The sequence below is a fragment of the Haematobacter missouriensis genome, from assembly GCF_000740775.1.
GTDB lineage: Bacteria > Pseudomonadota > Alphaproteobacteria > Rhodobacterales > Rhodobacteraceae > Haematobacter > Haematobacter missouriensis.
In genome coordinates this window covers 1-54,776 of the sequence record NZ_JFGS01000026.1, presented here as the reverse complement: position 1 = coordinate 54,776, position 54,776 = coordinate 1, and the positions used below count along the sequence as shown (strand labels likewise).

The window sequence follows — 54,776 nt, the reverse complement described above, 5'->3', positions numbered from 1 at the left end:
CAGCCTTGGCGATTTCGTCCTCACGGGGGGGGAGATCGCCGCTCAGGCCTTGATCGATGCGACGGTCCGGCTTATACCGCGCGTACTCGGGAATCAGCAGTCCACCGAAGAGGAATCCTTTTCGGATGGACTTCTTGAACATCCGCAGTATACGAAGCCCCCTGTCTGGGAAGGCCGCGAGATACCCGACATTCTCCTGTCGGGCAATCACGCGAAGATCGCCACCTGGCGCAGGGACATGGCCGAAAGGCTGACCAAGGAACGCAGACCCGATCTCTGGCGGGCTCACATCACGCGGATGGCTGACAGGCCGGAAGCCGAAGGTGGGGACCCGATGGAAGACCGAGAGCTCTCGGGCGGCACTCACCAACGCGGAAAAACCGCGGAACCAGGAGATACGCGATGAATCTTCTCGCGCAGATCGAGGCCGAACATATCGAGAGCCTCGGAAAGACCATTCCGGATTTCAAGGCTGGCGACACCGTGCGCGTCGGCTTCAAGGTGACGGAAGGCACGCGCTCCCGCGTCCAGAACTACGAAGGCGTCGTCATCTCCCGCAAGGGCGGCGGTGTCTCGGCCTCGTTCACCGTCCGCAAGATTTCCTTTGGCGAAGGTGTCGAGCGCGTCTTCCCGCTCTACTCGACCAACATCGAGTCGATCGAAGTGGTGCGCCGCGGCCGTGTCCGCCGGGCGAAACTCTACTACCTCCGTGACCGTCGCGGCAAATCCGCACGTATCGCGGAAGTCACCAATTACAAACCCAAAGCCTGAGGATCGTCGCGATGAAAAAGGGCATCCACCCCGAATATCACCTCATCGACGTCAAGATGACCGATGGTACCGTCTTCCAGACCCGCTCCACCTGGGGCAAGGAAGGCGATCAGATGGCGCTGGACATCGACCCGCTCGCCCACCCGGCTTGGACCGGTGGCTCCGCCAAGCTGATGGACACTGGCGGTCGTGTGTCCAAGTTCAAGAACAAATACGCCGGTCTCGGTTTCTGAGACCAGCACTCTGCCTGAACTATCGGCGCGCCCCAGTCATCCTGGGCGCGCCGTTTCCATTTGCGGGTGGTTGCCTTTCCCGCCTTTCGTACTCCTGAAATCCAAAGCCCTGATCGGCTGGGGAGGTCCATCACTTGCCATTCCGTCCGGATACCGTCACGCAATTTGTCGCGGGAATCGACGCGTTGCCGCTGATCCTTGATGTCGTCGGCCAGGTGACAGGCATGGGATTTGCCGCTGTGACCTACGTATCGGGGGAGCGCTGGATCGTCTGCCGAGCAACCGATGATGCAGGTTTCGGAATTGCAGACGGCATGGAACTGTACCTCGACCCGCACTCCTCCGACGCAGAGGATGTGCGCCGCCCCATCATCATGGAGCAGATAGAGCACGGTGAGACGCGTCACCGCCCGGAGTTTTGCGGAGCGGAAAGCTACATCTCCTACCCAATCATCCTGCCCGATGGTCGGTTCTTTGGAACGCTCTGCGCCATGGATCGCCAGCCCCGCATTCTGCGGACCACGACCGTTCAGGGCGCCTTCTCGCTTTTCACCGAACTCATCGCCTTTCACCTCTCGGAGCGCGACAAACTCGCGGCAGCAGAAGACAGTCTCCGCCAGCAACAGGAGATCAACGCCTTCCGGGAGCAGTTCATCGCCATTCTCGGTCATGACCTCCGCAATCCGCTCGCCTCGCTTTCAGCGGGCATGCGTATGCTCCGGCGCAATCTTCCGGCGGACAAGACTGCGGAGCTCATGGCCCTCATGGAGGGAAGTGTCGTCCGCATGTCGCGAATGCTGGACGATGTGACGGACTTCACCCGTTCGCGCCTTGGCGAAGGCATGATCCTCGACCCTCAGCCTGTCCAGATCGATGTCGTTATGATGCAGACCTTGGAGGAGTTGCGGCTCGCCCATCCCGAGCGCAGCTTTGATGTTGACGTTGAGCATGCGACGGTCACCTGCGATGCCCGCCGCATGGGTCAACTCCTGTCGAACCTTCTGGCCAACGCCATTCTGCATGGCGACATAGCAACGCCCATCGGTCTTGTCGGGAGCCGCGAGAGCGAGACTTACAGGATTTCGGTGACGAACGGCGGCGACCCCATATCCGACATTCTCATGGCGCAGATCTTCGAACCATTCTTCCGACGCCATCGGAATTCAAGCCGGGAGGGTTTCGGACTGGGCCTGTACATTGCGCGCGAGATCGCCCGCGCGCATGGCAGCGACATTGAGGTGGACAGCAAGGCAGGAACGACCAGTTTTTCCGTGCAGCTGCCGCTTTAGTCGCCAAGAACCAGAATGTCCGTCGGACGGATACCCAGCCGTACGACCGCGCCGATTTCGGGCGGTGGCGCATCCGACATGTTGAACGTGTCAAAAGCCACCGTTGCCCCGGCCACATCGGCCCGCATGCGGATGACAGAGCCGAGGAAATGCACCTCGCGGACCGTGGCGGGAAGTGTCACGCGTCCCTCGCCCCCGCCGAGTTTCAGCATTTCAGGGCGGAGTGCGAGCGTGACACGACCTGCGGGAAGCGCGCGGCCCAACGAAACCCGCTCCAGCCCGAGCCGCACCTCGCCGGTCGCAGGATCCTCCACCTCCCCCTCGAACGTGTTGAGTGTACCGACGAAAGAGGCCACGAAACGGGTGGCCGGGCGATTGTAGATCTCGAAAGGTTGCGCGACCTGCTCCGCTCGGCCCTGGTTCATGACCACCACGCGATCGGACATGGAGAGCGCCTCCTCCTGATCGTGGGTGACGTAGATCGTGGTGATGCCAAGCCTGCGCTGAATGGCGCGGATTTCCTCGCGAAGCGAGATGCGGATCTTTGCGTCCAGCGCGGAGAGCGGCTCGTCCAGCAGCAGCACCTGCGGCTGCACGGCCAGCGCGCGGGCCAGCGCCACGCGCTGCTGCTGCCCACCGGACAGCTGGAACGGATAGCGCGCCCCGAAATCGCCAAGACCGACGATCCCCAGCATCTCATTCACCCGTGCCCGCCGGGTCGCGCGGTCCACCCCGGCCACGCGCATACCGAAGTCTACGTTCTGATCGACGGTGAGGTTGGGGAACAGCGCATAGCTCTGGAACACCATACCGATGTTGCGCTGATTGGGTTTCAGCGCCGTCACCTCGCGCCCATCAATGCGGATGGAGCCGGATGTCGGCGTCTCGAACCCCGCGATCATCCGCAGCGTTGTGGTCTTTCCGCAACCGGAAGGGCCGAGGAAGGATACGAACTCCCCCTTCTCCACGGTCAGGTTGAAATCCTTCACCACGCGGGTCGTGCCGAAGGCTTTTTCGATATGGACGAGGTCAAGAAAGGCCATGTCAGCGTTTGATCCGGGTATGTCGTGAAAGGCGGGTGACGAGCTGGATAAGCCCCATGCACGCCCAGGTGATGCCAAAGGCGATGACGGCGAGCGCCGCCGGTTCATAGGCGCGGTTTGCCCCCAGAAGCTGCATGTAGGGGCCAAAGGCCGGCCGGTTCAGCAGGGCCGCCAGCACGAACTCGCCAATGACTATGGCAAAGGTCAGGAAGGCACCGGACAGCACGGCCACCAGCACATTGGGCAGTATGACCCGCCACAGGATCGTGACCCAGCCCGCGCCAAGCGACTGGGCAGCCTCCGTCAGCGTGGCGACGTCGATGGACCGAAGGCCGGTATCGACCGCGCGATACATGTAGGGAAGCGCCAGGACCGTATAGCCCATGAGCAGAAGGAAGTTCGTCCCCGTCAGCGATCCCGTCAACGGCAGCAGCGATGAGGTATTGTAAAGCCGGATATAGCCGAACACGACGACGATGGGCGGAATGACCAGCGGCAGAAGCGTCACGAATTCCACCACAGGGCGCAGCCGCGGCAGCTTCAGCCGCACCCAATAGGCGGTCGGCACAACGATCAGCACCCCCATCAGAATGGTGCAGAACGCCATCACCGTGGAGTAGAGGAAGGTCTGCTGAAAACGCTGGTCGGAGAGCACGACTTCGTAGGCCCGGAGCGAATAGGTCCCCCGCTCCATCCTCAGCGAGAACTCGACGGTCGCGATCAGCGGCACGAAGAAATAGAGCAGCCCGACGATGAGCGCGAGCCAGGACCACAGCCGCGTCATTTCTGCCACCTCTCGGCCCGTACGCGCAGCACCATGTAGATGACATTGGCGATGCCGGTAATCACGATCATCCCGAAAGCCAGAGCATAACCCAGATGCGGATCCTGAAGCACATCCCCCCTGATCTGCGCGAACAGCAGGATCGGCACGATGGAGAGCGAGGACCCGGTCAGCGCATAGGCCGTGGCGACAGCGCCGAACGCATTTGCGAAGAGCAAGGCAAACGTGCCGAGCAGCGAGGGCCACAGAATCGGCAGCGCCACGATGCGCCAGTATTGCCAGCCCGTCGCGCCGAGGATGGAGGCCGCCTCCCGCCATTCCTTCTTCAGCCCATCGAGCGCGGGCGTGATGATGAGGATCATCAACGGGATCTGGAAGAACAGGTAGGTGAGTGTCAGGCCCCAGAAGCTCAGCAGGTTGAAGCCGAGCGCATAGAGGTTCACGCCGAACCATTCCCGCAGGAACACAGTGACCAACCCGAGCCGCCCCAGCGTCGCAAGAAAGGCAAAGGCCAGTGGCACGCCCGCGAAGTTGGAGGCAACGCCGGAAAATGTCAGAACCGGCCCGCGAAGCCAGTCGGGTAAATTCCCTACCGTCAGCGCCGCGGCGATGCCGAAGCCGATCAGACAACCCAGCAAAGCGGATGCGAGGCTCACGCGAATGGAAATCCAGTAGGAGGCGACGATCGACGGCTGCGAGAGGTTCTTCAGGTTGTCGAGCGTGAAGGCCCCGTCGCTGTCACGAAACGCCCCGAGCACGATGTTCAGTGTCGGCAGCAGAAGAAACAGCAGGGCAAACAGGAAGAACGGCACGACACCGACCCAGAGAAGGGCAGGCCGCGCGCGTTCTGCGGGCAAAGCGGGGCTGTCGGGGGTTGAGGCCATGGATCTGCGGAGCGGGACCGGGCAGGCCGGTCCCGCCTGCCCTGTTACTGGACGTTCGCGCCGACGACGCTGTCCCAGCCGGCGGTGACGGCCGCCTTGTTCGCCTCCTGCTCCTCCAGCGAGGGGAACACCGCCTTTTCATAGGCCGATGCGGGGGGGAGCGCGTCCATCATCTCCTGCGGGATGACCCCGCGGGAAGCGAGATCGTTGAACCGGATCGGGTGGCAGTAGCCCTTGAGCCAGCCGAGCTGACCCTCGTCGGAATAGAGATATTCCATCCACAGCTTTGCCGCGTTCGGATGCGGCGCATAGGCGGAGATCGCCTGGACATAGACGCCCGCCAGAACGCCGGAAGCGGGCACGACAACCTCAACCGGAGGGTTTCCGTTCAGCGTGTCGCGGGCGGAAAGCGCGTTGTAATCCCAGTAGATGACGATGGGCGTCGCCCCTTGAGCCAGCGTTCCCGCCTTGCCGATCACCGGCACGAAGTTCCCGGCCTTGTTCATTTCGGCGAAGTAGTCGAGCCCGGCCTTGCCCGCCGCTTCTCCGGCTTCGGCACCCTTGGCCATGCCGGCTGCGAGCACCGCCAGAATCGCCTGGTTGGACGCGCGCGGATCCCCCGCCAGTGCCACGGAATTGGCGTATGCGGGCTTGAGCAGGTCCGACCAGTCCTTAGGGACCTCGTCGACCAGATCCTTGTTCACCATGAAGGAGAGGACGCCATAATAGTCGCCGTACCAGTAGCCGTCCGCATCCTTCGCAGCCTCCGGGATCGTGTCCCAGGTGGAGACCTTGTAGGGCATGATCAGCCCCTCTTCCTTCGCCTGCGGACCGAAGGAGAATCCCACATCGATCACATCGGGAGCCTGCGGGCCCTTGTTGTCCTTGTTGGCGCGGATGCCCTCAAGCTCATCGGCGGAACCCGCGTCCGGGTTCAGCTCGTTGATCGTCAGGAAGGGATACTTGGCCTTGAACCCGGCGATCACCCCCCCGTAGCCGCACCAGTCATGCGGCAGGGCGATGGTGGTCAGCATGCCCTCCTTCTTCGCCCCCTCTATGAGCGCGTCAAGCGACTGTGCCGAAGCCGCAACGGGGCCAAGAATCGCAGCAACCGCCGTGGCGGCGATCAGAGCGTGTCGGAACATGAATAAACTCCCTATCGGGGCGCATAACCGCGCCAAACCATTCTTGGCCCCGGATCCCGGTGCGGGTTCAGGTAAGCCGCAAAGGCCGCGCAACGCAATAAGCAGGTTGAGTGACAATGCGATGACAGGAAAAGTTCATCGGAAATGCCTGATAACGCGGCATTTCAGAAGTCCACCGTCACGCCCGGAAGGCTCAGTTCCCTCATCAGATCGCGCAGTTCCTGCCGCGCGGCGATATTGGACATGTTGAGGTTCTCAACCCCCACGTCCTTCAGGTCCAGAAGGGTCAACCCGCGCGGGAAGAGTTCGCGGAAGACGACGCGCTCGGAAAATCCGGGCGCTACGCGAAAGCCGATGCGACGTGAAAGCTGGTCCAGCGCTTCACCCACCTTCTTCTTATTGTGCATCTGCTGCGCGCCCAGCCGGTTGCGCACCACAAGCCAGTCGATGGGCCGTAGCCTGGCGGCGGAACGCGCCTGCCGCGCGGCCCAGACCATTTCGGCATAGATCGACGGGCCAGTGACCTTTCCCGTGTCGGGATCGGTCCGCGCCAGCAGGTCGAAATCAACGAAACTGTCGTTGAGCGGCGTTATGAGCGTGTCTGCCATGGAATGGGCCAGCTGGCTCAGCCGTGTATGGGATCCGGGGCAGTCGATAAGGATGAAATCCGACAGCGGTTCAAGGTCCGACAAAGCGCTGGAGAGGGCCCAATCGGCATGGTCCTGCCCTGCGGGCGGTTGGCCAGAAGGGAGCATCCGGTACGTCGGTGTCGGCAGATCAATGCCCGAACGGCGCACGAAAGCCATACGATTTTCAACATACCGCCCAAAGCTCCGCTGCCGGAGGTCGAGGTCGAGCGCGCCGACGCGATGGCCCATCCGTGTAAGCGCTGTGGCGACATGCATACAGGTCGTGGACTTGCCGGAGCCGCCTTTTTCGTTCCCGACAATGATGAAATGCGCCACGCCCGCTTCCCGTCCTGTCGCGCTCACCCCGGCGCGAAGCGACTATAGGAGGGCGGTTTCGTTATGGAAAGCGGGTGAGCCACTCTCTCAGGACCGTGGCCGCGCTGCATCATTTCCCGCGCCCCGCCTATCTCCGTCGCGTCGGCAGGGGTTTGGCGGAGGCCCGGAACGTCTCCCACGGGTCGCTGGCAAGGTGATCCGCGATGTTCAGGACAGTGAAGTCCTGCGGGCCGATCCCGGGCAGCGCCTCCCACGGGACCGGCATGGAAACCGCAGCGCCGGGGCGCGCGCGGGTCGAATAGGGGGCAACTGCCGTCATCCCACGCTGATTACGCAGGTAGTCGATCAGGATCCGGCCCTTGCGCTTGGCCTTGCTGATCGTTGCCACGAAACGCTCCGGCTCCTCGGCAGCCATCGCCTCCGCAAGCGATTTGGTGAAGGCCTTCACGGTGGGCCAAGTCGCCTTCGGGGTGAGGGGTGCTACCACATGCAACCCCTTGCCGCCCGAGGTCTTGACGAAGGCTGCAAGACCCGCCTCTTCCAGCCGCTCCCGCACCTTGCCCGCCGCGCTGACGATATCGGGCCAGCCAACCCCCTCGCCGGGGTCGAGGTCCATCACGATCATGTCGGGCTTCTCCCAGCTCTGCAGGGTGGATCCCCAGGGGTGGATCTCGAGCACGGCAGACTGGACGAGCGCGATCAGCCCATCGAGATCGTCAATCGCGACAAAGGGTTCCTCCGGGTTCTTCGGATCCTTGACCTGATGGACCTGCTCCGGGATGCCGCGCCATGCGTGTTTCTGAAAGAAACTTTGCCCCTCTATACCCTCCGGGCACCGCAGCAGCGCCAGCGCGCGGCCGGTGACGAAGGGGGCGATCCGCGGCCAGACCCGCGTGTAGTAATCGGCCAGATCCGCTTTCGTCACACCCTCTGCCGGCCAGTAAATACGGTCGGGATGGGTGAGTTCCACGCTTGCCGGACGCTCCACGGCTGCTTCCTCCCGCACGATGTCGCCTACAGGCTTGTCTTCCCGCAACCCGCGAAAGGCCGCGTGGCGCAGGCGCCCGTCAGATGTCCATGCCCGGAACTCGACTTCCGCCACCAGATCCGGATGGACGTAGTGAAGCCCGCGCCGGGCGGTAGCATCCAACTGCGCGCTGAATGGGCTGTCGTCACTTTCCAAAGCCGTCAGACGCACCCACAGGTCATGCGCAACCTCTGCCGTGAACCCCGTCCCCACCCGTCCCACATAGCGCAAGGCCCCGGCTTCCTGCACACCTAGTGCCAGCGACCCGATCGCCTGCGGCGTGGCGGAGGATTGCGTGAACCCGCCGATCACGAACTCCTGCCGGGAGGCGCATTTGGCCTTCACCCAGTCCCGCCCCCGCCCGGATACATAGGGTGAAACTGCGCGCTTGGAGACGATGCCCTCCAGCTTCAACCCGCAGGCATGCGCCAGCACATCGGCACCGTCGTTGTCGAAATGCGCGCTGAACCGAACCGGGCCTTCGCGGGGGACCAGGCGCTCCAGCGCCGCCTTCCTGTCCACCAGCGGCAGGGCGCGCAGACCATAGCCATCCAGATGTAGAAGATCGAAGGCGTAGTAGACGAACCGGTCCGCCCGCCCGCCGGAAAGATCGGCTTGCAACGCACCGAAATCGGAGACGCCGGAAGCCTTCTCCACCACCAGTTCGCCGTCGATCATCGCGGCGGTCGCGGTGATCGCCTCCAACGCCTCGGTCAGCGGCCCCGAGAACCGCTCCGTCCAGTCCAGTCCGCTCCGAGTCAGAAGGCGCACCTTCCCTTTCTCCAGACGGGCCAGCAGGCGGTAGCCGTCGAACTTGATCTCGTGCAGCCAGTCGCCGCCCGCGGGGGGATGCCCCACAAGCGTGGCCAGCATGGGCTCGATGAAATCCGGCAGCTTTTCCTTCCGACCCGGCTTCTTTCCGGCGTGACTGTCCCCGGCGTTACGTTCGCTGGCGCCCGGACGCGCGGTCGTGCTTTCCAGCTTTCTCTGTCGAGTCTTCGCCGCGCGGGACATGAGCGGTGCGGTTTTGCCCACCTTCGTGCCCTTCTGAACCGTCGCCTTGGAAACTTTAGCGGCGCTGCCGAGACCCTTGCCCACCTCCTCTACCGTCCGACCACTCGCGACGGAACGAGGTGCCTCCTTCAGGATGTCGCCCGCCTCCCGCGCGTCGCCATCCTCCGCCTTGATGAGCAGCCAGTTGATCCGCTTCTCGCCCCGGCGCGGTTTCATGCGGATCAGATGCCAGCGGCCATGCAGCTTCTCGCCCTCCAGCTCGAACTCCAGATGGCCCTTCTTCAAACCGGCGTGCGGGTCGAAATCCGGTCGCCAGCGCCCCTTGTCCCAGACGATGACGCTGCCACCGCCGTATTGCCCCTTCGGGATCGAGCCTTCGAACGTGGCATAATCGAGCGGATGGTCCTCCACTTCGACAGCCAACCGCTTCTCCGCGGGATCGAGGCTCGGCCCGCGCGTCACGGCCCAGCTCTTCAGTACGCCGTCCAACTCCAGCCGCAGGTCGTAATGCAGCCGCCGCGCATCGTGTTTCTGGATGACGTAAAGTCCGCCCTCACCCGTGGTGGTCTTGCCCTGTGGCTCGGAAGTGCGCGTAAAATCCCGCTTGGCGTTGTAGGTTTCCAGCGCCATCCGTCAGGCACTCTTTTTCTGCGAGGGTTTCTTTGGCGCTTTCTTGGGAGCAGCCTTGGTCGCGGCTTTCCCGCCCGCGCTGAGCCGGAGCGCTTCCATCAAGTTGACCACCTTCTCCTCCTTCCGGGGCTTGGGCTTGGGCATGGCACGGCCTGCGATCTTGGCCTGCACCAGCTCCGCCAGAGCGGCGTCGTAATGGTCCTCGAACTCCTCAGGCTTGAAGTCGCCGCGCTTGGTGTCGATGATATGTTCGGCAAGATCGAGCATCTCGCCACCAATGTCATAATCACCAATGGAATCAAAAGCATCAGAAGCGCTTCTCACCTCATAGTCGAACTTTAGCGTATGCGCGACAAGACCTCCGTCATGCGCTCGGATCAACAAGGACCGCTCTTTGCGGAACAGGACTGCATCGGCAATCGCTGCCGCCGACCCCCGTGCGAGGCCGGCGTGGATCAGCTCATAGGCCGCACGCGCGCCGCTATCGGCCGGTGTGATGTAATACGGCTTGTCGAAATATTCTGTCTCTATCTCGTCACAGGCAAGAAACCGGGAAACATCGAGCGTTTTGTCCGACTTCGGAACCGCGCTCGCGATCTCCTCGGGATCAAGCAAGATGTACCGGTTTTCCTCTGTGCGATATCCCTTGACCTGATCCTCGCGGGGGACGGGTTTGCCGGTTTCCGCGTCCAGCATTTCCCGCCGCACCCGATCACCCGTCTTACGGTTGATGATATGGAAGGACACGCGCTCCGCAGTGGAGACCGCGGCATGGAGCGCCACCGGACACACCAGTTCATCTATCTTGAGATAACCTTTCCAAAGCGCGCGCGGTGCCATCGGCCTCTCCCAGCCGGGAAACGATCCTGCCCAACGCCGCAACGGTTCCGTTCGTTCCGCCGGAGTCCGGCGTTCGGCAAACGCATCGTCTCCGCCGCTTGCCCGGAGCGCCCCTGACCCGCTACACTGCGTGGAACAGCACTCAGCGGGCGTTCATGCGCAGGCATATCTATCAATTCGCCCTCAGTTTCTCTGGCCTCGGTGTGCTGCTGGGGACCCTGTTTCTCGCGGCATCCTTCGCTCCCAGCCTCATTCCCCGCAATCCTGTTTTTCAGGGGGTACTGACCGGCATGTCGGCGGCGCTCGGATACGGGATCGGTGTGTTCCTCCGCTGGCTTTGGGATTATCTGGAGCTTCCGACGAACCGGACCGGCTGGGACGTGCTGGCGCTGAAGATCGCGGCAAGCGTCGCCTGCGGCGGTATCGCGCTGTTCTTTCTCTGGAACGCTTCCGAATGGCAGAATTCCATTCGCCTGCTCATGGGACTGTCGCCGGTGGAGACATCGCGGCCCTACACGGTGGGCTACATCGCGCTGGCGATCTTTCTCGTCCTCGTGCTTATCTCGCGGCTTTTTGCGCTGATGATCCGATGGGTGGCGGATTATCTCAGCACTCATGTACCCAGACGGGTGTCGAACATCTTGGCGCTGGTGTTGGTCTCCTCTGTCTTCTGGATGATCGGCAATGGCGTGCTGGTCACTCAAGCGGTCGGCGCGCTGGACGCCTCCTACCGGCAATTCGACACGCTGGTGGAAGACGGGATTCGTCCGCCGGAGGAGCCGGGCAAGACCGGAAGCCCGGCCTCTCTCATTGAATGGAAGACCCTGGGCCGTGCGGGGCGCGAGGTCGTCACATCGCCCCCGGTCCAAAGCGATATCGCGGCGTTCACGGGCCGTCCAGCTCTTGAACCGCTTCGGGTTTATGTCGGTGTCGCCTCCGCCGAGACGGTGCGGGAGCGGGCGCAGCTCGCCTTGGAGGAGTTGATCCGCGTTGGCGGCTTCACGCGCTCCGTGCTGGTCATCGCGACGCCAACGGGCACCGGCTGGCTGGACCCGGCCAGCCAGCGCGCACTGGAGTATCTCGAAAACGGCGATGTCGCGACGGTCACGGTGCAGTATTCTCACCTCCCGAGCTGGCTTGCGCTGCTGGTGGACCCGGATATCGGCGACGAAACCGCACGCGCCGTGTTCGACCTGATCTACGACTACTGGCACCGCCTGCCGCGCGATACCCGACCGCGGCTTTATCTCCATGGCCTGAGTCTCGGCGCACTGAACTCCGACCTTTCGGCCAATCTGCTCACGGTGATCGATGATCCGTTTCAGGGCGCGTTCTGGGCAGGTCCGCCCTTCCCGACCCCGACATGGCGACAGATGACGAACGACCGCAATCCCGGCAGTCCCGCCTGGCTGCCCGAAGTGCGGGACGGCTCGCTCGTGCGGTTTACCAACCAGAAGAACCATCTGGATGAGGCGACGGCGCCATGGGGTCTGATTCGCATCATCTATCTGCAATACGCCTCTGATCCGATCACCTTCTTCAGCCCCTCCTATGCCTATACCTCCCCCGAATGGCTTGGTGATCGGGGGCCGGATGTCTCACCAAAACTCCGTTGGTATCCGATCGTCACGTTCCTTCAACTCGTGCTGGACATGATGACGGCAACCACAACGCCGATGGGTTACGGGCATGTCTTCGCGCCGGAACATTACGTGGATGGCTGGGTCGCGCTGACGGAGCCGCCCGGCTGGACCGCACCGGAAATCGACCGGCTCAAGCGGAAACTGGCGGCGGAACTGCGCAACAAACCTGTACCGGCCGGTCCATGACGATCCGCGCGGCCCGCTAATCGGGCGTTAACCCGCGACTGGCAGAGTGGACTTTCCTGACTGTAGGAGAATCGATGTCCGCCGCCGCCCTCGCCATTTCTCCCCTCCGACCTGCCCCCGCGCACAAGGTCCTCTCCGGCCCGCAGAAAGCCGCAATCATGGTACGACTCCTGCTGGCAGAAGGGGCGGAGGTGCCTCTTTCGAGCCTGCCGGTCGGAATGCAGGAATCCCTCACAAGGGAGCTTGCCCGGCTCCGGCTTGTGGACAGGGAGACGCTGGTTTCGGTGATTGAGGAATTCGTGGCAGAGCTGGAGGCGGTGGGCCTCGCTTTTCCCGGTGGGCTGGAGGGGGCCCTGAACCTGCTTTCCGATCAACTCAGCACGCCTGCCATCACCCGCCTCCGCCGCCTCGCACGTACCGGAGAGGTAAACGACCCCTGGGATCTCGTGCTCGCGCAGGCGGACGAGCCGCTGCTCGCACTGCTGGAACGCGAAAGCGCGGAGGTCGGCGCAGTGCTCATCTCCAAGCTGCCCACCGGGCGGGCCGCCACTCTGCTCGGCAAGCTGCCGGGTGATCGCGCGCGGCGGCTGGCCTACTCCATGTCGCTGACGGGTGGCATCGCGCCGGAGATGGTTGCCCGTATCGGGGCCACCCTCGCCGCCCCGATCGAAGCGCAAGCCCGCGCCGCCTTCGACGAAGGCCCGGTTGAGAGGATCGGCGCCATCCTGAACTCCTCCGCGAACGAGACGCGGGAAGATGTGCTCAAAGGACTGGAGGAGGAGGATGCGGAACTGGCCGGGCGGGTCAGGCGCGCGATCTTCACCTATGCCGACATTCCCGAACGCATCGAACCGCGCGATGTCGCTCGCATTGTCCGGGGTTTGGATCAGACCGATCTTCTCCTCGCGCTCGCGGGATCGCGTGGGCCGGAAAGCGCGAGTTCCGCCTTCATTCTCAAGAACATATCCCAGCGCCTTGCGGCAGGTTTGACGGAAGAGATCGCGCTCCTGCCGGAAAGCGCGCTGAAACAAACAGAAAAGGCTCAGAATGCCGTGGTCACACGCATCCGCGACCTGCTTTCATCGGGAGAGTTGACGCTCCGCAGCATGGATGGCTGACGAAAGCGTGCCCACAGACAAAGCGGGATCGAGATTCCCCTGCGCCAGCCTCTTCGGCTGCTCACTTCGCCCGCGACCAGACCTGACTGCGGCAGAGGATGAGCACGCAGCCCGAAACGGTCAGCTTGTCTCCCGCCATGCTCATCTTGGACGCGTAGGTCTTTCCACGATCCGGGGCAAAAATCTGGCCGTTTTCGTAGCGGCCACCGCCCGCCGGCTGCATGTCCCAGACAATCCGCTTTCCGATCCGGTCGGAGGGCACCGATTTGCCATCCGCCGCGAAGGCGGCGGTCAGCGTGCCGCAGAACCTGTCGCCGCATGGGACGATTTCCACACGCCCGTAATGGCCGTTGTCGTCCGGCTGGGTGAGCCACGCCCCCTGCACGGGGTCCGCAGCGAAGGCCGCCCCGCTTGTCATCGCGGACAAGCCGATGACAGCAAGGCCGACGCGCCACCTTGCCAGCCAGCCCGCCTGAAAAGACTTGCCGACCGGCGCCGTCAGCTTCCCGCGCCTGTCACGCGCTTCCCGCGAACCCCGGCTCCAACGTGATTTTTCCATCAATACCCTCCCTCTCCTCGACGGAATGCTGCCATGACGTCAGAACGGTGCAAGTCTGGACGTGGGGTCAAGGAGGCGCGGACTTTCAGCGCGGCGGGCTTCGCCCCTTTCCGTCGAGGTGGCTTCCGGCTATCAGGCGGACGAAGTTTCTCAGAAGAGGCGCAGATGATCCTTTATCCGGCGATCGACCTCAAGGACGGGCAATGTGTGCGGCTCTACAAGGGTGCGATGGAGCAGGCGACGGTCTTTTCCGACGATCCGGCCGCACAGGCGCGCGCCTTCGTGTCCGCGGGGTGCGAATGGCTGCATCTCGTCGATCTGAACGGCGCTTTCGCGGGCCATCCGGTCAACGCCGAGGCAGTGGAGGCGATACTGGCGGCGGTTGAAGTTCCCGCACAGCTCGGGGGCGGCATCCGCGACATGGCCACCATCGAGCGCTGGCTGGATCGCGGGCTGGCGCGGGTGATCCTCGGGACGGTGGCCGTGGAAAAGCCGGAGCTTGTGCGGGAGGCGGCGCGCGCCTTTCCGGGCAAGATCGCCGTGGGGATCGACGCGCGCGGTGGCCGAGTTGCGACCCGTGGCTGGGCGGAGGAGACGGAGGTGCAGGCCACCGACCTCGCCCGTTCGTTTGAAGACGCGGGCGTGGCTGCCATCATCTACACCGATATCGACCGCGACGGGGCCATGCAGGGACCCAACGTCGCTGCCACTGCCGCCCTGGCGCTGGCGGTGTCGATCCCGGTGATCGCTTCGGGCGGGGTTTCCTCCATCGCGGATCTCGTCGCCCTGAAACGATCGGGGGCGCCGCTGAATGGCGCAATCTCCGGTCGCGCACTCTACGACGGCGCTATTGATCTCGGTGAGGCGCTCGCGGTTCTCAAGGCCTGATCAGAGGGGCGTCATCGCCCCTTCCCCCACGACGGTCGTCCATTGGCGGACGGTCCAGCCGCTCACCAGACCGCCGGTCACATAGGGGTCGGCCCGCGCGAACCTCTCGACGACCTCCCGCGAGGGCGCGCGGAAGATGATGACCGCACCCGGCGGTTCATCGGCAAAGGCGCCGCCCAGAGCCAGCTCTCCCCGCGCCACGGCCGCGCGCGCATGGGCCAGATGATCTGCCCGCAGCGCCTCCCTGCGCTCCAGATAATCGTTCACGTAATCATAGATCAAAAGCCAGTGCATCATGTACTCCCCTTCCCGGGCAGCATCGCAAGGTCCGAGGCCCTCCGCAATCGCTCCTATCCATGTTGACGGCCATGCCCCGGCAGAGCCCATTGGCCCGGACGCCGCTTTACGCTAAGACGCGCGGGGAAGGATTTTCAGCATGCTCAAGACCCGCATCATCCCCTGCCTGGACGTGGCCGACGGCCGCGTGGTGAAGGGTGTCAACTTCGTCGATCTGGTCGATGCGGGCGATCCCGTCGCTGCGGCGGAAGCCTATGACGCCGCCGGTGCGGATGAGCTGTGCTTTCTCGACATCCACGCCACGCATGAAAACCGCAGCACGATGTATGACCTCGTGACCCGCACGGCGGAACGCTGCTTCATGCCGCTGACGGTGGGCGGCGGCGTGCGGACGCCTGCGGATGTGCGCGCGTTGTTGCTGGCGGGTGCGGACAAGGTGTCCTTCAACTCCGCCGCAGTGGCCGACCCGGATGTCGTGGCCCGCGCGGCAGACCATTTCGGCAGCCAGTGCATCGTGGTCGCCATCGACGCCAAGACGGTCGCGCCAAGTCGCTGGGAAATCTTCACCCATGGCGGCCGCAAGCCCACGGGGATCGACGCCGTGGAATTTGCCTGCACGGTGGCAGAACGCGGGGCGGGGGAGATCCTCCTCACCTCTATGGACCGGGACGGCACGCGTGCGGGGTTCAACCTGCCGCTCACCCGGGCCGTGGCGGATGCGGTCTCCATCCCCGTGATCGCCTCCGGCGGCGTCGGCACGCTGGACCATCTGGTGGAAGGCGTGACGGAGGGCCATGCCTCTGCCGTGCTCGCGGCCTCCATCTTCCACTTCGGCACCTACACGATCCGGGAGGCCAAGGAGCACATGGCCGCCGCCGGTATTCCGATGAGGCTTGCATGACCGCGCTCGAACGTCTGGCCGCCACGGTGGAGGCCCGCAAGGGCGCGGACCCGGAAAGCTCATGGACGGCAAAGCTCCTTTCCCGCGGGCCGGAGAAATGCGCCGAGAAATTCGGCGAGGAGGCGGTGGAAGCCATAATCGAGGCCGTCCGCGGCGACCGGGAGCGCCTCGCATCAGAGGCGGCGGACGTGCTCTATCACATGCTCGTCATGCTGACCGCGCGCGATGTGCCTCTCTCCGCCGTCATGGCAGAGCTTGAGCGGCGCGAAGGCACCTCCGGCATCGCCGAGAAGGCCGCCCGCCCCCGGTAGGAGAAGGGGCGGAAAGTTGCATTCCGACCGACCTCGGTCCATATAGCCGTCAAACCAAGCGGAGCACAGGATGACCTATCTCGAATTCGAAAAGCCTCTGGCCGAGATCGAGGGCAAGGCGGAGGAACTTCGGAATATGGCCCGCGCCAACCCGGAGACGAATGTCGAGAAGGAGGCCGCCGCTCTCGACAAGAAGGCCGAGACGCTGCTGCGCGATCTCTACAGGGGCCTGACGCCGTGGCAGAAATGCCTTGTCGCGCGGCACCCCGACCGGCCGCATTGCAAGGACTACGTCGAGGCCCTGTTCAGCGACTGGATGCCGCTCGCCGGGGACCGGGGCTTCGCGGACGATCACGCGGTGATGGGCGGGCTGGCACGGTTCAACGATCGGCCGGTTGTCGTGATCGGTCAGGAAAAGGGGCATGACACCTCCACCCGGATCGACCGCAACTTCGGCATGGCGCGGCCCGAGGGATATCGCAAGGCGATACGGCTGATGGATCTGGCCGACCGGTTCCGGCTGCCGGTGGTCGCGTTGGTGGACACGCCCGGCGCCTATCCCGGCAAGGGTGCGGAGGAACGCGGACAGGCAGAGGCCATCGCGCGGTCCACGGAAAGATGTCTGAAGATCGGCGTGCCACTGGTCTGCGTGGTGATCGGCGAGGGCGGCTCGGGCGGCGCGGTGGCCTTTGCCACGGCGAACCGGCTCGCCATGCTGGAGCACTCCGTCTATTCGGTGATCTCGCCGGAGGGCTGCGCCTCCATCCTGTGGAAGGACGCGGAGAAGATGCGCGAGGCAGCGGAGGCCCTGCGGCTGACCGCACAGGATCTTCACAAACTCGGCGTTATCGACCGTATCGTACCGGAGCCGCTGGGGGGCGCACAGCGTGATCCGGGCGCGGCGATTGACGGTGTAGGCAAGGCTATCGCTGCGATGCTGGGCGAGCTTGACGGCATGGGTCGAGAAGACCTGATCCGGGAGCGGCGGCGGAAGTTTCTCGACATGGGATCAAAGAGCCTCGCGGCCTGAACCGCAGGAGCCGGAAGGCCTGCCGCAGGGGAGAGGCATGTTCGACGCCGCCATTAGCGCGGACATGCCCGATCTCAGGTCACCACATCGTCTTTGCCGCGCGCTCCGGCCATGTCCGGTCATAGTCCGGCCCGCCCACCTGCCCTGCGGTCGCGGCGACGAGCATCTCTCCCGGCGTGGGCAGGCCTGCCGCCTCATCCCCCGCCGTCCACAGGCGGGACCGCATGATCGCCCGCGCGCACTGGAAGTAGACTTCCTGCGTCTCGATGATCAGGACGCTGCGTGGCAGCACGCCCTTTCGCGCGAAACTCCCGCGCAGATCGTCATCCGCTGTGACAGTGCCGAGCCCGTTCACGCGAAGGACGTTGTTGGAGCCCGGTACCATGAACAGCAGGGAGAGGCGCGGATCGCGCACGACATTCCGCAGCGTGTCGATCCGGTCATTACCCTTCCAGTCCGGCAGGAACAGCGTTCTGTCGTCGGCGATCCTGACAACCGCACCGTCGTCACCGCGCGGAGAACAGTCCGTGCCCTCCGGCCCGACCGTCGCTACAAGGCAGAAACGCGATGCCTCCATCCAGCGGCGATACTCCGGCGTCAGGCCAGGCGTGACCTTGCGGGCGGCGGCGGGCGCGGGCGTGCCGTAGAGCGCTTCCAGCGCCGCGATATCGGTGATGGCTTTCATGACAGCGTCTCCTGCACGGGAAAACCCGCTTCCATCATCAGCGCGTCGGAAGCGTCTTCCACCCTCTGCTCCAGTGTTTGCAGAAAGGCCTGATGTTCAAGGCCGGGCGCGATGCGTGGCAGAAATTCCAGCACGGCATGACCCGGACGCCTCAGCAGGCCGCGCCGCGGCCAGAATACGCCGACATGCGTCGCCGCGGGAACGCAATCCTGCCCCAGTTCGAGATAAAGAGCGGCCGCGCCCCCTTTGTAGCGCTCGGTCGCTCCGGGAGCGACACGGGTGCCCTGGGGGAAGATGATGAGCTGTCCCGGCATGGAATGGCCCGCCGCCACTTGGGCGACCATCTGGCGCAGCGCCTTCCCCCGCTTCCCGCGGTCAACTGCAACACAGCCGATGCGCTTGGCATAGAAGCCGACGATGGGCGCCCAGAGCAGCTCTTTCTTCATCACGAATTTTGGCCGCGGCACGGCGGAAACGATCAGGATGATATCGAAGAACGACTGATGCTTGGACGCGACGAGAACCTCATCCTGCGGCACATCGCCCCGGATTTCGGAGGACAGCCCGACGATCCAGCGCGCCGACCAGCGGACCCACCGGCAATAGCTCCGGCAGGCAGTATAGGCGATCTCCCTCCGGAGCAGAACGGCGGGTGTGAACACGAGCGCGAGCACCGCCATCATCACGTACATCTGCACGATAAACACAAGCGAGAGGAGATACTGGAGAGGCAGGAACCGTCGCATCACTGGAAGCCGCGCAATGTCCTCAAGGCCGCCGTCCGGGTTGCGGCAAGGGCCACCGCGGCTGCGGCCAGCGGGACAAGCACTGGCCAGAGCCAGGCCGCGCCACGGAAGCCCAGCCCCTTCAGCACCGCATCCTCCCCCGAGGGCAGCAGCGCCAGCGCGAGCAGCGCGATCACGGTGCCCACCGCCGCTCCGCCGAGCGCCCGGAAAGTGAAGCGCCGCACGAAAGCCTGTGCGATATAGCTGTCCCGCGCGCCCACCAGCCGCAGCACCCGAATCGTCTGCGCATTGGCCGAAAGCGCGGCGCCGACGGCCAGCGCGATCATCGCCGCCGTCGTCGCACCGATCACCAGCACGGAAGCGACACCCAAAAGGCGCAGCCGGTTCGCGGCAGAGACGAGCGGCGCACGCCAGCGGCTGTGGTCGTCCACCACCGCGCCCGGCACTTCGGCGCTCAAACGAAGGCGAAGCGCGTCTATGTCAAAACCGCTGACAGTGCGGGCCTCAATGAGCTGGGGAATAGGCAGCTCCTCAACGGGAAGGTCGGGACCGAACCATGGCTCGAGCAGGGCCCGGGCCTCATCCGCCGAAAGCGCCCGCGCGACCGACACGGCCGGAGTGGAGGCAAGAACGGAAAGCGCGGTTTCCGTCTGGCGGGCCATATCCTCCTCCGGGGCGGAGATGCGGAGCGTGATCGACCCGTCGAGCGCGGAGGACCAGTCGGCGGCGATGCGCCCTGCCGCGGTGGAGAGTGCCAGCGCAAAGACGGCGAGGAAAGCCATGGCCGCGGCGGTGAAAAGCGTGAGCTTCGCCGCATTGCCGGAGGGCGGCACCACCCGGTCTGAGGCACCGTCCGGCTGGAGAAGCGCGAGCAGGGAGGAGAGATAGGAGGTCAACGCGTTCACAGGTCCACCCCAGCAAGTTGCACCCGACGGCCGCGGATGCGGAGCACACGAGCTGCCACCCGCCCCTTGGCCCAACGGATCAGGTTCATGTCATGGGTGGCGATCACTACTGCCTTGCCCATCCGGTTCAGCTCGATGAGCAACGAGATCAGACGCTGTGCCATGTCCCAGTCCACGTTGCCCGTCGGCTCGTCGGCCAGAATCACGTCGGGAGAGGTGATGATCGCCCGCGCCAGCGCCGCGCGCTGCCGCTCTCCACCGGACAGTTCGGGCGGCAGCGCCTCCGCATGACGGGACAGGCCGACCCAGGCAAGCAGTTCCTGAAGATAGGCTTCCGCCTCCTCCCCCCGTCCCGCGACGGTGAGCGGCAGTTCGATATTCTCCGCCAGCGGCAGGTGGTCGAGGAACTGGCAGTCCTGATGCACAACGCCGATCCGCTGGCGCATGTCGGCGACCGCATCACGCGGAAGCCCGGTCACATCCTCTCCGAAGATGCGCAGCGCACCGCTGGTCGGCACGAGTTCCCCGTAACACAGCTTGAGGAACGTGGTCTTGCCCGCGCCGGAAGGCCCGGTCAGGAAGTGGAACGATCCGGGAGCAAGGCGCAATGACATGTCGGCCAGCAACTCCCCTCCGCCATAGCTGTAGGCGACGTTCTGAAATTCGATCAACGACTTCTCCGATGCTGCCCGGCCCCGTGCCGGCGCGGTTTCTGCGACCGCACTGGACGTTTCATCCACCGGTAGAGCCGGGGTTGGATTGACGTCGGCGCCTTGTTACAACAGCGCAAAGTTAGGATCCACAGCGAGACGCGGGTCGAGGGCAGATGCGGCTGATTTGCGCGAACTGCGGTGCGCAGTACGAGATTTCCGATACGGCGATCCCGCCCCAAGGGCGGGAGGTGCAATGCGCCGCATGCGGCCACAGTTGGTTCCAGACGCGGGAGGACGCAACGCCCGCTCCCCTGCCCCGGAGGCCGGTGGACGAGGGCGTGCTGAACGTCCTGCGGGAGGAGGCTGCCCGCGAGGCGGAAGTGCGTCGCGGCCCGAATCGGGACAGCGAGGCCCGCGCCACGCAGGCAGCGGAGCGCCCTCCGGAACCGACCCCCGCCGACCCTCCGATTGCTCCGGCCATTGGCAGGCTGCCGGACGTTGACCAGCCGCAGGATATTCCGCTTCGCGAACCCACCTTGCCGGCTCCCGCAAAATCTGCGCAGCCCGTGGCGTCTCCTGCCCGCCCCCGCAACTGGGAGCCGGCTCCCGGCCCGGTTGATATGCCGGTCAATCAGGCGCTGGAGAATTTCGTCAATGAGGAGGAAAGCGAACGCGGCCGGCGGCGCTTCAACATCGGCTTCGTCTGTGGGCTCCTGCTCATCGCCTGTCTCGTTGCGCTTTACATCGTGGGGCCGGGTCTCGCAGTCGATATGCCGGGGCTCGCGCCCTACATCACCACCTATGTGGAGAATGTGAACGCCGCGCGCATCTGGCTCCGCGATCTGGCGACACCCCTGCTCGGGGCGATGCAGGGCTGACGCCGGTCCCTATTGACCTTCCCCCAACTGGAAGGACCATATCGGTCGGAGAGACAGGAGGCGTCATGCAGAACTTCATCGTCAATGACATGAGTTGCGGCCATTGCGTTGCGACGATCCGAAAGGCATTTGCGCAGACCATGCCGGATGCAGATGTGAAGATCGATCTTCCCCGTCATCTGGTGTCGGTGAAAGGCGATGCCGCCCGGGCGGCTGAGGTCATCCGCGAGGCAGGCTACACCCCCGAAGCGTCGTAAGGCTGGAGCCGCTTGTCCACCCCTGGCAGGCCGTTGAAAGAGGCCCTTTGACCTCTGTCGGAACGGAAATCGTTCGTAATCTGGCGAAATCCAGCTGGAAATGTGCATACTTGCGACATCTCCGGGCCGATCTTCCCATTTCCTGCACGTAGGGCATGACACTTCAGGACTTTTCAGCAGCCTGCTGGAGTATGAAGCTTGGCAGTCTGCAGTCTGCGAAAACCATCCCGCGGTTTTCGTCCTCGCGCATGAAAAAGGCTGCCGGTTCTCCCCGGCAGCCTTTGATCTTGCACCGACCCGAAAGATCAGTCCTTCGCACGCTCCACATAGCTGTTGTCGGCAGTGGAGATGACGATGCGCGTGCCCGCACCGATATGCGGCGGGACCATGACACGCACGCCATTCGTGGCCAGCGCGGGCTTGTAGGAGGAGGAGGCGGTCTGCCCCTTCACCACCGGCTCGGTTTCCGCGATCTCCACGACCAGCTTCTGCGGCAGCTCCATGGCGATGGCGACGCCTTCAAACGTCCGTAGGTAGACCTTGATACCGTCGGTCAGGAACACCTTGTCGTCGCCCACCACATCGGCCGAGACGGTAAGCTGCTCGTAGTTCTCCGGGTTCATGAAGTGGAACCCTTCACCGTCCTCGTAGAGGAAGTCGTACTCACGCTCATCCACCGTGGCCTTCTCCACCATCTCGGTGGTGCGCCAGCGTTCGGCAACCTTCACCCCGTCGGAGATGCGGCGCATGTCCACGGAGGTGGTCGGCGTGCCCTTGCCGGGATGGAAGTTCTCGGCCTTGAGGACGACATAGAGCCGGCCCTCCAGTTCGACGACATTGCCCTTGCGGAGCGAGGAGGCGATGACTTTCACGGGTTTTCCCTTGAGCTTGTCCTTGAGCTTTGGCAGCGGGCCGCGTAAGCCCCCGCCACTTGGCCGGAGGCCCTAGCGCATCCTGCCCGGAAATTCCAGCCGAAAGCCGCAGGACCCTCCGCCCATGACCGATACGCCCTGGTGGACCGCCGACCGCCACGCCGACCGCCGCCCCCTGCTTCTGGCCCGGAACCGCATTCAGGCCGCACTGCGGGGTTGGTTCGCGGCGCAGGACTTCGTTGAAGTCGATCCCGCGGCCCTGCAGCTCTCACCGGGAAACGAAGCGCATCTCCACGCCTTTGCCACGCAGGCCATTGGCAATGCGGGAGAGACGCGTCCGATGTATCTGCACACCTCCCCCGAATTCGCGATGAAGAAGCTGCTGGCCGCGGGAGAGCCGCGCATCGCCGCCTTTGCCCATGTCTGGCGCAACCGGGAGCGCGGCGCGCTGCACAGCCCGGAGTTCACCATGCTGGAATGGTATCGAGCGGGCGAGCCTTATGAGCAGCTGATGGCGGATTGCGCGGAGATCATGCGTCTCGCCGCGGACGCGACGGGCGCGACGCTGTTCCGCTTTCGCGACCGGACCTGCGATCCCTTTGCACCCCCAGAGCGGTTGAGCGTGGCCGACGCCTTCGATCGCCATGCCGGGATCGACCTGCTGGCGACGTTGTCTCCCGCCGGCCAGCCGGACCGCGAGGCTCTGGCCGGCGCCGCGCGCATCATTGGTACGCGTGTTGCGGAAGATGACACCTGGTCCGACATCCTCTCCCGCATTCTTGTGGAGCGGGTGGAGCCGCATCTGGGGCTTGGCCGGCCCACCGTTCTCGACCGCTATCCGGCGGTGGAGGCTGCGCTGGCCCGCAGGGCGCCCGACGACGTGCGGGTGGCGGAACGGTTCGAGCTTTATGCCTGCGGGGTCGAACTGGCCAACGGGTTCGGGGAACTGACGGATGCTATCGAGCAACGGCGCCGTTTCATTGCCGAAATGGACGAAAAACAGCGCGTCTATGGCGAGCGCTACCCTCTGGACGAGGATTTTCTCGCAGCCCTGCCGCAGATGCCTCCCGCGAGCGGTATCGCGCTGGGGTTCGATCGGCTGGTAATGCTCGCAACCGGCGCCCCCCTAATCGACATGGTCGTCTGGACGCCAGTCGCCTGACCGGCCCGGGGCGCCTCCGCGATCAGCCGCCGTTCAGCAGCGCCAAGGCTTCTGCATGGATTTCCGCATTGGCGGCGGCAAGGATGCGCCCGCCCTCATGAGCAGGCCCTCCGCGCCAGTCGGTCACCATGCCGCCCGCCGCTTCGATCACCGCGATGGGTGCCTGCACGTCATAGGGTTGCAGGCCCGCTTCAATCACGAGGTCGATCTGCCCGGCAGCAACCAATGCATAGGCGTAGCAATCCATTCCATAACGCGTGAGGCGCGCGGCTTCCGACACTCGCCGGAAAGCCTTCCCTTCCTCGGGAGTGCCAACTTCGGGGAAGGTCGAGAAGAGGATGGCCTGCGAAAGCGGGCGGGGTACACGGGCCTTCAGTGGCCGCCGCCCTTGCGGCCCGTCCATCTCCGCCATGCCGAGCCCGCCCCGGAAACGCTCGCCGATATAAGGCTGATCGATCAGCCCGAACACCGGACCGTCCGTATCGGCGACGGAGATCAGCACTCCCCAGGTCGGCGTACCGGAAAGATAACCCCGCGTCCCATCGATCGGGTCAAGCACCCAGGTCAGGCCACTGCTGCCCTCCGTGCGGCCGAATTCCTCTCCGAGGATGGCATCCTGCGGGCGCTGCCGAGCGAGAATGGCGCGCATCTCCTGCTCCGCCAGCCGGTCCGCCACGGTGACAGGATCGAACCGGGCGGTTTCCTTGCTCTCCGCGGACAGGTCGAAGCTGCGAAAATGTCGCAGCGTCGCTGCGCGGGCCGCATCGGCCAAGGCATCCGCCGTCGTGATGAGGGCGGCGCGGGTTTCTGCGTCAATCGTCATGATATGCTCCGGCAGTTAAATTGCCGGTAGCGATCCATGTCCGGCCCGTCAAGCGGGCCGGCGCTGGAGGGAGCCTTCAAACCGGCGGCTTTCAGGCCGCGTCGCTGAGAACGCGGGCAAGTTCGAACAGCCGGCGGCGCTGGTTTTCCGGGATCGCATAATACGAGCGGACGAGTTCAAGCGCTTCCTTGTCGGCAAGAATATCGCCTTCCGCGACCTTTTCCGGCGCTTCCGATTCGAGCCCTTCAAAGAAGAAGCTGACCGGTACCGCGAGCGCCTCGGCGATATCCCACAGACGGGATGCGCTGATGCGGTTCATTCCCGTCTCATATTTCTGGATTTGCTGGAACTTGATGCCGACTTTGTCCGCAAGCTGCTGCTGCGTCATGCCAACCATCCAACGACGATGGCGGACGCGCTTGCCAACATGCACATCGACGGGGTGCTTCATCACTCACTCCTCACTAACCGGGAAACCGAACGGCGCCCACAACCTAAATAAGCAAATTTCGTGCCAACCAGAATGCCGTAAACAGAAAAGTCTCGGCAATTACTTTTATAACTTTTATCAACTCAGGGCGGAACAAGTTTATGCGAGTTCGCGCTGGTTTTTAGAAAATTTTAGAAGAAAAACAGGGCTGCTTTACACATTTCAATTGCAGAAAGCGAAAAATGTCTCTTCTCATTTCCTATTCTGCAACGTGCAACCGGAGAGGCTCACGCAACCCCTGCCCTCCGTAAGCCTGACGAAAGGCTTGGGCGAGCGCGTCGCGAATCTCTTTGTTGCCGCCGCCCGCCCTATAAAGGCAGATTTGCGTCCAGCCAAGGTCCGGCAGGTTGGCCTCCGAAGGGACAGGAACGCAACCTTGGGGAAGCCCCCCGCCGATCCGCACAGTGACGGCCAGGTCGGCGGCCGCGGTCGCCTCCATCACATGTTCCGACTGCCCGTCGAACGCCATTTCCCACGGTATGTCGGCCCGATCGAGCGCCGCGATCGCCAGAGGCCGGAACCTGCAGCGCTCCTCAAACGCCAGCCGCAGCGGCCGCTTCTGCGCCGCCATCCCCCCCGGCGCACCGATCCACATCAGATCCCGCTCAGCCAGCACTTCGCCATCCTCGCCCACATTTTCTTCCGTCGTCAGGATGAAATCCAGCTCCCCCCGTCCGAAGGAAGCTTTCAGGGTGGTCGTGAAGGAGGAAACGAGATTGATTCTCATTCGCGGGTAAAGGGCGGCGAACCGCTGAAGGATCATCGGAATTTGCGGATATACGATGTCGTGCGGCACGCCGATACGCAGCTCGCCCTCATATACATCAGCTGTCAGCCGGGCGAGCGCCTCGTCATTCAGTTCCAGCATCCTGCGCGCATATGTCAGCAGTTGCTCTCCTTCCGCCGACAGCGACATCCGCCTGGCGGCGCGGCAGAAAAGCTGAAGACCGAGTGCGTCCTCCAATCGCCGTATCTGCATGGATACCGCGGATTGCGTAAGATTGAGCAGACCCGCGGCGCGCGTGACACCGCCGGATTCAGCCACCGTGACAAATGAACGCAGGGCGACAAGATCGAGGTTCCTAATCATCACACACCTTGATGACATACAGCACAAACATTCGTTTTCATTATACCATATAAAGCATCATATCTGACAACAGAAATCGTAAGAGGCCGGTTGAAAGGCGCCGGCCAAGAGAAGAGGTCGGATCATGTTCGGTGTATTCACAGCTCCTTTCAGCCGCTTCGCAAGAAATGCAGAAACGGCTCGCAACACCCGGAAATCAATCATGGATTACATGCTTGATGCGCAGTCTCTCCGTCGCCAACGGCTGCACCTTTCCGCTCTAGATGACAGGCTCCTCGCCGATATCGGGCTCACGCGACACGAAGCGGAGGGGGAGGTGAAGCGGCCTGCTTGGGATGTGCCGCGGCACTGGCGGCGCTAACGGACCTGCGCTGACGCGACTGTTCGCGGCCTGCGAGGCCGGGGCTTAACCCGCTTGAAACATATTGCCGTCATACCGATATTGGGGGAGGTCGCCCGGTCTCCGTTCGGAACTGGGGAGATCCCTGAATATATGGAGGAATTGATGGCAGACTACAATTCGGTCCGCATGGGTCAGGCGGGTGTCCGAACCGCGCAGATCGATGAGGGTCTTCGCGCTCACATGAACAAGGTCTACGGGCTTATGTCCGCCGGTCTCGGCGTGACGGCAGTTGTGGCTTGGTTCGTCGGCTCCAACCCGGCACTGCTGGCTCAGATTTTCGGCTCGCCTCTGAAGTGGGTGGTAATGTTTGCGCCGCTGGCCGTGGTCTTCGGCTTCAGCGCCATGATCAACCGGCTCAGCCAAGCCGCCGCGCAGGGGGTGTTTTTCCTCTTCGCGGCTCTTATGGGCCTGTCGATCAGCTATATCTTTGCCGCTTACACCGGCATCTCGATCGCGCAGACATTTCTTGTCACCGCTATCGCCTTCGCCGGCCTGAGCCTCTATGGCTATACGACCAAGCGCGACTTGTCGGGCATGGGCACTTTCCTTGTCATGGGTCTGATCGGCCTGATCGTTGCGTCGATCGTCAACATCTTCCTCGGCTCGCCTGCGGTGATGTTCGCGATTTCGGTGATCGGTGTGCTGATCTTTGCCGGACTGACGGCTTATGACACTCAGAACATCAAGGCCACCTACGTGCAGATGGCAGCCGGTGGCAACTCCGAGTGGCTGGGGAAATCCGCCATCATGGGTGCGCTGAGCCTCTACCTGAACTTCCTGAACATGTTCATGTTCTTGCTGCAGTTCATGGGTAACCGCGAGTAAGCGCGCCGCTACTACGTAAGGGGGCCGGTCATCGGGACCGGCCCTTTTCATTTGGTGTTAGACCATTGCCGCGGCGCCTATTTCCTTCATGGCCTTTGCTGCAAGGTCAAAAGAATGCAAACGTGCAGCATGGTCATAGATCTGCCCGGTAAGCATGACCTCATCGGGACGATACCGGTCTATGAGTGCGCTCAACTCCCGCCGGACTGTCTCAGGTGATCCGGTCGCGGAGCAGGACAGAGCCTCTCCCACCGAAGCAAGAACGGAAGCGGGTATCTGGCTTTCGATATCCCTGACGGGCGGGGGGAATTTACCCGGCTGGCCAGTGCGCAGCCGCGCGAACGACAAGATCATCGAGCTGCGCAGATAATGCGCCTCTACGTCCGTATCGGCGGCAAAGACTCCTATCGCCATCATGAAATGCGGCTTTTCCAGATGCGGGGAGGGTCGAAAACTGCTGCGATAGGTCTCCGCAGCCTGCGCCAGCATCGCAGGGGCGAAATGCGAGGCAAAGGCATAGGGCAGACCCAGATAGGCTGCCAGTTGAGCGCCGAAGAGGCTTGAGCCGAGAATCCACACCGGAACATGCGTTCCTTCGCCCGGCACCGCACGAATACGGGCAGAGGGATCGGCCTCGCCCATGAACCGCATGAGATCGACGACATCCTGCGGAAAGCCGTCGCCATTGTCGTGACTGCGCCGAAGGGCATGCGCGGTCGCCATGTCGGTGCCGGGCGCCCGGCCAAGACCGAGGTCAATACGCCCGGGATAGAGTTCCGCCAGCGTCCCGAACTGCTCGGCGATCACAAGTGGCGAGTGGTTGGGCAGCATGATACCGCCTGCCCCCACACGAATGCTTTCTGTGGCTCCGGCAACGTTGCCGATGACAACGGCCGTCGCCGCGGAGGCGATACCCGGCATGCCGTGGTGTTCGGCAAGCCAGAACCGGTGGTAACCCCATTTCTCGGCATGTCGCGCAAGGTCCCGGCTGCTCGCAAAGGCTTGGGAAATGCTCTGTCCCTCGCAGATCGGCGCGAGGTCGAGGAGTGAATATTGCATTGGTCTTCCCCTTTCCCTCCCTATGTGGGGCGAGCAGGAGAGGAATGGAACCGTCGTTCAGGCGCTGAGCGCAGCTTTGACGTTCGTCGACATCGCTTCTTCCACCGGATCGCGTAGCACGTAGCCTCGCCCCCACACCGTTTCGATGTAGTTCTCCCCCCCTGTCGCCTGCGAGAGCTTCTTGCGCAATTTGCAGATGAAAACGTCGATGATCTTCAGTTCCGGTTCATCCATCCCGCCATAGAGATGATTTAGAAACATCTCCTTGGTCAGCGTCGTGCCCTTACGCAGGCTCAGCAGTTCGAGCATCTGGTATTCCTTGCCGGTAAGGTGCACGGGGCGCCCCGCCACATCCACCGTTTTGGCATCCAGATTCACGCTGAGTTTGCCAGTCGGGATGACTGGTTGCGAATGCCCTTTGGACCGGCGGACGATCGCGTGTATACGCGCGATGAGCTCGTCCCGGTGAAATGGCTTGGTCATGTAGTCATCCGCGCCGAACCCAAAGCCCTTGATCTTCGAATCCGTGTCGTCAGACCCGGAGAGAATCAGGATCGGCGTGGAAATCCGTGCCATGCGAAGCTGGCGAAGCACTTCATGACCGTTCATGTCCGGCAGGTTCAAATCCAGCAAAATCAGGTCATAGTCATACAGCTTCGCGAGATCGATGCCCTCCTCCCCCATGTCCGTACAATAGACATTGAGGTTCGCGTGATTCAGCATCAACTCGATACTGCGCGCAGTGGTCGGATCATCCTCCACCAGCAGAATTCGCATTGTCATCCCTCCGGTTAGCTTAACGCTTTCACCCTGCAGTAGAAGGGTTAATTACACGTTACCGTGGAGGAATATAGATATTATTCAACCGTTGATTGTCTATACCTTTGAATTGTCGTGACTTTCAGGCCACTTTCACCGTGGGCTGCGATTGCGTTTGACCAAATATCCAGCTCTTCGTCCGAGAGCGCATAGCGATCCATCGCTTCCTCTCTCGACAGCAGCCCATAGGTAACAGCACGCACCACTAGGGCCTTCCTGCTCGCAACCCAGCGCCGCGTGTCGGCCGGCGGCAGGTCCGCACGCGAAAGAATTGTACCGTCGGGAAGGGTCACGGTCCGCCGCCCATCCACTTTTTTAAGAAACATTCTCGACTTCCTCTCCACAGAAGTTGCTGCCGGTCTGACTATTTAGAAGTAGGGGTCTTAAAGACAGGTGAAGCGATGGGTTGTGAATTTGTCTAATTTTCCTATATTACCACGCTATTCCAGAGGTCAGCCATGCCCCGAGACACTGCCGTCAACTCGCTCGGCTTTGCGAAGCCGCCTTCCGAAACACGCGTCGTCGTCGCCATGTCCGGTGGCGTTGACAGTTCCGTGGTGGCCGCACAGCTCAAGACCGAGGGGTATGACGTGGTCGGTGTCACGCTCCAGCTCTACGACCATGGGGCGGCGCTTGCGAAGAAAGGTGCGTGCTGCGCTGGCCGAGATATTCACGATGCGCGACGCGTGGCGGAGGAAATGGGGTTTCCCCATTACGTTCTGGATTATGAGAACACTTTCCGGGAGGCCGTTATCGACGAATTCGCCGATGCCTATCTCGGTGGAGCGACGCCCGTTCCCTGTATCCGCTGCAATGAACGGGTGAAGTTCAAGGACTTGCTGGAAACCGCGAAGGATCTCGATGCGGATTGCATGGCCACTGGCCATTATATCCAGCGCAAGACGGGTCTTCATGGTGCGGAACTGCATCGCGCGGCGGATCCGAATCGCGATCAGTCCTATTTTCTGTTCTCCACAACGGCGGAACAGCTCGACTACCTGCGCTTTCCGCTGGGCCACCTGGCGTCCAAGGCGGAGACACGGGCGCTTGCAGCGCGCTATGGCCTGCCGGTGGCAGACAAGCCCGACAGTCAGGACATCTGTTTCGTGCCGGACGGAAACTATGCCGCCGTGATCGAAAAGCTGCGGCCGGGTGCCGCCGATCCGGGCGAGGTGGTCCACGTTGACGGCAATGTTCTGGGTGAGCACCGCGGCGTCATCCACTACACGGTCGGGCAGCGGCGCGGGCTCGGCATCGGCGGGACAGGTGAGCCGCTATACGTCATCCGGCTCGATCCAGATAGCCGTCGGGTGATTGTCGGACCGCGCGCCGCTTTGGCAACCCGTCGGGTGCCGCTCCGCGAGATCAACTGGCTGGGCGATGCGCCCTTCACTTCGCAGACCGAATGGCATGTGACGGTAAAGGTCCGCTCCACTCGCCCACCGCGTGAAGCGATTCTGCGCCCGCTTTCGGCGACGGAAGCTGAAGTGGAGCTGTTGAACGCCGAAGAAGGCGTCTCTCCGGGACAGGCCTGCGTGTTCTATGCGCCTGAAGGTAGCCGCGTGCTGGGTGGCGGCTGGATCTGGCGGGGCCGTTAGTCCCCGCGCAGCAAGGCAGGCGTCACGCGGAGCACGGATCGCGCAGCGCGGAGCCCGGGCGGTTCTCCGCCACGGCCAAGACGCTCCATCGTTCTGGCCATCGCCTCCGTCTCCACGGCGCGAAGCGGCCCGCCGGAAAGGAGTTCTGCAAGCGCAGGCGCTATTCTCTCCGGGCGGCAGTTCTCGCCGATGAACTCCGGGACGGCGCGCGTATCGCTCACCAGGTTGACCAAGGTCGCGGTGTCCACGCGCACCAGCCTGCGGATCATCATCCATGTGAGGGCGTTGAACCGATATGCGATGACCATGGGCACATCCGCTGCCGCCAGTTCCAGCGACACCGTGCCTGAGGCGGCGAGCGCCGCGTCTGCAGCGGCGAAGGCCGCCCGCTTCATCTCCGGCGCATCGGGGGGCACGATCAACGGCTTCACAGGCCACCGAGCGGTCACCTCCGCCACAAGATCGGCGACGCCGCGCACGGTGGGCAACACCACACGCGGGCGCTGCGGCAACGCCGCGATCGTCGCACCGAAAACCGGCGCGAGTCGCTCCACCTCTCCCTTCCGCGAACCAGGAAGGACAAGGAGAAGCGGCTCTTCCTCGGTGATGTCATGGGCGAGGCGAAAGCGAAGTGCCTCTTCCGTTGTGGCCTGGGGCTCCGCCACGACGGGATGTCCAACGAAATCGCAGCTCATGCCCGCGGCTTCCATGTAGGGGGGCTCGAAAGGCAGGATGGCAAGCACGTGATCGATCATCCGCGCCATCCGCCTCGCCCGCCCCGGACGCCACGCCCAGACGGAGGGCGCCACGTAATGCACCGTGCGCAGCTCGGGGCGGACCTCCTTCACCCCCGCAGCGACACGGAGGCAGAAATCCGGCGCGTCGATGGTGATGAGCACGTCCGGCCGATGGCGGAGAACGTCGGCCACGACCTGATCCTTGCGGCGAAGAAGATGACGATACTTCGGCAGAACCTCCATCAACCCCATGACGGAGAGTTCCTCCATGGGAAAGAGGCTCTGCACCCCCTCCGCCTCCATGCCGGGACCTCCGACGCCGACGAATTCGATCTCGGGCACGAGCTCCTTCAGGCCCGCCATCAGCGCCGCGCCGAGCCTGTCTCCCGACGGCTCACCGGCGACGAGATAGGCTTTCAAGGCTGCCGGGCCCACAGGAACAGGCCGGCGGCCTCGGCGATGGCCACCATCTCCGCCCGGTCGATGAGAAGAACGCCGCCTGCCTCGAACGCAACACCGGCGAGCCCTGCCGCGACAGCTCTTTCCACAGTGCGCGGGCCGATGGCGGGCAGATCCATGCGCCGCTCCTGTCCAGGTTTCGGCGCCTTGTAGAGTATACCCCGGGCGCCACCCGGATCGGGGCGAAGGCCCTGCATCCCGGCAACCCAGTCAAGCATCGCATCGGTTCCGGGAAGCGACTCCGCCGCAAGACACAGGCCCTGCGCCACCACGGCACCCTGTCCCACGTCGACCGCTCCGATGGCGCGCACGATCTCTGCCGCGCGCGCCACGTCCCGTTCATCGGCCGGCGAAGGTTGCGCGGTGGTCAGGATACCCGCCTCGGGAACGAGTTCGGGCGCGATCTCATCCGCACCGACAACGCGAAACCCGTCCTCCTCAAAGATCGCCAGCACCTCGCGCAGGATGGCATCGTCTCCCCCCTGCATGGCGGCAGCCACGCGGGGTATGAGCTGCATCGTGCGGCTGTCGAACTGATCGGGTTCCAGCTTCGGACGGCGGAGCCCACCCGCGAAGATCAACCTGTCCACGTCAAGCTCATGCAGCCGATCCATGAAGGGCACGAGACGTTCGAACCGGAATGGCTCCATAACCCGCCCCTCAACGCTGACACCTGGCAGGCCGGCAAGGACGAACCCTGCCTTCCGCGTCTCAAGCGTATCGGCGAGGAGCGCGGGCAAACGACCGGTGCCCGCAATGATGGCGACCCTGCTCATCGCGGCGTCAGGAAGGAGCGATCAGTCTCGCCGAGGATGAAATCCACCACTTGCCGCACATGATCGCTCTGCGTCTCCGTAGCGAGCTTCCGCGCCCGGTCCACGAACGCACCCTCGCCGGAGGCCAGCACCTGATAGGCGGACCGGAGCGCGGAAATCTCCGCCCGCTCCACGCCGCGCCGCTTCAACCCGACAAGGTTCAACCCGTCAAGCTCCCCCCGCGGACCCTGAACCAGACCGTAGGGAATGACATCATTGGTCACCATGGTCACCGCACCGATGATGGCGCCCTGCCCGACCCGAACCCATTGATGCACCCCGGACAGCCCGCCGATGATGACGTCGTCGCCGATATGGCAATGCCCGGCGATAGCCACCTGATTCGCCATCACGGTGCGATGGCCGATCTCGCAATCGTGGCCGATATGGGCGCCTGTCATGAACAGGTTGTCGTCGCCGACACGCGTCACGCCACCGCCACCCGCGGTCCCGGTGTTCATCGTCACACCTTCGCGGATGCGATTGCGCCGACCGACGATCAGCCGCGTCCGTTCGCCCTGGTACTTCAGATCCTGCGGAATTTCCCCGATGCAGGCGAAGGGAAAAACGACAGTCTCATCGCCGATTTCCGTCCAGCCGGTGAGAACGGCATGGCTCTTCAGCACGACGCCCCGGCCCAGGGTCACCTCCGCACCCACGGTGCAGAACGGGCCGATGTAGCAATCGGGGCCGATGACGGCGCCCTCTTCTACAAAGGCGCTCGGATGAATATTGGCGGAGGCGGCAATGCTCATGCGGGCGCCCGGCTGAGGTCGATCATCGCGGTGAATTCAGCCTGCGCGGCGATTTCCCCATCAACACGCGCGGTGCCGTCGAACTTCCAAACCTTCCCGCCGCCGCGCTTCACGACAACTTCCAGTTCCATCACGTCGCCCGGGATGACCTTGCGCCGGAACTTGGCTTGCTCGACGGACATGAAGTAAACCAGCGCATTCTTATCCAGCAGGTCCATCGTCAGGCTGACCAGCACACACGATGTCTGGGCCAGCGCCTCCACGATCATCACGCCTGGAAACACCGGGACGCCCGGAAAGTGCCCCTGAAACACGGGTTCGCTGATCGATACGTTCCGCACGCCCACGGCGCGGCGGTTGAGCTCGATCTGCACGACCTTGTCGATGAGCAGGAAGGGATAGCGGTGTGGAATCAGCCGCTGGACCAGTTGGATATCCGCATCGGGAGCAGGCCCCTCCAGTATGGTGGGGCGGGTCTTTGGCGCGGGTGTTTTGGCCTCGGCGGCCTCGGTGTCGGGCATCGGAAACCTCCTCGGGCTGTCGGTGTCTGACTAGCAACTCCCCCCGGCGCTGACAAGCCGGGGTCAGGGCGTTCCGGGCGCACCTTCGACGGGAGGTGTCGGCATCTCCTCTGCACCGGGATTCTCCCCCAGCACCGTGTCCAGCCGGGTGATCGCGTCATCGGTAATATCGATCTGGCTTGAGGCGATGAGGACGGCGCGCACATCCAGAACCGCGACCGCCCCACGCTCCGCGACGAGCTGCGCGAGGATCGGCACAGCCGCCTGCAGAAGGCGCTTTCTGTCCTCGTCCGTGCGACGACCGAGATCGCGCGACTTCGCATCCTGTTCCTGCCGGATGCGGACAACTTTCCCGTCGAACGCCTGGGCGCGCTTGCGAAAGTCTTCCGCCGGAATCGTCTTGCGGAGGTCGGTCAGAGCGCGCTCCTCCTCCACCAGTTCGGTTTCGATCCGGCGATTCTCGGCGGCGAGCGCGCGGGACTCATCTTCCAGCGCCTGTTGCGCAGCCTTCCCGAAGGCGCTTTCGGCAAACAGCCGCTCCTGATCGACGGTCAGAAGCGGGGTGACGGCGGCAGCCGGATGCGGCATGGGCCAGACGTTCGGTACAGTCGGAGCGGGCACGGCCTCCTGCCCCGCCGCGCCGCCGCCCCAGAGAGCAGCGGAAATCAGCCAGGCGATCGGTCGTGCGCGCATCTTCCGTCAGAACCGGGTGGAAACCGTGAAGTCGAAATTCTGTTCCCGGTCGTAATCCTGCTTGACCAGCGCCTTGGAGAAGTTGAACCGCAGCGGGCCAAGCGGGCTCGTCCAGAACACGGAGAAGCCGACGGCGGACCGCCAGTGCAGGCTATCATCCACCTCGCAACTCGCGATCGGGCAGGAGCCGTAATAGGGGCCACCCTGCGTGTCGTCGAGACTCCAGACCGAGCCGACATCCCAGAACAGACCACCCGAGATGCCGTATTCCTGCGGCAGACCAAGTGGGAATTCCGCTTCCAGACGAGCGACGGCGAAAATATTCCCGCCAAGCGCATCCTCGTTCGATACGCTGAGGTCGCGCGGGCCGATGCCTGAGGATTCAAAGCCACGCATCTTGCCCCGCAGGAAGAAGCGATCCGTCACCCGGCTGTCCTGACCGCTGAGCATGTGGATATTGCCTCCCTCCACCTCTGCGCGGAGCGTGACATCCTCGTTCATGACCTTCATTTCCGCACCCAGCAGCGCCGTGGTCGTGATCGCCTTCACATCGCCGCCGACGCCGAGGAAATCCTGGCCGAACTGGAAATAGACGCCGCGGTTCGGCGTCAGGCCGGTGGTGCGGTTGTCGAACTTGTAGGTGTAGCCGACCGAGCTGGTGATGAGCGCGCCCTCATCCTCCTCCCGATGAAGGATCATGGAGGAGCCGGTGTTGTTGATTGTCGGATCGCCGTTCGCCGCAGGATCGCCGTAAGGCACGTTCGTCAGCTTGTCGCGCGAGAGCCGGTAACGCAGTTCAAGCCGCCCCTGCTCGCTGATGGGGAACTCGATCGACGGCACGATACCGGCGCGCTGAGTGTTGTAGTGGATCCGGTTCGAGGTGGAGCCACGGTTGTAATAGAGATTGAACCGGAGCCGCAGATCGCGATCAAGGAAGAACGGCTCGATGAAGGTGAAGGAGGTATTGGTATCCTCCGTTCCTGAGCTGAGGTTCAGCGCAACCGTCTGCCCGCGGCCGAGAAAGTTCGACTCGGAAAGCCCGACGGAGAAGCCGGCCCCGGAATCCACGCCATAGCTCACGCCGAAGGAGAGGGAGCCGGTCGGTTGCTCCTCCACATCCACATCGACGATCACCTGCTCGGGCGTGCTGCCGGGACGTGCATTCGCCTGCACATCGGAGAAATACCCGAGCGCACGGATACGCTCGGCCGTCTGGCGGATCTCGCGTGGGTTGTAGGGATCGCCTTCCACCACCCGGAACTGCCGCCGGATCACCCGGTCCAGAGTGGTCTGGTTCCCTTCGATGTCGATCCGCTCGACGAACACCCGCGGGCCACGGTTCACGAAGAACTCGATATTCACGATTCCGTTCTGCGGATCGCGGGTCAGCCGCGGCTCCACCCGGACGAAGTTCATGCCCTTCTGGAGTGCGAGCCGTTCCAGCCTGGTAATGTTCGCGTCGATCTCCGTCGGGTTGTAGTAGCCACCCGACGACATGCGCAGCGCCTCTTGAAACTCCGGCACGGAGATATCAGGCAGATCGGTGCCCACGGAGACGCGGCCCACAGTGTAGCGAGGCCCCTCGCGAAGGTTGAAGTTCAGGAAGAAAGCATTCCGGTCGCGAGAGAATTCGGATGTCGCGGAGAGAACCTGAAAATCGGCAAAGCCCCGCGAGCGATAGAAGTCGGTCAGAAGCTGCTTGTCGAACTCCACCCGGTCCTCGACATAGCTGTCGGACGATATGAGCCGCCGCAGCAGACCGGCCTGTTTCGTGGCCAGAACCTGCCGGAGCCGCCCTTCGGAGAACGAACGGTTTCCGCTGAAGCTGATCCGCTCGATCTCCACCACGCCGCCTTCGCGAACCTCGAACACGAGGTCGACACGGTTGTCACTGCGCCGGATGATCTTCGGCTCGACAATCGCGGCGACCCGGCCGGAATTGCGATAAAGGTCGGTGATCGCGGCGGCGTCCTGCTCAGCCTGGCTCGGCGAATAGACATGCCGTGCCTTGGACTGCACGGCGGCCGCGATCTGCTCGTCCTTGATCCGCTGGTTACCCTCGAAGGCGATCCGGTTGATCATCGGATATTCCGTGACCCGGACGACAAGCGTGGAGCCCTGCGGCTCCAGATCGACGGATTCGAACAAGCCGGAGTTCATGATCCGCTGATAGGCATCGTTCAGCTGCCCAGCGGAAACCGTCCGCCCCTGCGAAATGCCCGCATAGGTGGAGATCGTCGCCGTATCGACATACTGGTTGCCGACCACGCGGATGGTGGAGAAGCTGTAGCTTTGCGCGTAAACCACCGGCACCATCAGCGCCGAGGCCGCAGCCGTCCCTAGAAACAGCGAAATCGCGGCGCTTCGCGCCCGGTCGCCCAAGCGATCGCGGCGCACCCCGAGGGCCCCGTTCCGTTCCGCCATGTGCAAGCCCCCGCTCTGCCCTTTTTTGTGTTTGACTTTGACTAGCCCGAAAGCGCGTCCGTGTCAAAACACTCGCGCGCCAATGCAGGCCACGCGTGGCAGAAAAGGCCCATGGGTCGTGGCACCCGCCGTCAAGGACAGAAGATGTCGTTGGTGAGTGCGAAGACCATCAGCGTCAGCAGCATCGCGAGGCCCACCGACATGAGCATCCTGAGCGCCCGGTCCGAAGGCGGACGACCCGTCACCGCCTCCCACGCATGAAAGACCAGATGTCCGCCGTCCAGTACCGGGACAGGAAAGAGGTTCATCATGCCGACAGCGGTGGAAAGCACGGCGATGAACCAAATGAAGCTTCCCAGGCCCTGGCTCGCTGCGGCACCGGAAGTCTCGGCGATTCCGATGGGGCCGCGCAGGTTGCAGGAGCTGATCGCGCCCGTCAGCATGTGCCAGAGTCCAGAAAGGCTGGTGGAGACCACCGACCATGTCTGTTGTGCACCAAGGCTCATCGCCTCAAACGGGCCGGGATGGCGCATGTCGGGCAGGAATCCGGGGCCACCGGTCAGGCCGATCATCCACCGTGTCTCGAACCCGCCGCCTGCCGCAGGAAGATCGGCACTGCGTGGGGTGAGCGTGACGTCCGAGACCTCGCCGTCGCGCCAGACCCCCAGCGTCATCGGCTTGCCTTCGGAGGCGCCGGCAGCTTCACGAAGTTGTCGGAAAGCATTGATTTGCATGCCGTTCACCGAGACGATCACGTCGCCCGGCTGCAGGCCTGCCGCATCGGCGGCAGATTGTGGCTGCACCCCGTCCACCACGGGCGGAAAGGGAAACGGCCCCTGCACCGTCATCTCCTCACCCCCGCGACGGACGAGATAGGCCACCCGTTCCGCAGGTTGCAGCGAGTCCGCCGCCAGCACGAAGGCCGAGGTATCCGGCGTCCGAACGCCCCCCACCGAGAGGATAACGTCGCCATCGCGGATCTGTTGGCTTGGCCCTGGAAGGTTGCGCAACTGGCCCACGACCGGTTGCTCCGCCGCGATGCCCTGGATCATGAAGAACCCGGCGAAGATCGCGATGGAGAGCACGAAGTTGAACACCGGCCCCGCCGCGACCGTCATCGCCCGCGCCCAGAGCGGGGCACCATGCATCGTGGCCCGGCGTTCCTGGGAACTCAACCCGGCGAGAGCGGCCTGATCCACCCCGGCGGAAGCGGCATCGGCGTCGCCGCGAAACTTCACGTAGCCGCCGAGCGGCAGCGCAGCAACCTGCCAGCGCGTGCCGTGCCTGTCCACGCGAGAGAACAACACAGGGCCGAATCCCAGCGAAAACACGTCCGCCTTGATCCCCGTCCAGCGGCCGACGATGTAATGGCCGTATTCATGCACCGCGACGATAATCGACAGCGCGACGACGAAGGCGATGATCGTCGCCGCGAAGCTCCCGAAGGAGGGGATCAGTCCGATAGTCTCCAAGCCTCAAGCTCCCGTCGTGATCAGGCCGCGCATCGCCGCGATCTCTCCCGCCGTGCGGCGCGCAAGATCGTCCATCGCCAGAACGGCGTCCAGATCGTCGGCGGGCCGCCCGAAGTCCGGCTGAGCGGCGAGGCGCGTCAGACTTTCCTCCACCACGCCCGCCATGTCGAGAAAACCGATCCGCCCCGCGATGAAATGATCGAGAGCGGTTTCCTTGGCCGCCGTGAACACCGCGCCCGCGAGCCCGCCCGCCCCCATCACCTCCCGCGCGAGACGGAGCGCGGGGAACCGAACCTCATCCGGCGCCTCGAAGTCCAGCCGCCCGAGCCGTGCCAGATCGAGCCGCTCCACCGGCAGCGGTCGCCGCTCCGGCCAGTGCAGCGCATGGCCGATGGCGTGGCGCATGTCGGGCGCGCCGAGATGCGCCATAAAAGCACCGTCGATGAATCCGACCAATGCGTGCACGGCGGATTGCGGGTGAACCAGAACCTCGATCTGGGCCGGGGAAAATCCAAAGAACTCGCGGGTTTCAATGATTTCCATCGCCTTGTTGAAAAGCGATGCGCTATCGATCGTTATGCGTTGTCCCATGTCCCAGTTCGGATGGCGACCGGCCTCCGCCGGGGTGGCGCGGGCGAGCGCCTCATGGCTCCAGGTTCGGAATGGCCCGCCGGAGGCCGTGATGACGACCCGCTCCACCGTCGCGGGATCCTCACCGCGGAGCGCCTGAAAGATCGCGGAATGCTCGCTGTCTACGGGCAGAACTGTCGCTCCGTGACGCGCCGCTTTTCCCAGCAGCAGCGGACCGGCGGAAACAAGGCTCTCCTTGTTCGCCAGCGCCAGCACCCCGCCCTGCCCGAGCGCACGCAACCCCGGCGCCAATCCTGCGGCTCCAACGATGGCTGACATCACCCAGTCCGCGGGGCGGTCCGCCGCCTCCAGCAGCGCAGCGCTTCCCGCCGCAGCCTCAATGCCCGAGCCTTCCAGCGCGGCTCGGAGATCGGGAAGGCACTCCTCGAAGGCAGTCACCGCAAGCTCGGCGCGCAAGGCGCGGGCCTGTTCGGCCAGCCGCGCGACGTTCCGCCCGCCGGTCAGGGCGACAGCCTGCGCATCCTCCTCCCGCGACAGCAGATCGAGCGTGCTCTCCCCGATCGACCCGGTCGAGCCAAAGACCGTGACGCGCCGCATTCAAAGGCCCCAGATGATCAGGTTGAAATCCGCCAGCCGCTCCACCAGCATGAGGAATACCGAGGCGCCGAGCATGGCGTCGAACCGATCCATGACCCCGCCGTGACCGGGAATGATATTGGAGGCATCCTTCACGCCCATCCGCCGCTTGACCGCGCTTTCCGCGACATCGCCAAGCTGGGATGCCATTGAAATCGCGATGGAAACGCCCACCAGTTCCCACCGCGCGCCGGTTGCCAGCACGTATATCGCACCGATTCCCGCGGCGGCGACCCAACCCGCTAGGGTGCCGGACCAGGTCTTTTTCGGGCTGACCTTAGGCCAGAACTTCGGCCCGCCGATGATGCGACCGGCAAAATATCCGAAGACATCCGTTCCCACGACCACCAGAACGAGCCACGACATCCAGACGAAACCGTAATCCTGTCGAAGATGCAGAAGCCCGAAACCGGCGACGATCATGAACGAGGAATAGACCGCGAAGATCGTCCGGTTCCGCGGCAGGTTCCCGATGCCCAGCATCGCGGGCAGCAGCGCAAAAGGCAGAACGAAACCGATCGGCAACACGCCCCACAGGAACACCGCCAGCGCGGCGAGCAGGGCCAGCAGAACGCCGACCGGTGTGGTTTCAGGAAGCGTGCAGATGCGCTGCAACTCCCACACCATCAGGCCGATCAGCGCCGTCACGAGTATCAGGAACACCCAGCCGCCAACCCACATGGCGATCAGCCCGATGAGGGCGAGAGCCGCACCCGAGATGAACCGGGGCGCAAGATCCTGGAACTTTGCCGCCATCAGACCGCCTGCGCGCCGAACCGCCGCTCACGCAGTGAATAGCGATCAAGAATGCAGCCGAGTTCCTGCGGTGTGAAGTCCGGCCAGAGCGTGGGAGTGAACTCGTATTCGGCATAAGCCGCCTGCCAGAGCAGGAAATTGGACACCCGCGTCTCCCCGCTGGTGCGGATGACAAGGTCGGGCTCGGGGAGGAAAGCGGTGTCCAGCTCCCCCTCAAGGGTGGCTTCGGTGACGTCTTGCGCCCGGATTTCTCCGCGCGCGACCTTCTCCGCCACCTTTCGGGTAGCGCGGGCCAGCTCATTGCGCCCGCCGTAGTTGATCGCGACGGTCAGGTGGAGCCGGTCATTGGTCGAGGTATGTTCCTCGATCCGGGCCATGAGCCGCTGAAGCCGCCTGTCCAGCCGCGAACGGTCGCCGATGAACCGCAGGCGCACGCCGCCCGCGTTCATGCGCTCCGCCTCGTTCTCGATATAGCGGGAGAAGATGGACATAAGGCCCAGAACTTCTTCCGTGGATCGCTTCCAGTTCTCCGTGGAGAAGGCATAGACGGTGAGGTAGCGGATGCCGAGATCGGGACAAGCTGCCACAATCTCCTTCACACGCTCTGCGCCGCGGCGATGCCCCATGAGCCGGGGCCAGCCCTTGCGCACGGCCCATCGGCCGTTGCCATCCATGATGATCGCCACGTGAAGCGCGTCTGTGCTGGGTCTTTCCGCCACGATCCTGTCCCCGAAATGGCTCGGCATTGGCCTTCTCAGATCGATCAGACCTGCATGATCTCTTGTTGCTTGCTCTCCAGAGCCTTGTCCACAGCGGCAATGGACTTGTCGGTCAGATCCTGCACCTCGTCCGACCACATTTTCTGGTCGTCCTCGGACATGCTCTTGGCCTTCTTGATCTGGTCCATGCCGTCCCGACGAACGTTGCGGATCGCGACGCGCGCATGTTCGGCATATTGCGCGGCGACGCGGGTCAGATCGCGGCGGCGCTCTTCGTTCAGTTCCGGGATCGGCAGCCGGATGATCGTGCCGTCCACAACTGGATTGATGCCCAACCCGGAATCGCGGATCGCCCGCTCCACCTTGGAGACAAGACCCTTGTCCCACACGTTGATGGTGATCATGCGCGGCTCCGGCACGTTGACGGTGCCAAGCTGGTTGACCGGCGTCATGGAGCCATAGGCATCCACCTGGATCGGTTCCACGATGGTGGCCGAGGCCCGCCCGGTGCGAAGAGAGGCGAATTCGGCGCGCAGCGAAGTCATAGCGCCATCCATGCGCCGCTCCAGATCCGCAAGATCGATTTCGGTGATGTCATCCGCCATGATAAGTTGGTCTCCAGTTCCGTGCCGCGCCGCTCAAGACGCAGCCATTTTGGCCCGGTATAGCGATAACGAGGCGAATTGCACAGAGAAGATCGCGGGGAAGATCGCCGCAGCGGACGCGGCGGGAAAACCGCGTCCAGACACCATCGGCGGCGTTCGTCAGCCGTGTACCAGTGTGGACCGCCCCTCGCCCCGGAGAATGCCTACGAAACCGCCCGGTTCATCGAGCGAGAACACGATGATCGGCAGATCATTGTCGCGGGCAAGAGCGAGCGCGGAGGCATCCATCACCTTCAGATTCTTGATGAGTGCTTCGTCGTAAGTAATTGTATCATAACGCTTTGCATCATCGAACTTCTTCGGATCCTTGTCGTAGATGCCATCCACCTTCGTGCCCTTGAAGATAGCCTCACAGCCCATCTCCACGGCTCGGAGCGCGCCCGCCGTATCCGTGGTGAAGAACGGATTGCCGGTCCCGGCGGCGAAGATGCAGACGCGCTTCTTCTCCAGATGGCGGACGGCACGGCGGCGGATGTAGGGCTCGCAGACCTGATCCATCGGAATGGCAGAGATGACACGGGTGTGTATGCGGAGCGCCTCCAGCGCGGCCTGCATGGCGAGCGCGTTCATCACCGTGGCAAGCATACCCATGTAGTCCGCGGTCGTCCGCTCCATTCCCTGAGCGGAGCCCTGAAGACCACGGAAGATATTGCCTCCGCCGATGACCATGCATATCTCGACCCCGAGATCATGGACGGTCTTCACCTCTGCGGCGATCCGCGCGACCGTCGGAGGGTGAAGACCATATCCCTGATCCCCCATCAGGGCCTCGCCGGAGATCTTGAGCAGGACGCGCTTGTACTTGACCTGTGACGACGGGTTCGGCGCATCGCTCATGCGGCGGTTCCTTTCGACTTATACTATTCCCCGAATGGGGAAAATGTCTCAAAAGCCCGGAAGGTTCAACGCAGAAGCGCATCGGCAGGCAAAAACCCCCCATGTCTGACAAATCGGATGAATAGAAATTTACAAAAGATTGATATAATTGAGGATAAGCCCATCCTTATTGCCGGCTGCACGGCATCGGGCAAGTCAGCGCTGGCGATTGAACTGGCTCAAAACTTCGGCGGTGTCGTCGTCAATGCCGATGCCCTGCAGGTTTACGCCAACTGGCGCATCCTCACGGCACGTCCGAGCGAGGCAGAAACCGCAGGGATTCCCCACCTCCTCTATGGCCATGTCGCTCGTGAGGCGGACTATTCCGTGGGTCATTGGCTGCGGGATTTGGCGCCGCTGCTGCGGACCGGTGCGCGGCCGATCATCGTGGGAGGCACCGGATTGTATCTCACAGCGCTGACGGAAGGGCTTGCAGAAATCCCCCCCACCCCCGGAGCGGTCCGGGAGGAGGCCGACGGCCTGCCGCTGGAGAGGCTGATAACACAGCTCGATCCGCAAACCGCCGCGAAGATCGACTTGCGAAATCGCGCAAGGGTGCAGCGTGCATGGGAGGTTCTGCGCGCAACGGGACGCGGCCTTGCCGCATGGCAGATGGAAACCGGCGCGCCTCTCCTTCCGCACGGGGCGGCAACGCTGCTCCATGTTGACGCGGACCGGGACTGGTTGGCCGAGCGGATCGACAGCCGGTTCGACCACATGATCGACTCGGGTGCATTGGAAGAGGCGCGGGCGGAGCTACCGCATTGGGATCCCGCGCGCCCCTCCTCCCGCGCGATCGGTGCGCCCGAGCTGCTGGCCCATCTCAATGGAGAAATGTCTCTCGACGCCGCGAAGGAGCAGGCCAAGGCTGCAACCCGCCAATATGCGAAGCGGCAGCGGACGTGGTTCCGCCGCCGAATGGGCGGGTGGCACCGCCTCCCCCGACCGTAGCGGCGGCGCAACGCAGGACAACCTTGACGGAAGTCGCGCATAAAGCCGCTTTGTAAGATGCAGGGGCGGAGTAAGATCGGTGGCACAGAAGGAGCGCCGATGAACAGTCTGCCTGTGCTTCCCACTCTCCGCGTCGCGCCTATCTCCCGCATCGTGCAGGCGGGCAAGTGGCATACCGAGGCGCGCCGCTCGTGGGGCGAGCCCGTGCTCTACTGGTTCACCCGGGGTCAGGGCCGTCTGTCGGCAGGGGGAGAAATGCGCGGCTACGGGCCTCATAACGCGATCTTTTTGCCTGCGGAGACCATGCACGGCTTTGAAGCGCACCCCCAGGTTTTCGGATCTGCGGTCTTCTTCGGGCGCAACCATGGCCTCCCGCTCCCCTTCGAGCCCCTGCATATCCGTGCACGCGAAACGCCCGTACAGCTTGAGCTGAACCAGCTCATCGATCATCTTGCCCGTGAACTGGATGGGCTGCGCGCCGGCCGCGAGCAGGCGGCGCAGTGTTGGCTCGGCCTGATCTGCGTCTGGATGGAGCGGCAGGCGCTCCGCCGGGAGGAGAGTGGGAACGATCCGGAGAAGCAGCTCGTGGCGCGCTACGTGCAACTTCTGGATCGCATGCCCTATGCTCGCCGCGACGTGGTGGATTTTGCGCATGATCTCGGCGTGACGCCGGGTCATCTGTCGCGGGCCTGCCATGCGGCGGCGGGGCGATCAGCGCATACGCTTCTTCAGGACAGGCTGATCGTGGAGGCGCGCCGATTGCTTGCCGAACAGCATCTGCCAGTCGTAGAGGTTGCGCGGGCGCTCGGCTTCAGTTCCCCCGCCTACTTCACCCGCGCCTTTCACCAGCGCACAGGAAAATCCCCGGCGTCCTTCCGCCGGAATGGCTGACAACGATGACAGACGATCTCCTTATCCGCCCTTCGGTGGAAGACGACCTTTGCGCGATCCAGCGCATCTATGCCCACCATGTTCTGCATGGCGTCGCGAGCTTCGAGGAAACGCCCCCGGACCTGCCCGAGATGGCCCGTCGGCGAGAGAGTGTCCTGATGCTCGGCTTGCCGCATCTGGTGGCGGAAGGGGCGGAAGGTGTGCTTGGCTATGCCTATGCCGGAACTTACCGGCCCCGGCCCGCCTATCGCTACACGGTTGAGGATTCGATCTATGTCGCGCCGGAGCTGGTCGGGCGGGGCGTCGGCAGCGCCCTGCTTTCCCGCCTCATCGCGGATTGCGAAAAGGGCCCGTGGCGGCAGATGATCGCGGTCATCGGCGACAGCGGCAACGCAGGGTCCATCGCGCTGCACCGGCGATTCGGCTTTACCCTCACGGGGACCTTTCGCTCCATCGGGTTCAAGCACGGGCGCTGGCTCGACTCCGTGCTGATGCAGCGGGCGCTGGGGCCGGGCGATCAGACGCCGCCCGGCTGAGCGATCATTCCAGGCGCAGTATCTCGGCTGGGTCGAAATCCGGTCCCGCCTCCCATTCCGCGCCCTGCGGCGTGTCGCGAACGATGAGCCCGGCCCGCTGGAACCCGTCGCGCAGCGCATCGGCGCGGGCGAAATCCCGCGCCTTCCGCGCCGCAGCCCGCTCCAGAAGCAGCGCATCAATCCGCGCCGCGACCTGTGGAGCGACCTCCCGCTGCGTCCAGTCATGGTCATCGTCGAGCAGACCCAGCAGAGCGGCCGAAGCCTTCAGCCCCGCCGCGTCCCCGGAGTTCGCCAATCCGTGGAGAACCGCGATCGCGCCCGCCGTGTTCAGATCGTCGCCAAGCGCGGCCAGAAGATCCGGAGCAGGCTCCGTGGCGGCGGACACACCCCGTGTCAGCGCACGCCAGCGCGCCAGCGTCGTCCGCGCCTGATCCGCCTTCTCCGTGGTCCAGTCCATCGGTTTGGCGTAATGGGTTCCGAGATAGACGAACCGGATCACCTCTCCCGGCCAACCCTGTTCCAGAAGATCGCGCACGGTAAAGAAGTTGCCGAGAGACTTCGACATCTTCTTCCCCTCCACCTGAAGCATCTCGTTATGCAGCCAGTAGCGCGCGAAACTGCCCTCGGGGTGGGCGCAGCAGCTCTGCGCGATCTCGTTCTCATGATGCGGAAACTGAAGGTCGATTCCGCCGCCATGAATATCGAAACTAGGCCCCAGCAGTTCGAAGCTCATCGCGGAGCATTCGATGTGCCAGCCGGGCCGGCCCCGGCCCCAGGGGCTGTCCCAACCGGGCAGATCCGGCGTCGAGGGTTTCCAGAGCACGAAATCCATCGGATCGCGTTTGTAGGGCGCCACTTCCACACGCGCACCTGCGATCATGTCATCCACCGACCGGCCTGAAAGCCGCCCGTACTCGGCAAAGCTCCGCACGTCGAACAACACGTGGCCCTCTGCCTCATAGGCGTGTCCACGCGCGATGAGCGAGGCGATCATGGCGATCATGGACCCGATATGCTCGGTCGCACGCGGCTCCGCCGTCGGGCGGAGCGCGCCGAGTGCGTCCATGTCGGCATGATACCAGGCGATCGTCTCTTCGGTGATGCGCCCTATCGGGACACCTTCCGCCCGAGCACGCGCGTTGATCTTGTCATCCACATCCGTGAAGTTGCGGACGTAGGTCACGTGGTCTTGGCCATAGACATGTCGCAGCAGCCGGAAGAGCGTGTCAAACACCACGACGGGGCGGCCGTTACCCAGATGGGCACGGTCATAGACAGTCGGTCCGCAGACATACATCCGCACATCTTCGGAATCGAGCGGCGCGAAAACCTCGCGCCGCCGGGTCAGCGTGTTGTGCAGTGAAATCTCGACCATCATATCCTCCGGCGTCGCGCGCAGTTAGCCGGATTTCCCCGTCGATGCAAACCGGCCACCAATACCACGGCGCGCCGAAGCCGGCCCACGGGAAGCTTTTAAGCCACCGGTTCCAGCTCTGCCTTTGTCACGGGCCGGCGACCGACCTCTGCGCTCACCGCTTCGGTCAACTGCGCGAGGGAGAACGGCTTCGGCAGGAAAGTGGAATTCGGCATCCGGGCGCGGATTTCGCCGAACGACTCCTCCGCATAGCCGGACACGAAGATCACCCGCATATCGGGTCGCTGATCCATGGCCTTGGCGACCCAGGTGGGCCCGTCGATGCCGGGCATGATGACATCGCTCACAATCACGTCGATGCGCAAATCCGGCTCCGACGTGAGGGCAAGGGCAGCGTCTCCGCTGTCCGCTTCCAGCACGGTGAACCCTTTCAGCCGAAGCGCACGGGCGGCAAAGGCGCGTACGGGCGCCTCATCCTCCACCAGCAGCACCACGCCGCCTGCCTGGATCGGGGGGAGTTTCGAAGGCTCCCGATTTGGCTCCGTGCGCAGAGCGCCGATATGAACCGGGAAATAGAGGGTGAAGGTCGTGCCTTCGCCAAGGATCGAATCCACGAAGATGAAGGCCCCCGACTGCTTCACGATGCCGTAAACGGTGGAAAGGCCGAGACCCGTCCCCTCTCCGGGCCGCTTCGTCGTGAAGAACGGCTCGAATATCTTGGTCAGCATATCAGGCGGAATACCGCTTCCCTCGTCGCGCACGCGGATCACGGAGTAATCGCCCGCCGGAACGCTTGCCCTGTCCCGCGACAGCGGCGCGTTCAACCGCAGTGCTTCCGTTTCCACCCAGATATTGCCGACACCCCCAATCGCGTCGCGGGCATTGACGACGAGGTTCATCATCACCTGCTCAAGCTGCCGCCTGTCGGCACGCACAAGGCGGAGCGCATCGTCGTTGCGGAAATTCACCCGCACCCGCTCACCCACCAACCGGTTCAGCAGGTGCATGGCGTCGGCCAGCACGGCACGCAGATCCAGCACCTCGGCCTGAAGCGTCTGCTTGCGCGAGTAGGCGAGCAGCTGCCGCACGAGCCCCGCCGCACGATCGGCATTCTGTCTTATCTGCTCCAGATCGGCAAATTCCGGGTCGCCGGGCCGGTGACGGAGCAGGAGGAGATCGCAATGGCCGGAAATCGCGGTCAGCAGGTTGTTGAAATCATGCGCCACACCACCGGCGAGCTGGCCTATCGCCTGCATCTTCTGGCTCTGGATAAACTGCGACTGGAGGTTTTGATGCTCGGTGGCGTCGTTCAGGACGGCGATGAGCCGCATGCGGCCGCCGTTCCGGACACGGCGCAGGACGATCTGTACGTAGAACTCGCGGCTGGCCCGGGAGGCACGGAGAATCTCCGGCTTGTTGAGCGTCAGCCCGGCCATGGCATCGGCAATCCAGTCGCTCACGGGGCGTCCGAGTCCTTCTACAAGGTCGTGCAGCAGTGCCTCCCCCTCCGGCGGGCACAGGATCTCCCGAGCGGCGCGGTTGGCGGAGAGCACTCTTCCGTCAGGCGAGAGTTCCAGCAGCGCGACCGGCAGATCCTCGGCAGAACCGCCGGCGGTGCAGGCGGGCTCCTCCATGGGCAGCAGCAGCACCCGACGATCCCCCGCAGAGGGCAGGTCGTGAACCAGAACGGCGAGCGGACCCTTCATCGTGATGAGGCGCGTTTCCTCCCCATTGCGGGGCGGTGTCGCGAACATGTCGGAGATCCGTGACGGACGCAGCCCGAGAAGCTCCCGGAGCGTGGGACTGACATGCAGAACGCGCCCATCAGCGGCCAGAGTGCAGACTGGGAGCGGGAGGGTATCGGCAAGTCCATCCGTCCAACGCCACAGCATCAGCCCGGCATCCAGAGGAAGCGCGGTGAGGCGAAGTGTTCCGCGCCCGGTCGGGAAATCCGCATGTCCCCCCGAGGCAAGCCGCGCGCAGGCGGCCTGCGGCTCGAGCAGCAACGGATAGAGCAGTTCCACAAGCGTCTCACCCGTGCCGGCGGCTGTGTTCACCGAGAGAATCCGCCCCCTCTCATCGGTGATCGCAGCCGGATCTGCCTCCATACCCGGAAGGCGCATAAGCCATCGGCGACGCTGGCCTTTCTGAAGCATCCCAATCCCGGTCATCGCAGCGAAGATCATTGCCACGAGCCCGAGCGCGGCACCCACCGCGTGCAGAACGCCGGGCCGCGCGTGGACAGCCTCGCCCACCGCCCAGGCGAGCAGTCCGAACACTGCCAACAGGCCGGTCTGCCAAAGCCCCGTCCGCCCCATCATCCCGATCCGCTGCCCCGACACCTTGACCCCCTGCCGCCACACTCTTTTTGGACACCGGCGAGGGTTAAGATCCGGTTAATCCCGGAGTCTTCTACTACGGTTTGTGTCGCAGCACGGCCAGGTAGAAGCCGTCGCCACCGTCGCGCGGCGTGAACCGATGCTCCTGTGCCAGATGCCAGCCCCCGACCTCGGCAGTGAAGCGCCTGATCTGGGCCGCGTTCTCCCGCTCCAACAGCGAACAGGTGGCATAGGCCAGTACGCCTCCCGGAGCAACGAGCGGTGCTGTACGGCGAAGGATGGCGGCCTGTGTCTGCTCCAGCCGCTCCAGCATGTCTGCCGTCAGCCGCCATTTCCCCTCCGGCGCGCGGCGCCAGCTTCCCGAACCGGAGCACGGCACATCCGTCAGCACGAGATCGAACGGAGCGGCGCGATCCACCGCCTGCAACTGGGCAATGCGGACACCCGCCCGCGCTGCGCGCGCGGGAAGGTCGCGCATCCGCCCGGGGTCGGCGTCATGGGCAAAAACTTCTGCCCCACGCGCCGCGAGAGCGAGAGATTTGCCCCCGCCACCCGCGCAGTAATCAAGGGCGCGGCCACCCCTCGGCAGCGCCTCCACCACCGCCTGTGATGCCGCATCCTGCAATTCCACCAGCCCCTCACGATAGGCCGCGGAACCGGAAACGGCACGGGCGCGGGTCGTGACTTCGAGCGCCGTCTCGGCCAGCGGCGAGGGACGTGTTTCGATCCCCTCCTCCGCCAGCGCACGGGCCGCCTCATCCCGCGTCGCGCGGGCGAGGTTGGCGCGGAGAAACACCGGCGCCCGATGGCGGAGGGCCTCCATTACCGGGGCAAAATCCTCAGCGAGGCTGGCTTGCAGGTCGGGCACCAACCAGTCCGGCGTATCGAGCCGGACGGCCTCCGGCGCGGTATCGAGAGACTGACCCCCTTCATCGGCGGTCACCGGGGCGGGCGCGTGCCCCTCGCCCGTGAACATCACCGACGGGTCTTCGCCGCCGGCGCGGAGGGCGCCCAGCATGAGAGCGCGCCCGTCCTCCCCACCTCCCAGCCAGCCGAAGGACCGTCGGCAGCGGAGCGCGTCGAACACATGATCCCGGACCGCCGCCCGATCCCCCGAACCGGCATAACGGCTGCGGCGCGCCCAGTTGGTGAGCGCGCGCTCCGCCGCATCGCCTGCGCGGATTTCGTCCAGCACTGCGATGGCAGCAGCGATTCGGGCGGCGGGCGTCACTGTCAGCCGATCCGGTAGTTGGGGCTCTCGCGGGTGATCTGCACGTCGTGCACGTGGCTTTCCTTCAGCCCTGCCCCGGTGATGCGGACGAAGCGGCAGTTGGTCCGCATCTCCTCGACCGTGCGGTTGCCGGTATAGCCCATCGCCGCCCGCAGGCCGCCGACGAGCTGATGGATCACCGCCGCTGCGGTGCCCTTGTACGGCACCTGCCCCTCGATCCCTTCGGGCACCAGCTTGTCGGAGGCCGCGTCCTTCTGGAAGTAGCGGTCGGCAGAGCCCCGCGCCATCGCGCCGAGGGAACCCATGCCGCGATAGGATTTGTAGGACCGCCCCTGGTAGAGGATCGTCTCGCCGGGGCTTTCATCCGTTCCGGCGATGGCCGACCCCACCATGGCGCAAGAGGCGCCCGCCGCGATGGCCTTGGCGAAGTCGCCCGAGAACTTGATGCCGCCATCCGCGATGACCGGTACCCCACCAGCAGCGCTCGCGGCATCCATGATGGCGGTGAGCTGCGGAACGCCGACACCGGCAACGATGCGCGTGGTGCAGATTGAGCCGGGCCCGATGCCCACCTTCACCGCATCCGCCCCCGCGTCGATAAGCGCGCGCGTCGCCTCCGCCGTGGCGACGTTGCCTGCGACGACCTGCACCTCGTTCGAAAGCTTCTTCACCCGCTCCACCGCCTGCGCGACAGAGATGGAATGCCCATGCGCCGTATCGATGACGATCAGGTCACAGCCTGCGTCGATGAGCGCGGCGGAGCGCTCGAAACCCGCATCGCCCACCGTACTCGCCGCGGCCACCCGCAAGCGGCCCAGCGAATCCTTGGTGGCGTTCGGGTTCAGCACTGCCTTTTCGGTATCCTTCAGCGTGAGCAGCCCGGTGAGCTTGCCCTGACCGTCTGTGACCAGCAGCTTCTCTATCCGCCGCGCCTTCATCATGCTCTTGGCGAGATCGAGATCCGCAGGCTCCCGCAGCACGGCGAGATTGTCGGCAGTCATCATCGCCCGGACCGGGGTGCGGTCATCGGAGGCAAAGCGCATGTCGCGGTTGGACACGATACCGACGACGCGCCCCTCTCCGTCCACCACGGGGAATCCGGTGACGTTGTACTGCTCCTGCAAAGCCTTCGCATCGGCCAGCGTCTGATCGGGGGTGAGGGTGATCGGCTTGTAAACGACGCCCGATTCAAAGCGCTTCACCCGGCGGACCTGATCGGCCTGCTCATCGATGCCGAGATTGCGGTGGATCACGCCGATCCCGCCCGCCTGCGCCATGGCGATGGCCATGCGGGCCTCCGTCACGGTGTCCATCGCGGAGGAAAGCAGCGGGATGTTCAGCCGGACGCTGCGGGTGACGAAGGTGGATGTATCGGCATCTGAGGGCAATACGCTGGACGCGGCGGGAACCAGCAATACGTCATCAAAGGTGAGAGCCTCACGAATCTCCATGGAGACCTCCTTAGGGCGGCGGGGGGAGTGATCGTTTGGCGCTTCCCTATTTCACGCCGAACGGGAGAAGAAAAGGATAAAACGCAGATGGTCGCCGGGTGCATGATGCGCAAGACATCCCGACGGAACGTCGCAACGCGTAGGGACGGAACAGAATGACGCCGCAGGAAATCTACCGCAGGACCCTCGCGCTCCTGCTCCCAGAACGCTGGCTCGCTCTTTCGTTGGCGCTGTCGGGGGTGATCCTTGCCGTGGTGCAGCTCGCCGAGCCGATCCTGTTCGGACGGATGGTGGACCGGCTGGCCGAAGGGTCAAACGCCTTTCAGCTCATCGGCATCTGGGCGGCCTTCGGGTTGTTCGGCATCGTCGCGGGTGCGGTCGTCGCCATCGCGTCGGACAGGCTCGCGCATCGCCGGCGGATGGCGGCGCTGGGGGATGCGTTCTCCACCGCCATGACGTTGCCCATCAGCTATCATGCGCGGAAGGGCAGCGGAGCGGTGGTCCGTGCCATCCTCGCGGGGACGGATGCGCTCTTCGTCGTCTGGCTGGGTGTGCTGCGGGAGCAGTTGACGGCGCTGGCGGGCATCCTGCTGATGATCCCCACCGCAATCCGCCTGAACGCGACCATGGCGGGAGTGCTGGCGCTGCTGGGGATCGTCTATCTGGTGCTGAACGTGCTCGTCATCCGCAAGACCCGCATCGGTCAGGCGGAGGTGGAGAAGAATTCCGGCAGCCTTTTCGGGAGAGTGGGCGATGTGCTGGGCAACGTGACCGTGGTGCAGAGTTACAGCCGCTTCGCCTCCGAGATGCAGGCCATGCGCGGGCTGATCGACACGCTGCTCTCCGCCCAGTATCCCGTGCTGACATGGTGGGGGCTGATGACCGTGCTGACACGCGCGGCAGCGACCATCACCATGGTGGTCATCTTCGGCGTGGGCGCGGTGTTGGCCCAGCGGGGAGAGATCACGGTCGGGCAGATCGTCTCCTTCGCGGCCTTCGCGGGGTTGCTGGTCGGGCAGCTGGACAGACTCTCCAGCTTCGTCTCGACCGTGGTTCGACAGACGCCGGTGATCCGCAGCTATTTTGAGCTGCTGGACGCCCGCGCCGACGTGATCGACCCGCCCGATGCAACACCGCTGGTGGGTCTGGTGCTTGGCCACGTGGCCTACCACCATGTCACCTATCGCTTCCCCGACAGCGATCAGGGCGTTTTCGACCTGACCTTCGAGGCGCTGCCGGGACAGACGGTGGCCCTCGTCGGCCCGACCGGCTCAGGCAAGACGACGACGCTGGCCCTGCTCCAGCGGCTGCGGCAACCCGATTCCGGCACCATCACCGTCGATGGCCGCGATATCGCCGACATCACCCTGTCATCCCTGCGCGACAACGTGGCGGTCGTGTTTCAGGAGGCCGGGCTTTTCAACCGCTCCATCGCCGAGAACATCCGCATCGGCCGGCCCGGCGCCACGGACGCGGAGGTGCAGCAGGCGGCAGAACTGGCCGAGGCGCATGAGTTCATCACACGCAAGCCCGGTGGCTATGGCTTCGTGATCGGCGAGCGCGGAAATGCGCTCTCGGGCGGCGAGCGCCAGCGGATCGCCATCGCCCGCGCGGTGCTGAAGAATGCGCCGATTCTCATTCTGGATGAGGCGACTTCCGCCCTCGATCCCGCGACGGAGGCCAAGATCAAGCGGGCCATCGACAAGTTGCGCGCGAACCGCACCACCCTCGTCATCGCTCACCGGCTTTCCACCGTTGCGAATGCGGACCGGATTCTGGTGCTCGATCAGGGCCGAATCGTGGAGGACGGCAAGTTCCACGACCTCGCCCATGCGGGTGGACTGTTCCAGCATCTGGTGGAGGAAGGCGAGATCGTCGAACCCAAGGAGGAGTAGCGCCCAGCTCCGGAACCAACGCGCGCCGCAATCGGACATGCGGCGGGGGGAGGCGATTTTCCTGCCTGCGCAGGAGTTGCACATACCGGCATGGAAAGACCCCACTCCAGAAAGCGAACGACCGCCGGTTTCCCGGCGGCCGCTCATGTTCTGTCCTGTGGCTCCCGCCTCAGCCCTGACGGGCCTTGTAGCGGCGCTGCGTCTTGTTGATCACGTAGACGCGGCCTTTACGGCGCACGATCTGGCAATCGCGGTGACGCTGCTTGAGCGAGCGGAGCGAGTTGCGGACCTTCATCGGTCGTCTCCCATTCGCGGCGCGGCGTGCGCCTTGAAACAGATTGCCCATATGGGCGGTGAAAATGGTGGGCGCGACAGGGATCGAACCTGTGACCACTACGATGTCAACGTAGGTAATCCCCGCCAACGCGGCGCTTTAATAGCAGATTCGAGGCGATGTAAAGGGGGGCGTTCTTCGTTTATCCCACAAACCGAACCTCATTTTGGTTCAGTGAACCTGAAAGCACTACGTAAAACCTGCGAAACATTCGCATGTTACCCGCCCCTCACGTGCTCCCTGCCCGGCTTGGGCCCGGCCGACCATCCGAAGCGGACCTCCGCAGGACGACCGACGCGCCCGCAGACAGAGCACCGAAGCCGAGCCATCGCTTCATCGCGCACCCCCCAATGTGTGCGCGTATGCTCCGGCCAGTCAGCGAGCCACGACGTGGAGCTGTGTCCGCACTGACATTCCAGAATGACGAAGTGCTCTCCAATACCCATACGAGAACATTCGCAGAACATCCGCGATTCGGCCATAGAGGGAAGCGCGCGCTCACAACCCGCGTCCTGCCAGCCCCTCATGCCGCGACCGGCAGGCAACCAGCGCAGCGCGGTCGCGGCCCCAGTAGACCTCCACCTCCCGGTCAGACAGCGCACGATCCGGCAGGCTCACGGGCCTGTCGCACGGCACGAGCAGCGACGGCGGAACGTCAGCGGATTTGCTGGAGACGCCGCACCCGGCTGGCAGGGAGAGCATCAGGACTGTGCACAGGTTCCGCATGAGCGGCATCCTCCAGTTTGCGCTGCAGCGCGTCTCGTTGGGCCTGCACGGCAAGCCGTTGGGCTTCTGCGCGGGTGGCCCTCTCCCGCGCGTCCTGAGCGGCCT

58 protein-coding genes (1 of these 58 running past the window's edge) are annotated in these 54,776 nt (G+C 64.0%); 20 read left to right on the top strand and 38 right to left on the bottom strand.

Going from position 1 to position 54,776, the window contains the following annotated elements:
- The 4 genes from trmD to CG51_RS14200 all read left to right on the top strand — a co-directional run.
- Positions 1 to 406 carry the 3' portion of a tRNA (guanosine(37)-N1)-methyltransferase TrmD gene (trmD, locus tag CG51_RS14215; protein ID WP_035746062.1) on the top strand. 500 nt of this gene lie to the left of the window's left edge, so only the last 406 of its 906 coding nucleotides appear in the window; its start codon lies beyond the left edge, outside the window; its stop codon occupies positions 404 to 406.
- Positions 403 to 771 carry a 50S ribosomal protein L19 gene (gene rplS / locus CG51_RS14210; protein WP_035712817.1) on the top strand — a complete coding sequence of 123 codons (369 nt, stop codon included), beginning with the start codon at positions 403 to 405 and terminating at the stop codon, positions 769 to 771. The genes trmD and rplS overlap by 4 nt, the downstream gene beginning before the upstream one ends.
- A gap of 11 nt (positions 772 to 782) precedes the next feature.
- Positions 783 to 1,004 carry a 50S ribosomal protein L31 gene (rpmE, locus tag CG51_RS14205; RefSeq protein ID WP_035712819.1) on the top strand — a complete coding sequence of 74 codons (222 nt, stop codon included), beginning with the start codon at positions 783 to 785 and terminating at the stop codon, positions 1,002 to 1,004.
- Positions 1,005 to 1,138: 134 nt separating this feature from the next.
- Positions 1,139 to 2,293: a sensor histidine kinase gene (locus CG51_RS14200; protein ID WP_035746060.1), complete on the top strand. Its 1,155-nt coding sequence runs from the start codon at positions 1,139 to 1,141 to the stop codon at positions 2,291 to 2,293.
- On the opposite strand, the gene CG51_RS14195 is transcribed toward CG51_RS14200, so the two are convergent.
- From CG51_RS14195 to ku, 7 genes are all read right to left on the bottom strand, one after another.
- Positions 2,290 to 3,336: an ABC transporter ATP-binding protein gene (locus tag CG51_RS14195; RefSeq protein WP_035746058.1), complete on the bottom strand. Its 1,047-nt coding sequence runs from the start codon at positions 3,334 to 3,336 to the stop codon at positions 2,290 to 2,292. The genes CG51_RS14200 and CG51_RS14195 overlap by 4 nt on opposite strands.
- 1 nt (position 3,337) lies before the next feature.
- Positions 3,338 to 4,120 (bottom strand): ABC transporter permease, encoded by a 783-nt coding sequence (locus CG51_RS14190; RefSeq protein WP_035746056.1) that lies wholly within the window; start codon positions 4,118 to 4,120, stop codon positions 3,338 to 3,340.
- Positions 4,117 to 5,004 (bottom strand): ABC transporter permease, encoded by an 888-nt coding sequence (locus tag CG51_RS14185; RefSeq protein WP_035746054.1) that lies wholly within the window; start codon positions 5,002 to 5,004, stop codon positions 4,117 to 4,119. Before CG51_RS14185 ends, CG51_RS14190 begins: the two co-directional genes overlap by 4 nt.
- 44 nt (positions 5,005 to 5,048) lie before the next feature.
- Entirely contained in the window at positions 5,049 to 6,149 is a 1,101-nt protein-coding gene (locus tag CG51_RS14180) for an ABC transporter substrate-binding protein (protein ID WP_051930625.1), read from the bottom strand.
- Between the two features lie 164 nt (positions 6,150 to 6,313).
- On the bottom strand, positions 6,314 to 7,114 hold the full coding sequence (locus CG51_RS14175; protein WP_035746052.1) for a division plane positioning ATPase MipZ: 801 nt from the start codon (positions 7,112 to 7,114) through the stop codon (positions 6,314 to 6,316).
- A 127-nt stretch (positions 7,115 to 7,241) separates the two neighbouring features.
- Complete coding sequence (ligD, locus tag CG51_RS14170) at positions 7,242 to 9,785, bottom strand: DNA ligase D (protein WP_035746050.1); 2,544 nt, start codon at positions 9,783 to 9,785, stop codon at positions 7,242 to 7,244.
- Between the two features lie 3 nt (positions 9,786 to 9,788).
- On the bottom strand, positions 9,789 to 10,625 hold the full coding sequence (ku, locus tag CG51_RS14165; protein WP_035746048.1) for a non-homologous end joining protein Ku: 837 nt from the start codon (positions 10,623 to 10,625) through the stop codon (positions 9,789 to 9,791).
- A 155-nt stretch (positions 10,626 to 10,780) separates the two neighbouring features.
- On the opposite strand from ku, the gene CG51_RS14160 reads away from it, so the two are divergent.
- Together CG51_RS14160 and CG51_RS14155 are read left to right on the top strand one after the other, a co-directional pair.
- Positions 10,781 to 12,454 (top strand): alpha/beta hydrolase, encoded by a 1,674-nt coding sequence (locus CG51_RS14160; RefSeq protein WP_051930624.1) that lies wholly within the window; start codon positions 10,781 to 10,783, stop codon positions 12,452 to 12,454.
- Positions 12,455 to 12,528: 74 nt separating this feature from the next.
- Positions 12,529 to 13,572 (top strand): FliG C-terminal domain-containing protein, encoded by a 1,044-nt coding sequence (locus CG51_RS14155; RefSeq protein ID WP_035746046.1) that lies wholly within the window; start codon positions 12,529 to 12,531, stop codon positions 13,570 to 13,572.
- 61 nt (positions 13,573 to 13,633) lie between these two features.
- Here CG51_RS14155 and CG51_RS14150 read toward each other — a convergent pair whose 3' ends face one another.
- Positions 13,634 to 14,131 carry a DUF2147 domain-containing protein gene (locus CG51_RS14150; protein WP_332888845.1) on the bottom strand — a complete coding sequence of 166 codons (498 nt, stop codon included), beginning with the start codon at positions 14,129 to 14,131 and terminating at the stop codon, positions 13,634 to 13,636.
- 165 nt (positions 14,132 to 14,296) lie between these two features.
- Here CG51_RS14150 and hisA point away from each other — a divergent pair, with 165 nt between their 5' ends.
- A complete protein-coding gene (hisA, locus tag CG51_RS14145; protein ID WP_035746044.1) occupies positions 14,297 to 15,019 on the top strand; it encodes a 1-(5-phosphoribosyl)-5-[(5-phosphoribosylamino)methylideneamino]imidazole-4-carboxamide isomerase in 723 nt (240 codons plus the stop codon).
- Here hisA and CG51_RS14140 read toward each other — a convergent pair whose 3' ends face one another.
- The gene (locus tag CG51_RS14140) at positions 15,020 to 15,316 is read right to left on the bottom strand and encodes a YciI-like protein (protein ID WP_198947643.1); all 297 of its coding nucleotides are present in this window, start codon (positions 15,314 to 15,316) and stop codon (positions 15,020 to 15,022) included. It abuts the gene before it with no gap.
- A 139-nt stretch (positions 15,317 to 15,455) separates the two neighbouring features.
- Here CG51_RS14140 and hisF point away from each other — a divergent pair, with 139 nt between their 5' ends.
- From hisF to CG51_RS14125, 3 genes are all read left to right on the top strand, one after another.
- A complete protein-coding gene (hisF, locus tag CG51_RS14135; RefSeq protein WP_035746042.1) occupies positions 15,456 to 16,217 on the top strand; it encodes an imidazole glycerol phosphate synthase subunit HisF in 762 nt (253 codons plus the stop codon).
- A complete protein-coding gene (locus CG51_RS14130) occupies positions 16,214 to 16,528 on the top strand; it encodes a phosphoribosyl-ATP diphosphatase (RefSeq protein ID WP_035712832.1) in 315 nt (104 codons plus the stop codon). Before hisF ends, CG51_RS14130 begins: the two co-directional genes overlap by 4 nt.
- A gap of 70 nt (positions 16,529 to 16,598) precedes the next feature.
- Positions 16,599 to 17,558 (top strand): acetyl-CoA carboxylase carboxyltransferase subunit alpha, encoded by a 960-nt coding sequence (locus CG51_RS14125; protein WP_035746040.1) that lies wholly within the window; start codon positions 16,599 to 16,601, stop codon positions 17,556 to 17,558.
- Between the two features lie 79 nt (positions 17,559 to 17,637).
- Here the strand turns inward: CG51_RS14125 and CG51_RS14120 are convergent, their stop codons facing one another.
- Genes CG51_RS14120 through CG51_RS14105 form a run of 4 tightly spaced genes read right to left on the bottom strand, consistent with a single transcriptional unit; the run spans position 17,638 to position 20,565 of the window.
- Complete coding sequence (locus CG51_RS14120; RefSeq protein ID WP_035746039.1) at positions 17,638 to 18,243, bottom strand: pyridoxamine 5'-phosphate oxidase family protein; 606 nt, start codon at positions 18,241 to 18,243, stop codon at positions 17,638 to 17,640.
- A complete protein-coding gene (locus CG51_RS14115; protein WP_035746037.1) occupies positions 18,240 to 18,989 on the bottom strand; it encodes a lysophospholipid acyltransferase family protein in 750 nt (249 codons plus the stop codon). The genes CG51_RS14120 and CG51_RS14115 overlap by 4 nt, the downstream gene beginning before the upstream one ends.
- Positions 18,989 to 19,885 carry a cell division protein FtsX gene (locus CG51_RS14110; RefSeq protein ID WP_035746100.1) on the bottom strand — a complete coding sequence of 299 codons (897 nt, stop codon included), beginning with the start codon at positions 19,883 to 19,885 and terminating at the stop codon, positions 18,989 to 18,991. Before CG51_RS14110 ends, CG51_RS14115 begins: the two co-directional genes overlap by 1 nt.
- Positions 19,886 to 19,890: 5 nt before the next feature.
- Entirely contained in the window at positions 19,891 to 20,565 is a 675-nt protein-coding gene (locus CG51_RS14105) for a cell division ATP-binding protein FtsE (protein ID WP_035746035.1), read from the bottom strand.
- Positions 20,566 to 20,720: 155 nt separating this feature from the next.
- Between CG51_RS14105 and CG51_RS19235 the strand changes: the two genes are divergently transcribed.
- Both CG51_RS19235 and CG51_RS14090 read left to right on the top strand, forming a co-directional pair.
- Positions 20,721 to 21,425: a zinc-ribbon domain-containing protein gene (locus tag CG51_RS19235; protein WP_084695203.1), complete on the top strand. Its 705-nt coding sequence runs from the start codon at positions 20,721 to 20,723 to the stop codon at positions 21,423 to 21,425.
- A 65-nt stretch (positions 21,426 to 21,490) separates the two neighbouring features.
- On the top strand, positions 21,491 to 21,682 hold the full coding sequence (locus CG51_RS14090; protein ID WP_035746030.1) for a heavy-metal-associated domain-containing protein: 192 nt from the start codon (positions 21,491 to 21,493) through the stop codon (positions 21,680 to 21,682).
- Positions 21,683 to 21,987: 305 nt separating this feature from the next.
- Here the strand turns inward: CG51_RS14090 and efp are convergent, their stop codons facing one another.
- Complete coding sequence (gene efp / locus CG51_RS14085; RefSeq protein ID WP_035712845.1) at positions 21,988 to 22,554, bottom strand: elongation factor P; 567 nt, start codon at positions 22,552 to 22,554, stop codon at positions 21,988 to 21,990.
- A 124-nt stretch (positions 22,555 to 22,678) separates the two neighbouring features.
- On the opposite strand from efp, the gene epmA reads away from it, so the two are divergent.
- Complete coding sequence (gene epmA, locus CG51_RS14080) at positions 22,679 to 23,716, top strand: EF-P lysine aminoacylase EpmA (RefSeq protein WP_035746028.1); 1,038 nt, start codon at positions 22,679 to 22,681, stop codon at positions 23,714 to 23,716.
- 22 nt (positions 23,717 to 23,738) lie between these two features.
- On the opposite strand, the gene hisN is transcribed toward epmA, so the two are convergent.
- The 3 genes from hisN to CG51_RS14065 all read right to left on the bottom strand — a co-directional run bounded on the left by hisN (position 23,739) and on the right by CG51_RS14065 (position 26,119).
- On the bottom strand, positions 23,739 to 24,539 hold the full coding sequence (gene hisN / locus CG51_RS14075; RefSeq protein ID WP_035746026.1) for a histidinol-phosphatase: 801 nt from the start codon (positions 24,537 to 24,539) through the stop codon (positions 23,739 to 23,741).
- 91 nt (positions 24,540 to 24,630) lie between these two features.
- On the bottom strand, positions 24,631 to 24,990 hold the full coding sequence (locus CG51_RS14070; RefSeq protein ID WP_035746025.1) for a helix-turn-helix domain-containing protein: 360 nt from the start codon (positions 24,988 to 24,990) through the stop codon (positions 24,631 to 24,633).
- 238 nt (positions 24,991 to 25,228) lie between these two features.
- Positions 25,229 to 26,119 carry a LysR family transcriptional regulator gene (locus CG51_RS14065; RefSeq protein ID WP_051930620.1) on the bottom strand — a complete coding sequence of 297 codons (891 nt, stop codon included), beginning with the start codon at positions 26,117 to 26,119 and terminating at the stop codon, positions 25,229 to 25,231.
- A 202-nt stretch (positions 26,120 to 26,321) separates the two neighbouring features.
- Here CG51_RS14065 and CG51_RS19625 point away from each other — a divergent pair, with 202 nt between their 5' ends.
- A complete protein-coding gene (locus CG51_RS19625) occupies positions 26,322 to 26,480 on the top strand; it encodes a DUF1127 domain-containing protein (RefSeq protein ID WP_084695202.1) in 159 nt (52 codons plus the stop codon).
- Between the two features lie 144 nt (positions 26,481 to 26,624).
- Positions 26,625 to 27,347 carry a Bax inhibitor-1/YccA family protein gene (locus CG51_RS14060; RefSeq protein WP_035746095.1) on the top strand — a complete coding sequence of 241 codons (723 nt, stop codon included), beginning with the start codon at positions 26,625 to 26,627 and terminating at the stop codon, positions 27,345 to 27,347.
- 57 nt (positions 27,348 to 27,404) lie between these two features.
- Here CG51_RS14060 and CG51_RS14055 read toward each other — a convergent pair whose 3' ends face one another.
- The 3 genes from CG51_RS14055 to sciP form a co-directional block, all read right to left on the bottom strand.
- Entirely contained in the window at positions 27,405 to 28,406 is a 1,002-nt protein-coding gene (locus tag CG51_RS14055; RefSeq protein ID WP_035746023.1) for an LLM class flavin-dependent oxidoreductase, read from the bottom strand.
- 57 nt (positions 28,407 to 28,463) lie between these two features.
- Positions 28,464 to 29,183 (bottom strand): response regulator transcription factor CtrA, encoded by a 720-nt coding sequence (gene ctrA, locus CG51_RS14050; protein ID WP_035746022.1) that lies wholly within the window; start codon positions 29,181 to 29,183, stop codon positions 28,464 to 28,466.
- A gap of 80 nt (positions 29,184 to 29,263) precedes the next feature.
- Positions 29,264 to 29,551 carry a CtrA inhibitor SciP gene (gene sciP / locus CG51_RS14045; RefSeq protein WP_035746021.1) on the bottom strand — a complete coding sequence of 96 codons (288 nt, stop codon included), beginning with the start codon at positions 29,549 to 29,551 and terminating at the stop codon, positions 29,264 to 29,266.
- 132 nt (positions 29,552 to 29,683) lie between these two features.
- On the opposite strand from sciP, the gene mnmA reads away from it, so the two are divergent.
- On the top strand, positions 29,684 to 30,823 hold the full coding sequence (gene mnmA, locus CG51_RS14040; RefSeq protein ID WP_035746020.1) for a tRNA 2-thiouridine(34) synthase MnmA: 1,140 nt from the start codon (positions 29,684 to 29,686) through the stop codon (positions 30,821 to 30,823).
- On the opposite strand, the gene lpxB is transcribed toward mnmA, so the two are convergent.
- From lpxB to pyrH, 12 genes are all read right to left on the bottom strand, one after another.
- Positions 30,820 to 31,980: a lipid-A-disaccharide synthase gene (lpxB, locus tag CG51_RS14035; RefSeq protein WP_035746092.1), complete on the bottom strand. Its 1,161-nt coding sequence runs from the start codon at positions 31,978 to 31,980 to the stop codon at positions 30,820 to 30,822. The two genes, mnmA and lpxB, sit on opposite strands and share 4 nt — an antisense overlap.
- The gene (locus tag CG51_RS14030; protein WP_035746019.1) at positions 31,977 to 32,795 is read right to left on the bottom strand and encodes an LpxI family protein; all 819 of its coding nucleotides are present in this window, start codon (positions 32,793 to 32,795) and stop codon (positions 31,977 to 31,979) included. The genes lpxB and CG51_RS14030 overlap by 4 nt, the downstream gene beginning before the upstream one ends.
- Positions 32,792 to 33,589, bottom strand: coding sequence for an acyl-ACP--UDP-N-acetylglucosamine O-acyltransferase (gene lpxA / locus CG51_RS14025; RefSeq protein WP_035746018.1), 798 nt, complete (start codon positions 33,587 to 33,589; stop codon positions 32,792 to 32,794). Before lpxA ends, CG51_RS14030 begins: the two co-directional genes overlap by 4 nt.
- The gene (gene fabZ / locus CG51_RS14020; protein WP_084695201.1) at positions 33,586 to 34,110 is read right to left on the bottom strand and encodes a 3-hydroxyacyl-ACP dehydratase FabZ; all 525 of its coding nucleotides are present in this window, start codon (positions 34,108 to 34,110) and stop codon (positions 33,586 to 33,588) included. Before fabZ ends, lpxA begins: the two co-directional genes overlap by 4 nt.
- A 63-nt stretch (positions 34,111 to 34,173) precedes the next feature.
- Positions 34,174 to 34,803 (bottom strand): OmpH/Skp family outer membrane protein, encoded by a 630-nt coding sequence (locus tag CG51_RS14015; RefSeq protein ID WP_051930618.1) that lies wholly within the window; start codon positions 34,801 to 34,803, stop codon positions 34,174 to 34,176.
- 6 nt (positions 34,804 to 34,809) lie between these two features.
- The gene (gene bamA / locus CG51_RS14010) at positions 34,810 to 37,227 is read right to left on the bottom strand and encodes an outer membrane protein assembly factor BamA (RefSeq protein ID WP_051930616.1); all 2,418 of its coding nucleotides are present in this window, start codon (positions 37,225 to 37,227) and stop codon (positions 34,810 to 34,812) included.
- Positions 37,228 to 37,358: 131 nt separating this feature from the next.
- Positions 37,359 to 38,699: an RIP metalloprotease RseP gene (rseP, locus tag CG51_RS14005; RefSeq protein ID WP_035746017.1), complete on the bottom strand. Its 1,341-nt coding sequence runs from the start codon at positions 38,697 to 38,699 to the stop codon at positions 37,359 to 37,361.
- A 3-nt stretch (positions 38,700 to 38,702) separates the two neighbouring features.
- Complete coding sequence (dxr, locus tag CG51_RS14000; RefSeq protein WP_035746016.1) at positions 38,703 to 39,887, bottom strand: 1-deoxy-D-xylulose-5-phosphate reductoisomerase; 1,185 nt, start codon at positions 39,885 to 39,887, stop codon at positions 38,703 to 38,705.
- The gene (locus CG51_RS13995) at positions 39,888 to 40,682 is read right to left on the bottom strand and encodes a phosphatidate cytidylyltransferase (protein ID WP_035746014.1); all 795 of its coding nucleotides are present in this window, start codon (positions 40,680 to 40,682) and stop codon (positions 39,888 to 39,890) included.
- On the bottom strand, positions 40,682 to 41,428 hold the full coding sequence (gene uppS / locus CG51_RS13990; RefSeq protein ID WP_051930613.1) for a polyprenyl diphosphate synthase: 747 nt from the start codon (positions 41,426 to 41,428) through the stop codon (positions 40,682 to 40,684). The genes CG51_RS13995 and uppS overlap by 1 nt, the downstream gene beginning before the upstream one ends.
- A gap of 17 nt (positions 41,429 to 41,445) precedes the next feature.
- On the bottom strand, positions 41,446 to 42,006 hold the full coding sequence (gene frr / locus CG51_RS13985) for a ribosome recycling factor (RefSeq protein WP_035746012.1): 561 nt from the start codon (positions 42,004 to 42,006) through the stop codon (positions 41,446 to 41,448).
- 159 nt (positions 42,007 to 42,165) lie between these two features.
- Positions 42,166 to 42,903, bottom strand: coding sequence for a UMP kinase (gene pyrH, locus CG51_RS13980; protein WP_035746011.1), 738 nt, complete (start codon positions 42,901 to 42,903; stop codon positions 42,166 to 42,168).
- 117 nt (positions 42,904 to 43,020) lie between these two features.
- Here pyrH and miaA point away from each other — a divergent pair, with 117 nt between their 5' ends.
- The 3 genes from miaA (at position 43,021) to CG51_RS13965 (ending at position 45,320) form a co-directional block, all read left to right on the top strand.
- Positions 43,021 to 43,893: a tRNA (adenosine(37)-N6)-dimethylallyltransferase MiaA gene (gene miaA / locus CG51_RS13975; protein ID WP_035746008.1), complete on the top strand. Its 873-nt coding sequence runs from the start codon at positions 43,021 to 43,023 to the stop codon at positions 43,891 to 43,893.
- Between the two features lie 99 nt (positions 43,894 to 43,992).
- On the top strand, positions 43,993 to 44,784 hold the full coding sequence (locus CG51_RS13970; protein ID WP_035746006.1) for a helix-turn-helix transcriptional regulator: 792 nt from the start codon (positions 43,993 to 43,995) through the stop codon (positions 44,782 to 44,784).
- A gap of 5 nt (positions 44,785 to 44,789) precedes the next feature.
- A complete protein-coding gene (locus CG51_RS13965) occupies positions 44,790 to 45,320 on the top strand; it encodes a GNAT family N-acetyltransferase (protein WP_051930611.1) in 531 nt (176 codons plus the stop codon).
- Positions 45,321 to 45,324: 4 nt separating this feature from the next.
- Here the strand turns inward: CG51_RS13965 and cysS are convergent, their stop codons facing one another.
- From cysS to guaB, 4 genes are all read right to left on the bottom strand, one after another.
- On the bottom strand, positions 45,325 to 46,695 hold the full coding sequence (gene cysS / locus CG51_RS13960) for a cysteine--tRNA ligase (RefSeq protein ID WP_035746003.1): 1,371 nt from the start codon (positions 46,693 to 46,695) through the stop codon (positions 45,325 to 45,327).
- Between the two features lie 98 nt (positions 46,696 to 46,793).
- On the bottom strand, positions 46,794 to 49,037 hold the full coding sequence (locus CG51_RS13955; protein ID WP_143412820.1) for an ATP-binding protein: 2,244 nt from the start codon (positions 49,035 to 49,037) through the stop codon (positions 46,794 to 46,796).
- A 73-nt stretch (positions 49,038 to 49,110) separates the two neighbouring features.
- Positions 49,111 to 50,265 carry an RsmB/NOP family class I SAM-dependent RNA methyltransferase gene (locus CG51_RS13950; RefSeq protein ID WP_035746001.1) on the bottom strand — a complete coding sequence of 385 codons (1,155 nt, stop codon included), beginning with the start codon at positions 50,263 to 50,265 and terminating at the stop codon, positions 49,111 to 49,113.
- A 2-nt stretch (positions 50,266 to 50,267) separates the two neighbouring features.
- Complete coding sequence (gene guaB, locus CG51_RS13945) at positions 50,268 to 51,716, bottom strand: IMP dehydrogenase (RefSeq protein WP_035745999.1); 1,449 nt, start codon at positions 51,714 to 51,716, stop codon at positions 50,268 to 50,270.
- A gap of 155 nt (positions 51,717 to 51,871) precedes the next feature.
- Between guaB and CG51_RS13940 the strand changes: the two genes are divergently transcribed.
- Entirely contained in the window at positions 51,872 to 53,611 is a 1,740-nt protein-coding gene (locus CG51_RS13940; protein WP_035745996.1) for a glucan ABC transporter ATP-binding protein/ permease, read from the top strand.
- Positions 53,612 to 53,780: 169 nt separating this feature from the next.
- On the opposite strand, the gene ykgO is transcribed toward CG51_RS13940, so the two are convergent.
- Positions 53,781 to 53,906, bottom strand: a complete 126-nt coding sequence (gene ykgO / locus CG51_RS13935; RefSeq protein WP_035712875.1) for a type B 50S ribosomal protein L36 — start codon at positions 53,904 to 53,906, stop codon at positions 53,781 to 53,783.
- A 537-nt stretch (positions 53,907 to 54,443) separates the two neighbouring features.
- On the bottom strand, positions 54,444 to 54,671 hold the full coding sequence (locus tag CG51_RS13925) for a hypothetical protein (protein WP_051930609.1): 228 nt from the start codon (positions 54,669 to 54,671) through the stop codon (positions 54,444 to 54,446).
- Between the last annotated feature and the right edge of the window lie 105 nt (positions 54,672 to 54,776).

Bases quoted from the DNA above. Each gene is read 5' to 3' on its own strand.
- rplS (WP_035712817.1), top strand. From the start codon at position 403: ATGAATCTTCTCGCGCAGATCGAGGCCGAACATATCGAGAGCCTCGGA.
- rpmE (WP_035712819.1), top strand. From the start codon at position 783: ATGAAAAAGGGCATCCACCCCGAATATCACCTCATCGACGTCAAGATG.
- CG51_RS14195 (WP_035746058.1), bottom strand. From the start codon at position 3,336: ATGGCCTTTCTTGACCTCGTCCATATCGAAAAAGCCTTCGGCACGACC.
- CG51_RS14190 (WP_035746056.1), bottom strand. From the start codon at position 4,120: ATGACGCGGCTGTGGTCCTGGCTCGCGCTCATCGTCGGGCTGCTCTAT.
- CG51_RS14185 (WP_035746054.1), bottom strand. From the start codon at position 5,004: ATGGCCTCAACCCCCGACAGCCCCGCTTTGCCCGCAGAACGCGCGCGG.
- CG51_RS14180 (WP_051930625.1), bottom strand. From the start codon at position 6,149: ATGTTCCGACACGCTCTGATCGCCGCCACGGCGGTTGCTGCGATTCTT.
- ligD (WP_035746050.1), bottom strand. From the start codon at position 9,785: ATGGCGCTGGAAACCTACAACGCCAAGCGGGATTTTACGCGCACTTCC.
- ku (WP_035746048.1), bottom strand. From the start codon at position 10,625: ATGGCACCGCGCGCGCTTTGGAAAGGTTATCTCAAGATAGATGAACTG.
- CG51_RS14160 (WP_051930624.1), top strand. From the start codon at position 10,781: ATGCGCAGGCATATCTATCAATTCGCCCTCAGTTTCTCTGGCCTCGGT.
- CG51_RS14155 (WP_035746046.1), top strand. From the start codon at position 12,529: ATGTCCGCCGCCGCCCTCGCCATTTCTCCCCTCCGACCTGCCCCCGCG.
- CG51_RS14150 (WP_332888845.1), bottom strand. From the start codon at position 14,131: ATGGAAAAATCACGTTGGAGCCGGGGTTCGCGGGAAGCGCGTGACAGG.
- hisA (WP_035746044.1), top strand. From the start codon at position 14,297: ATGATCCTTTATCCGGCGATCGACCTCAAGGACGGGCAATGTGTGCGG.
- CG51_RS14140 (WP_198947643.1), bottom strand. From the start codon at position 15,316: ATGATGCACTGGCTTTTGATCTATGATTACGTGAACGATTATCTGGAG.
- hisF (WP_035746042.1), top strand. From the start codon at position 15,456: ATGCTCAAGACCCGCATCATCCCCTGCCTGGACGTGGCCGACGGCCGC.
- CG51_RS14130 (WP_035712832.1), top strand. From the start codon at position 16,214: ATGACCGCGCTCGAACGTCTGGCCGCCACGGTGGAGGCCCGCAAGGGC.
- CG51_RS14125 (WP_035746040.1), top strand. From the start codon at position 16,599: ATGACCTATCTCGAATTCGAAAAGCCTCTGGCCGAGATCGAGGGCAAG.
- CG51_RS14120 (WP_035746039.1), bottom strand. From the start codon at position 18,243: ATGAAAGCCATCACCGATATCGCGGCGCTGGAAGCGCTCTACGGCACG.
- CG51_RS14115 (WP_035746037.1), bottom strand. From the start codon at position 18,989: ATGCGACGGTTCCTGCCTCTCCAGTATCTCCTCTCGCTTGTGTTTATC.
- CG51_RS19235 (WP_084695203.1), top strand. From the start codon at position 20,721: ATGCGGCTGATTTGCGCGAACTGCGGTGCGCAGTACGAGATTTCCGAT.
- CG51_RS14090 (WP_035746030.1), top strand. From the start codon at position 21,491: ATGCAGAACTTCATCGTCAATGACATGAGTTGCGGCCATTGCGTTGCG.
- epmA (WP_035746028.1), top strand. From the start codon at position 22,679: ATGACCGATACGCCCTGGTGGACCGCCGACCGCCACGCCGACCGCCGC.
- hisN (WP_035746026.1), bottom strand. From the start codon at position 24,539: ATGACGATTGACGCAGAAACCCGCGCCGCCCTCATCACGACGGCGGAT.
- CG51_RS14070 (WP_035746025.1), bottom strand. From the start codon at position 24,990: ATGAAGCACCCCGTCGATGTGCATGTTGGCAAGCGCGTCCGCCATCGT.
- CG51_RS14065 (WP_051930620.1), bottom strand. From the start codon at position 26,119: ATGATTAGGAACCTCGATCTTGTCGCCCTGCGTTCATTTGTCACGGTG.
- CG51_RS19625 (WP_084695202.1), top strand. From the start codon at position 26,322: ATGGATTACATGCTTGATGCGCAGTCTCTCCGTCGCCAACGGCTGCAC.
- CG51_RS14060 (WP_035746095.1), top strand. From the start codon at position 26,625: ATGGCAGACTACAATTCGGTCCGCATGGGTCAGGCGGGTGTCCGAACC.
- CG51_RS14055 (WP_035746023.1), bottom strand. From the start codon at position 28,406: ATGCAATATTCACTCCTCGACCTCGCGCCGATCTGCGAGGGACAGAGC.
- ctrA (WP_035746022.1), bottom strand. From the start codon at position 29,183: ATGCGAATTCTGCTGGTGGAGGATGATCCGACCACTGCGCGCAGTATC.
- sciP (WP_035746021.1), bottom strand. From the start codon at position 29,551: ATGTTTCTTAAAAAAGTGGATGGGCGGCGGACCGTGACCCTTCCCGAC.
- mnmA (WP_035746020.1), top strand. From the start codon at position 29,684: ATGCCCCGAGACACTGCCGTCAACTCGCTCGGCTTTGCGAAGCCGCCT.
- CG51_RS14030 (WP_035746019.1), bottom strand. From the start codon at position 32,795: ATGAGCAGGGTCGCCATCATTGCGGGCACCGGTCGTTTGCCCGCGCTC.
- lpxA (WP_035746018.1), bottom strand. From the start codon at position 33,589: ATGAGCATTGCCGCCTCCGCCAATATTCATCCGAGCGCCTTTGTAGAA.
- fabZ (WP_084695201.1), bottom strand. From the start codon at position 34,110: ATGCCCGACACCGAGGCCGCCGAGGCCAAAACACCCGCGCCAAAGACC.
- CG51_RS14015 (WP_051930618.1), bottom strand. From the start codon at position 34,803: ATGCGCGCACGACCGATCGCCTGGCTGATTTCCGCTGCTCTCTGGGGC.
- bamA (WP_051930616.1), bottom strand. From the start codon at position 37,227: ATGGCGGAACGGAACGGGGCCCTCGGGGTGCGCCGCGATCGCTTGGGC.
- dxr (WP_035746016.1), bottom strand. From the start codon at position 39,887: ATGCGGCGCGTCACGGTCTTTGGCTCGACCGGGTCGATCGGGGAGAGC.
- CG51_RS13995 (WP_035746014.1), bottom strand. From the start codon at position 40,682: ATGGCGGCAAAGTTCCAGGATCTTGCGCCCCGGTTCATCTCGGGTGCG.
- uppS (WP_051930613.1), bottom strand. From the start codon at position 41,428: ATGCCGAGCCATTTCGGGGACAGGATCGTGGCGGAAAGACCCAGCACA.
- frr (WP_035746012.1), bottom strand. From the start codon at position 42,006: ATGGCGGATGACATCACCGAAATCGATCTTGCGGATCTGGAGCGGCGC.
- pyrH (WP_035746011.1), bottom strand. From the start codon at position 42,903: ATGAGCGATGCGCCGAACCCGTCGTCACAGGTCAAGTACAAGCGCGTC.
- miaA (WP_035746008.1), top strand. From the start codon at position 43,021: ATGAATAGAAATTTACAAAAGATTGATATAATTGAGGATAAGCCCATC.
- CG51_RS13970 (WP_035746006.1), top strand. From the start codon at position 43,993: ATGAACAGTCTGCCTGTGCTTCCCACTCTCCGCGTCGCGCCTATCTCC.
- CG51_RS13965 (WP_051930611.1), top strand. From the start codon at position 44,790: ATGACAGACGATCTCCTTATCCGCCCTTCGGTGGAAGACGACCTTTGC.
- cysS (WP_035746003.1), bottom strand. From the start codon at position 46,695: ATGGTCGAGATTTCACTGCACAACACGCTGACCCGGCGGCGCGAGGTT.
- guaB (WP_035745999.1), bottom strand. From the start codon at position 51,716: ATGGAGATTCGTGAGGCTCTCACCTTTGATGACGTATTGCTGGTTCCC.
- CG51_RS13940 (WP_035745996.1), top strand. From the start codon at position 51,872: ATGACGCCGCAGGAAATCTACCGCAGGACCCTCGCGCTCCTGCTCCCA.
- ykgO (WP_035712875.1), bottom strand. From the start codon at position 53,906: ATGAAGGTCCGCAACTCGCTCCGCTCGCTCAAGCAGCGTCACCGCGAT.
- CG51_RS13925 (WP_051930609.1), bottom strand. From the start codon at position 54,671: ATGCGGAACCTGTGCACAGTCCTGATGCTCTCCCTGCCAGCCGGGTGC.